The following is a 57,671-nucleotide window of genomic DNA, read 5'->3' on the forward strand; positions in this document are numbered from 1 at the left end:
TTCATAAACATCTTGTGGAATATTTTGCATACCTCCAAGGAAAAGGAGCATTTGATAACCAGCACCTTGCCAAGCTGATACAAAGACAATAGCATACATGGCTTGTTTTGGACTCCTCAAGAATGGCTGAGACGCAATTCCAATTTTATTCAACAAGGCATTCAAAAGACCATTATTTGGATTCAATAGATAAAGCCATAAAATCGAAATAACAACTAGTGACATTACAACTGGAGCAAAGAAAGCTACCTTAAAAAACATATTTCCTTTTCGTTTTTTATTGACAATCAAAGCCATACCTAGCGCTGCACCAAGCTGAACAGGAATAATCCATACAACAAATTGTGCCGTATTAACAACACTCTTTAAGAAAATTGGATCTTTAAACAAACGTATAAAATTTTCTAAACCAATAAATTTTCTGTCGTCTGGTGTCAATAAATAGTAATCTGTAAAAGCATAATAAACAACCATACAGACTGGAATAACCAGGAAAATCAAAAGCAGGATTAAAGCTGGCGATAAAAAACCATATCCTAAAAGATTTTCTTTTAATTTTAAACTCTTTTTCTGGTTCATGTTAAATTCCTCCAAGATATGATAAATTAAGTAAAATCATGATAAATTAATGTAAAAACGGAACATTAAAAAATTGACATACTTATCTGCATATTCGCTAAACAAAAACTGGCTGAGACCAACTTCATATTTGACGTTTCGCCCCACCCAGTTTTATTATCATCTATTTTTTCAAACTATCATCAATAGCCGTTTGCATCTCTTTGGCACGTGAATCAAGCACTTTTTGAACATCTGGATTTTCTTCATAGTAGCTGATGTCTTGCATAGCTTGTTGGAATGAACGTGATACTTGCGGATAGGCTACTACAACGGGACGTGCATGCGCAGTAGCTGCGTTTTGTTCCATCAAGAAACGCATTGGTTCAGAAACTTTGTCTTTGATATTTTCAATAGTTGATTTACGGATTGGCAACACACTATTTCCAAGGCTTAAAATTTCGCTTGATTCAGTATTCGTTGCAAATTTAACAAACTCAGCAGCTGCATCTTTTTTGTTAGACTTAGTCGTAACAGCTAATTGCCAGCTTCCTGAAGGTGATACTAATTTCTTAGTTTTGTTTGAAACAGGATATGGCAAGATACCGAAATCAATATCTTTATAGTTGGTTTGCAAATCGGCAATTGTCCACGAACCACTTAACACCATTGGATACTGTCCAGTTTCAAATCCTTTTTCAACTGGACTAACAGTTGTATATCCTTCTTTTACTAGATCTTGGATAAATTGAACAGCTTGTGTACTTTCTTTGGAGTTAAAGTACCCTTCCGCTTTTGTTCCATCTTCATTTACTACACTACCACCATTTGACCAAATCAATGGCATATATGCATAAGGAAGCATTTCATCATTTGAGTTCAAACGGAAATCAATAGCAGCTTCTTTAAAGTGATCTTTTAGCTTTTTACTAACCGCTTTGAATTCATCCCAAGTCCAAGGTTTTTTCAAAGTTGGTAAACTTGATTCATCAATTCCTGCTTCTTTAAACATTTTTTTATTATAATAAATTCCTACGTTTGATTCTGAGTAACCAAATGCATAGAATTTACCATCGTAAGTCCCTTGTTGTTTGATACTGTCAAGCACATCCTCCATATTATTATCTTTCAAATAATCATCTAATGGAGTAATAACCTTTGATTTAGCATATGCTGCTGTATTCGGACCATCAAGCGTAATCACATCAGGTAAACTATTTGTTGTAATCGCTGCGTTAACTTTATCTTCATATCCACCGCCGCTTCCGCTACGTGGAATATACTCAGTTACAACTTTGTATTTTCCTTTATACTTCTTATTAAAGTTTTGAACTACTTGTTCCCAAGCCTTCCCTTCTGCAGTCTCATCAGAAAATTGGACCCAAACTTTCACGTCATCTTTTGATGCTGCTTCTTTAGAAGTCTTACTAGATGAACCTCCACTACATCCAGCAAGAAGCCCTAGTGATAGAGCAGCAACCATTGACAGAATTACGCCTTTACGCATATTTTCCTCCTTTTTGAAACGTTTCATTTTTATTTGTTTTATATAAAGGTTTATATTAAACCTTTATATTTTTGAAACGTTTCATTTTTATGGTTTCATTATACAACCGCTTTCATTTTTTGTCAAGTGATTTCTGTATTCTTTTTGTAGTACCACCTTCTGCAAAATAAACTGGTAATAAAACCCTTGATAACACAGCTTTTTCTTTAGAAATGAGTTGCAACAATAATTTGACAGAAGCTTGGGCAATCTTATCCAGAGGTTGTGCAATTGTTGACAGTAAATAAGTTTGATCCGCAGCATTTCTCAAACCATCAAAACCAATAATCTGATAATCTTGTGGAGCTTTTTTACCAAATTTCTCCATTACTTTCATAACTTTAATAGCCATAAAGTCATTAATAGCAAAAATACCATCAATTGTTGAATGTTTTAGTAAAAATTTCTCAATCTGTTTTTCAGGTTCAACAAGTGGTTCTGACATATCTAATTTTAAAACAGAATGTCCCATACTCATCAACTTTTCACAAAAACCTAATTCACGTTGTTTAGTTTCATTCTCATGGATATTAGTACTTCCAATATAAGCGAGCTGTTTAGCACCTCGATTAAGCAACTCTTCCGCTGCCATCTGCCCCCCTTTATAATTCTCTGAAGTCACATAGGAGACATTCTCAGAAAAATGTCGATCAAAACTTACAAAAGGCAAACTGCTTGAAACATACTTATCAACATCTGAATAAGTTACAGCAATAATACCATCTACTTTGTTTTTCTCTAACATTTGAATGTACTCAATCTCATTTTTGACATCGCCATCAGCATTACAAATGAATAGTTTATATTGATTTTTAAGTAATTCTTTTTCAACGTAGTAGGCTAATTCTGAAAAAAATGGGTGCCAAATTGTCGGGATTATAAGAGCAATATTATTACTTTTATTGGTCTTTAGCCCCCGCGCATAATTATCTGGAATATAATTCAACTCTTCAATTGCTTCTTGTACCTTTTTTAGTGTGACTTTTTTGATACCTTTCTCGTTGTTAATAACGCGCGAAACTGTTCCGACACTAACACCAGCACGATTAGCTACATCTTTCATCGTGATGGATGTCCGACTTTTTCCTTGCATTTCTTAACCTCCATTTTAAAAAACAAGATTATATCTTGCAATCGTTTTCCTTAATTGATTATAAATAATTTCACTTTTTTTGTAAAGTTTTATCCATCTACTTTCTTTACAAAAACAAATTCTCTTTCTTGTGAAAGATTTTCTTGAAACTTAAATCCAGAAAAAGAACTCTGTTTAATATCAGATAGTTTGGTAACGTGATTCTCAATCAAATAACTCAAAAATTGGCCACGCGCCTTTTTGGAGATAGTCGAATGAATTTTCCGTTTTCCATCTTTTTCTTCCATGAATTTGAAGCGGATCATCTTGTCTCTCACCTCTTTAGGAAAGACATCTTCAAATTCACTAGACAAGAGCGAAAGCAGAATTTCCTGATCTGCAACAGCTTGACCATAGGTCTCTGTCCACAGCTTTTTCAATGATTGCTTTTCGACATTGAGCTTTGTCATAAAGTCCAAACGGTGGGGAGCAATGGGCGCCAAAGCCGGAATCACTCCATACAAGCTAGAGGTAATCAAAATATGATTTCGGATATACCGTTCTTCTTCCTTGCTCAGATCCTTACGCTTAATGTTTCGATACATGAGACCGTCAAAAAGATAGAGAGCAGGATAGGTTGGTGCTGTCTCATTTTGAAGTTCCTGAATACGTTGGTATTCTTCTTCTGCTTTCTCTGGTCGAATCTGATATAGCTGGGCTAAGTCAGTCACTGAATACTGACTCAAAGCCTGAATAATTAATTTCGTCTTTTCTGACAGACTTTCTGGCTCAATCTGAGCGACTTGAGTATTTAGTTCTTTTGCTGTTGGAATTAAAATTTTCATAGATTCATTATAACAAAACTTGTATTTTCTTGACTATCTTTACGATTTATTCTTGACTAATTATATTTTATATCATATAATCTAGTTATCGATACTAGATTATAGAAAGGTTGATATTTTATGATATCCTTTCCCCTCTGGCAAGAATTACCTGATCTTGATTTATATTTAGACCAGGTCCTATTATATGTTAACTCTGTCAATCAAAAGGCTTTTCCAGGACAGGAAAAAGTCTTAACAGCAGCGATGATTAATAATTATGTCAAGCATGCTCACATTCAAAAACCGATCAAGAAAAAATACAATCGTACTCAAATTGCTCGGCTAATTATTCTCACAACGCTAAAACCAGTATTTCCTATTCAGGATATTATTGAGACTGTTGAATATCTAGTGAAAAACCAAGAGAGTTCCGAACTCTTTTACAATCAATTTGTTGGATATATGAATGAAGAGACTGATATAGAAATCCATCCTCTTGTTTCATCTGCTTGTCAGACAGTCAAACTCTACCATCAGACCAGACAATTATCTCTAGAATTGAAAGGAGCACATGCAAATGAATCTAACCATGAAATTAAGTAAACGTTTGAGTTTTGGTGAGGAAGTGGCAAATGCTGTTACCCATGCTGTAGGCTCTGTCCTTACACTTATCCTACTTCCCTTATCAGCTATCTATAGCTATGAAGTCCATGGCTTACTATCAGCTATTGGTGTCTCCATTTTTGTCATCAGCCTCTTTCTTATGTTTCTTTCATCTACAATCTACCACTCCATGTCTTATGGCTCAACTCATAAATATATCCTACGTATCATTGACCACAGTATGATATACATTGCCATTGCGGGCAGCTACACTCCAGTTGTCTTGGCTTTAATGAATAACTGGTTGGGTTATTTGATTATTCTAATCCAGTGGGGGACGACAATCTTTGGTATTCTCTACAAGATATTTGCCAAAAAGGTCAATGAAAAATTTAGTCTCGCTCTTTATCTTATGATGGGCTGGCTGGTTGTCTTTATTATCCCACCAATTATTAGCCAAACGAGCCCGCTTTTCTGGGGATTGATGCTGGCTGGAGGCCTTTGCTATACCATTGGAGCAGGATTTTATGCCAAGAAAAAACCATATTTTCATATGATTTGGCATCTCTTTATTCTTGCCGCCTCTGCCTTTCAATACATCGCTATTGTCTTTACCATGTAACCATTTCACGTCTTAAATGATTACTTTAAACTTGTATACTAATCATAGTAAAAGCTCTCTGAGAAAAATTCTCAGAGAGCTTTTTAGTCAAATATAGTTAAAAATACAATAAGTTCCAAGCTTCTTGACTATCCATATATTACTTCGGTTGAATTATTCTTTATTTTTTTCTTTTTTAAGCTTTTCATTTTTAGGCTTTTCTTTTTTAAAAGCAAAATACAATAATAAGACCGGAAGTAACACATTAGCTGCGAGAGCCCCCATCCTATAAGAAACATCTGAATCAGCAGGTAATGGAGTTACAAAAGCATGATAAACAGCAAAAACTGCTAAAATTAAAAATATAACTCTTTTAAAAGACATATCGACTCCTTCAAAATTTGTATTTTACCTCTTTAAAAGGCTAAAATTCATTATTAACAATAAATAGAATAACATACATTCATTTTTAATGCTTGATTCTTCCCTTTTTTTCTAGCATTTTCTTAACAAAATAGGGCATTTTTACGTTTTCAATTCCCTTTTTTTCAATTAGTTTTTTTACAAATTCAGGCATTTGAGGCTCATCTATTTCTTTTAATATCTTAGAACTTGTCTCAGAAGGAGCCAGTTCATCAAAGGTCGTTTGTTCTGGATAAAGATACTGAAATTCATCTCCTTCATGCTTACGAATGGTCGCCACGATTGCTGCAATCAAACGAGGGTCTGCATTAGGCATTGGTGGACGATGATAAGCCACACCAAGTTCTTGACACAATTCTTGACATTCTACATCATTATCAAAAAGAACTTCTATATGCTCACTGATAAAACTAATCGGAACAAAAATATAGTGTTTAGGATGGACAGTCTGATCACGAAGATATTCTAATACATCTGGTTTGATCCAAGGAAGGCCTATATCACTTTCACTTTGCCAAGTATTAGTATATTCAAAAGAAGATAGTCCCAAGCGCTGTGCAATCATCTGTGCATTGTCAACAATTTGATCAATATAAGGATCTTCAAAATCTAAAGCTAATAATGGTACACTATGTGCTGAGAAAATAACTTTGAAGCTTTCACCCTTAACTTGTTTATCGATAATCTTCCTAATTTCATCTACCCAAAAGTTTAACAAATCTTCTGAACGGTACCAGTCCTTGATAATATTAAAACGGATTTTCTCACTATGGATGAACTTTTCATATCCCATAACCGAGTAAAAAGAATAATGAGGTTCCAAAATCAGACAGATACATTCTTCAATGCCATCTAACTCCATTTGACGAATAAGGTCTGGAATGAAGGGGGATGAGAATTTATTCGCAAAATAAACTGTATATTCGTCTGATAAAACTTGTCCGACCAGCTCAACTTCTTCTCTTGTAATTTCCTGTAAAGGACTGCCACCAATTAACTGATAGTTATCGTAAAGATGTTGAATTTCCTGGTCTGTAGGACGCACACCTCGACGGATATTAGTAAAAAATGCAGCAACGTCTTCAAAAGTATAACCTTCTGGTGAACCAAAAGTCATCATCAAAATAGCTTTTTTAGTCATATTTCCCTCTTTTTCTAAAGCTCTCTGCTATTATAACATGATATCAGTCAAAATAAGTATGACATTTCTATTCTTTTCTACTTTGTCAGAAACATATCAATATGCTAAAATAGATTTAAATCAAAATGAAAGAAGAGATTTTATGAAATATCCTAATCTTTTAGAGCGTTTCCTGACATATGTCGAGGTCAACACGCGCTCAGACGAGACATCTACTACTACACCCAGCACCCAGAGTCAGGTGGACTTTGCCAAAAATGTCCTCATTCCTGAAATGAAGCGAGTGGGATTGGAAAATGTCTACTACTTACCAAATGGCTTTGCTATTGGAACTCTGCCTGCCAACGACCCTAGCTTTACCCGCAATATTGGCTTTATTTCCCACATGGATACGGCGGACTTCAACGCAGAAAACATCCGGCCGCAGGTCATTGAGAATTATGACGGTGGAGTGATTCCGCTGGGGCAATCTGGCTTTAACCTGGATCCCGCTGACTTTGCCAGTCTTCATAAATACAAGGGCCAAACCTTGATTACAACTGACGGAACCACCCTTTTAGGAGCAGACGACAAGTCTGGTATTGCTGAAATCATGACTGCTATCGAATACCTGTCTGCCCATCCAGAGATCAAGCATGGAGAAATCCGAGTGGGATTTGGCCCAGACGAGGAAATTGGCATCGGAGCTGATAAGTTTGACGCTGAAGACTTCAATGTGGACTTTGCCTACACAGTAGATGGCGGACCTCTAGGCGAACTCCAGTACGAGACCTTTAGCGCTGCTGGAGCCGAACTGACCTTCCAAGGTCGCAATGTTCATCCAGGAACTGCCAAAGGTCAAATGATCAATGCTCTCCAGCTGGCTATTGACTTCCACAACCAGCTACCAGAAGCCGACCGACCAGAGAAGACCGAGGGCTACCAAGGCTTCTACCACCTGATGAATCTGACTGGTACTGTCGAAGAAGCTAAAGCAAGCTACATTATCCGCGACTTTGAGACAGATGCTTTTGAAAATCGCAAGGCTGCTATGCAGGCTATTGCTGATAAAATGAACCAAGAGCTGGACAGCGAGCGTATCAACTTGACCCTCAAAGACCAGTATTATAATATGAAGCAGGTCATTGAAAAAGACATGACACCAATCACTATCGCTAAGGCAGTTATGGAAAGTCTTGACATCCGGCCTATTATCGAGCCTATCCGTGGCGGAACTGATGGCTCAAAAATTTCCTTTATGGGCATCCCGACACCTAACCTCTTTGCCGGTGGCGAAAATATGCACGGACGCTTTGAGTATGTCAGCCTAGAAACCATGGAGCACGCTGTCGATACCATCATCGGCATTGTCTCTTACCAAGAAAAATAAACCTCTCATGAACATAAAAAACGAACAAGCTAATTCTTTTCGAAATTAGCTTGTTCATTTTTTTATTCTTCTAATTTGATTAGGCTTTTATGAATGAGATTTCGTCTGATAAATCCTAGGTAATCTTATTAACATCTTACAGAATCTTCTCAGAATAAACCTTTTCTTTATTAGTTGCTTACTTCATTTGTCGTAGATGCCTGTTCAGAAGGCCGAGCTGGCTCTTCTTGAACAGACTCGCTTCCTTGTTCCTTTGGCTCTAAAGCAGGACTAGCTGCTTCTGTTGTAGTGGAACTTTCACTTGATGAACTAGTAGACTCGTTAGGCTCACTAGATGTCTGATTGGATGAACTATCAGTTGCAGTTTCAGTAGGTTTTACAGTTTCAGATTCTTTTTCTTCAGATTTAGCTGTATCAGAAACTGGTTTTTCTACCTTCCCTTGATTTTGAAGCCCTTCAACAAACGATTGAACTTCAGCAAGCAATTCTTCTTTATTGACTTTGCTATCTGCAAGTTTATCAAATAAAGCATCGACCTTAGTAAATAATTCATCTGATGCATTTTGTTCTTCAAGTAGCTTATGAGCTGCCATCAGTAAAGCATAAATTTTCTTATACAGTTCTTGATCTTTTGGATTCGTTTCTTCTTGCTGATCTTTAATAGTATCAACCATTTGAGACAAGAGCAACTTAAGCTCTTCCAAGATAGCTTCCCGATCCTTGCGCCCTTCTTTAAGATCAGCTTGAAGAGTCAATAATTGATTCTTATAGCTTTCCTGGCTAGTAGAATCTTTAACCTTATCCAAAAGTGTTTGTCCTTGCAGGAAGAGTGCTTGGAAGGTTGCATCAGGGATTTCTACTTTTGGCTGTGGCGCAAATTCACCATAAAGTTCTTTTAAGAAACCGTAAATGGCTGTTTTGTAGTTCTGATCATCCGTTTTTTCAGTATCCAGAATAGTTTTATCTTTAGCTTGACTTGCCTCTCCACTAGCAAGAGCCTTATCAACTTCTAGTTTGGTTTGATAGAGATCCAAGAATAAAGCTTTCAGATCCACAGCCTCGATAAAGGCTTGCGACTTGTAGAGCTTCATAGCTAAATCGGCAACTTTTTTACGTAGTTCCGGTTGCAGGCGAGCATCATCTACAGCAAGATAGAAGGCCTTAAGATATTCGACAGAGGTCATACCTGTCCGGTCTTGATAATCTTGAAGACTGGTCAGAAGCTGATCAATTTCTTTCATTTTTTCTTCATTTTTTTCAACCTTCGCCATCTGCAAATCACTTAACAAGGAAGCTTTATTAACATTGTAGCTATCTGTTTCCAAGCGTTTGATCTTATCAACTAATTCCTGATACTTCTTATCTACTTCTGTCAGTTGCTCAGTCTGGGCATTTTTATCCACATGGATATAATGCTTATCAAACTGCTCTAAACTTGCTAAATAACCAGCCGTTGAGTTGCTCGGCAACTGCTTCATGGTTTCTACAAAATTCCCTAAAGCAAGCTCAATTCGACGTTGCATCAAGAGATCATTTTCGTAGATTGTTCGACTAGCAGCTAGCAGTGAGTCTACTTTCTCTAAAACTGCCTTTTCACTATAAGCTCCGGCCTGATATGCTGATTGTAAAGCAGGCAATTTATTCTTCAAGCCTAAGTTAACCCCTTTAGATTGAACTCGGATGTAATGATTGTGATCTCCATGAGGAATGACAAACTGACCGTTTTCGACTTGAATGCTGTATGGTGACAAACCTGAACGAAGAGCCGTTGTGTAGAGTTCGTTTAAGAAGTCTAACTCAGGATTTCCAGTTTCTAAAGGAATACGAACATGTTCTTTTCTAACAGCATATGGATGGATATGGGTTGGATCATAAGCCTGATCCGGATTATTAAAGACGAAGAAACCTTTGGAAATCTTAATGGCTTCACGAGGAACTCCATATGTTTTAGAGATATAGGCCATCTTTTCTTCATCGCTCGCATCACGAGAAAAACGATCATAATCAGATTTCTCTTGACTTGGTTGAGCAGAATGTTGATGCTTGGTCAACTGTGCTTCAGCCGCTGCAATTTGATCTGCTGACAAATCTTTTTTAAAGAAGTAATGAGCATGACCACCATGTTGAACAACGTATCCTTCCTCATCTTTTGAGATGACATTTTCAGCGTGGAAACCGTGGTCATCTTTTTCAACTGGTTTTGTTGGTTCACTTGGTTTAGAAGGCTGAATAGGTGTATTTGTAGCTGACTTAGGATACGTCTTTTGACCTGCTATTGGAATATTTCTTGCAATCTCTTCTTCTAGAGCTGACAAGCTGCTATATGGGATAAAGTGATAATGGTTCCCGTGTGGAATGGCCACTCCCTCAGCCGTCCTATGGGCAATTTTTGCAGGATCAAAAATCAAGCCATCTTTTTCAGCATAACGTTTTTCTTTCGGCATGCTGTAAAGCTTCTGCAATTCATCCTGATAGTTTTTGCTAACCTCAGTTCCTTGACCACTCGGTTTAGTGACTAATCCTACTCCTCCAGTTTGACTTGGCTTGGAAGGCTGACTTGGAACAGGAGCTGGATCATGATTTGCTTGATGATTGGAATTTGCTATATGGCCTGTGTTCTGGTCTTGAGAAGGATTGTTTGCAAGATTCGAATTTTCTTCTCCAGATGGTTTATCAGTTGAAGAAGCCTGATGATTTCTGCCTTGCAAATAGTTCCAATAAGCTTGAGCAGCAGCCAATTCACCAGCTGATAAGTCTCCCTTTGGAATATAGTGAATGTGACCAGCATGAGGAACCAAATAGCCATCACCCGTGTCAGATATAATGTCAGAAGGACTAAATACATAGCCATCATCTGTCGTATAAGCTCCTCCCCTATTCTGTGATGCAGTAGTCACAGGTGAGGTACTTCTTTTTCCAGCAGCAAACGAGGCACTTGGGCGACTAAAGTCTTGCGTCTTTCTGGTCTGATTTTGACTTGCTTTAGCATCCGTTTCAGCTCCTGCTTCATCTTCCTTACCAGGATGAAGCTGACGTTGTCGAGCAATTTCATCGACTGACCGAACATTAGTTGTTTCTTTAGCATTCGTCAAGTATAAATAATACTTCCCAGCTACTTTGATAATATAACCGTCTTTTACCTGATTAACAATATCAGCTTCTTGCAACTGATAATTGGGATCACGCATAATCAATTCTTCACTAAGAATCGCATCAAATGGAACTTTCCCGTTATAGTAATGATAGTGATCACCGTGAGAAGTAACATAGCCCTCCGCTGTGATTTTAACGACAATCTGCTCTGCTGCAATACCTTCTTTGGCACTAACCTGGTCAGGTTTTAAGTTTTCAGCCTTTCTAGCTTTGCTATTTTGTTTACTATTTGCTTTTTTCTCTACATAAGCGACCTTATTTTTTGATTCTGTCTGTTCTGATTGATGTTGCATAATAGCATATCCACATATTGTTAGGGTCGCTAAGGCCGCAACTGAACCAATGATATATTTCTTTTTCATTCTAAACCTCAATTTTTTAATTCTTTAGCTAATATTTTAAAGTTATCTTCCAAATTCTCCAGATAGGACTTATCATTTTCAGGGTCGGCTTCCAAAGGATTTAATACCTTGAGATTAACCCCTGTCGCCTTCTTGAGGGTTTCAGCCAATTTAGAAGAAGCATTGCTTTCTACAAAAATGGTCTTTACTTGATAAGTCTTAATAAAATCTTGAATTTCAGTTAATTGTCTTGGACTGGGCTCTTGGTCAGGAGAAATACCAGAAATCCCAAGCTGCTTCAAACCAAAACGCTTGGCCAGATAAGAAAAAGCTGTATGTTGCGTAACAAAAGTCTTATTCTTAATTCCATTAAAAACTCCTTGATACTTCTTACTCAGTTCTTTAGCCTTTTCAGCAAATTTCGACGCATTTTTCTCATATTTTGTAGCATTTTTACTGTCTAACTTAGATAAGTGTCGAGCAATTAATTGTGCCTCTTCAGCTACCTTGTCAGGATCTAACCAAGTATGAGGATCATAAAGAGTCTTTTCATCAATTCCCTTATCAGCAGAAACATCTTCTAGGCCAGCTACCTTTTCTAACTGCATACCTTCACTAGCTTCAACCACTTGAACCTTAGACTTTTCTAAGCTCGGGTCTAGACTACCCGCCCAAGATTCTAACGTTCTTGAGTGGTAAACAAAAATATCAGCGTCATAAATAGCTGCCACATCACTGGCAGATGGTTCGAATTCATGAATCCCAGAACTTGATTGGATCATTCGGACATCATTCAAGTCACCCGAAACTTCCTTCACCATAGAATAGATAGGATAAAAACTTGTCACAATTTTGAGCCCCTTATGACTCTGAGGTGGACTCGATTCCTTTTTTGTGCAAGCTACAAGTGAGATCCCTACTATCACAAGAGCTATTAAACGAAGTATTCTTTTAATTTTCATAAAACTCCTTAACCAGTTCAATAATTAGTCAAATGAATAGCTATTTCTAAAACACTAAAACATGTCTTAAAAACAGCTTTTTTCTTAACTGGTTTATTAACCAGTTAACATATTACGCTTTTTGGTCTATCCTGTCAAGTATTTTTTTCATAATTTTAAAGATATTTGTCTTTTCTAAGAAACCTTATGACAACAAAAAAGCCACCGATGGTGACTTTTGGGGAGATTATTATGAAAAAGATTAGGATACTATCAAATAAAATTAGGAGTTTTTATTTGATGGGTATAGTATAGAATAGGCATCTTAAACTATTCTTAAAGATTTTCTCTTTCTAAAGATTCTTTTATTTGATCCAAAAATGCTGTTTCTTCTTCTGTGAAATCATAATCTTCCAAGAGATCAGGCCGTCTTAGATAAGTCTTTTTCAGACTTTCATAGAGACGCCACTTGCGGATGTTTTCATGATGGCCGCTCATGAGGACTTCCGGAACGACCATACCCCGATATTCATAGGGCCGAGTGTACTGAGGATACTCCAAGAGCCCAGACGAAAAACTGTCATCTGTATGACTGGCTTCCTTGCCGATAACCTCTGGAATCAGGCGAACAGTAGCATCAATCATGGTCATAGCTGCTAATTCTCCACCAGTAAGGACATAGTCCCCAAGTGAGATTTCATCTGTCACTAGCATCTTAATTCGCTCATCATAACCTTCGTAATGACCACAAATGAAGATGAGTTCCTCTTCCTTAGCCAGCTCCTCCGCATAGGTCTGGTCAAAAGTCCGACCAGCAGGATCTAGCAAAATCACACGCGGCTGCTTCTTTTCAATGGCATCATAGGCATCAAAAATAGGTTGAGCCCGAAGCAACATCCCTTGACCACCGCCATAAGGCTCATCGTCCACATGGCGAGACTTCTCTGCATTTTCTCGGAAGTTATGATAATTGATTTCCAAGAGACCTTTTTCTCGTGCTTTTCCTACGATAGAGTGCTCCAAGGGCGCAAACATCTCCGGAAAAAGAGTCAAAATATCAATTTTCATCGTCCAATCCTTCCGGTATCTCTACGTCAACCCGACCTTGCTCAATGTCGATTCCCAGTACCACTGGCGGAATATATGGCAACAGCAAATCACGCTTTCCTTTACGTTTGACAACCCAGACATCATTGGCTCCTGGTTGCAGAATTTCCTTAATCGTACCAAGAAGAACATCATTTTCATAAACTTCAAGTCCGATGATTTCATGGTAGTAAAATTCTCCATCTTCTAGATCTGACAAATCCTCTTCAGCCACTTTCAGGCTAAAATCACGAAATTTCTCAATATCATTGATATGGTACATGCCCTTAAACTTGATAATATCAAAGTTTTTGACCTTGCGATGACTGGCAATCTCCACATCCATGACAAACTGATCTTTCTTGTCAAACAGGGCTAATCTATTGCCTTTTTTAAAACGCTCTTCTGCAAAATCGGTCACTGACAAAACTCGCATTTCTCCTTGTAGACCTTGGGTATTGACAATTTTTCCAACATTAAAATAATTCATCTCGACTCCAACATATTATACTCTGCCTAGTATTTTATCATGATATAGGGGAATGTACAAGGGAGATAAATGAGAATTCCCTTGCCTATATTTATTTGATTAAAGTTGCTACTTAACGTATAATTATACATATAGAGCTTTAACACTATAAACACCCGAGTGTGTTTACGCAAAACTAGAAAGAAGTTGGTGACGACTATGGGGAGAAAGTTAAGTAAACTCCTGCTCTCTACTGCTATTCTAGCCGCAACAGCCACCAGTCTGACTGCTTTGACACAGGTCAAAAAAGGCCAAGCAATGGAAAATGAAACGAGAGAAACTAGAAAAGTCTCAGCCCTTGATGAAAAAATTGCTCAAATTGACAATCCAACCATCAAGGCTTTTCTAGAATACTATGCTAGTCAGAACATGACCTCCGCATCCTCTCTTCCAATGATAGACGATCTGAGAGCTGATACTCGCATCATCGTTATTGAGATAGACTATGCAGATACAAGCCTACCACCAGCCATTGGAACATCAGTCGATGGATCCGAAGGGCCTGTCGGTGGAACTGTTGATGCTGATGGCAATTACATTGAGTTTGATACTAGTGACCATAGCAAATCCGCAACCGTTCAGGAAATTCGAGATGCGGTCGCACAAATCCTAGGGTGATAAATTCCTAAAACAATGCTTACTCATTGGCCGAGTTTCTATCTCGGTCATTTTCTATTCCTAAAAATGTATCATATTACTGTAAATCTTGTTTTTCCTAAAAATCTATGCTAAGGTAATGGAAAAAATATAAGAAGGAGGGTCTGCTGAGATGAGGAGTGGGCATCTTATTTACAAGGTAAAATACCTAATAGTAAAAACAAAGCAATCTTTTATTGATCCAAATCTCAATTGAGCTCCTGAGAACTTCCTTTTAATAATCGCTGAAACGTCTATGTTTGATTTCAAAGTCGAAATAATTCTCCTCCTGAAGTCGGTGGAAAATGTCTCGGTAGGCTTCTTCGTCAAAAGAATCCCCTCGATAAAGAATTTCAAAACTAAGATCGTCATATTCTAGAAATGCATTCGACGAGCGGAAACCCTTGCTGTGATAGAAATCCCAGCGAGCTTGACGCTGTTCAATATTATCACACGGCTCATCTAAGCGCTCGATTTCTAAAATCATGGTTCGCTGATAGAAATTGACCAGCTTTTCGATGATTTCACCGCCATAGCCATGGCTGCGCAGGTGGGGCATAATCGCAAAGAAACTAACATAAAAGGCTTGCGCGTTGGAGATGGCAAAGGCAAAACCAACAAATTCCTTTTCATGATAAAAGGCGAAAAAATTAGCATCTTCCTGTTCCTCATATCGTAAAAATTCACTGAGCGGTATCCTTTCCTCTTCTGGAAAAGCTTCATTATTCAAGGCTTCTACCTTATCCAAATCTGGAAAATCTGCTGTAATGATCTGGCTGGTTAAGCTCATAAAATCACTCCTTTTCTTGTGGTAGTATAACAAATTTTACAACTGGTTTCAAAAAAGAGCCCTGAAAGAGCTCCTATGTATCGATTTTTTCTTCATATAATAGAAAGGTGCCGAATGCCTAGTTAGAATCGGTTGGACTCCCAGCGAAGAGGACTTATTCTAGCTGCTACTTCACTATTTCACGTAAATTATCCAAATGCTGGTTATCAGTCACAGCCATAATGCTGACACCTTCTTGCCAAACAAAGTCTGGAGTAAATTGGCTTTCCAAAGGCTGATGTTTTTTCAGACGGTAGCCGATAATATTAAGATGATAAAGCCTGCGAGCATCTACTTCACGGACCGTTTTCCCGACCCAGCTAGCAGGCAGTTCAAACTCAGCCACCACTACATCATCATCCAGCTGGAAAACCTCAATCGAATGATTAAAGAGAATGGTCTTGGCCAATGAAATACCAGCCTCCACTTCAGGAAGAATAACCAGATCAGCTCCCACCTTTTCCAACACCTGCTGAGTTACTTCATCCTTGACCTTAGCAATGACATTTTTTACACCCAATGCTTTGCAGTGCATGACCGCTAGGACGCTGGATTCCAGACTTTCTCCCGTCGCTACGACGACCGTATCACACGCCCCAACGTCTGACGCCTCTAAAAGCTCCATATCAGTAATGTCCCCGATCACACCAACGGCAATAATGTCTTCATACTGATTGATTGTCTCTTCGTGATTATCAATCGCAATGATTTCTACATCTTGAGAAATCAAGGCCTCAATGATACTCTGTCCAAAAATCCCCAAGCCGAGGATTCCAACTGTTTGATTTGCCATTTCTTTTCTCCTATCCAATCATAATGTCCGCCTTGCTGTAATGCAAGGTTGCAGCATTCTTCGGTTGATAATGGTTAAGACTGACCATAAGCGTCAGCGGCCCCACCCGTCCAATAAACATTAGCAACATAATCACAATCATACCAGCTGTATTGAGGCTGGTAGTGATATTTGCCGTGACACCAACTGTAGCCAATGCCGACACAGTCTCAAATATCAGGTAAATAAAGCGATGACTACTATCGGTCACTAGCCCCAGTGCTAAAAGTCCGAGCAGAAATGTCAGCTGAAAAATCACTGTCACACCAAAAGCCTTCTGCACTAGCTGAGGAGACAGCGTTCTCCGCCCCATATTGGTATGAGGCAAGCCCAGAATTTCCTTTCGGGCAAAAAGCAAAAGAACTAAGAAGGTCGTAATTTTCAGACCGCCCGCTGTACCACCCGGAGCCCCTCCTAGAAACATCTGAAGCAGATAGATAAACAGTGTTACCGGACGAGCAGCCGTATAATCTATGGAAGCAAACCCAGCTGTCCTCATACTGACTGTCTGGAAAAAGCTAACCAGTAGCTTATTGCCAAAGGAAAGATTGCCAATCGTTCCAGGATTATTGTACTCCGTCCAGAGACTCGTGACCGTCCCAAAAACGAGGAGACCAGCAGTCAGCAGCAAGACTACCTTAGTATGAAAGTGCAGCCCCTTCTGTTTTCCTCCCAATTTAGTCGCCAAGTCAAACCAGACCATAAAGCCCAGTCCTCCAGTAATGATGAGGAGAGCCAAGGTGATATTGACCAAAACATCTGTCTGCAAGCCTAGTAGGCTATCATTACCAAAATTATCAAAGCCCGCATTACAAAATGCAGAAACAGCTAAAAAGATAGAATTAAAAATCCCTTTTCTCAGACCAAACTTGGGAATGAAGCGAATCATGAGAAGGAGCGCACCCAGTCCTTCGATAGTAAAAGTCGTGATAAAAATCGAACGGACAAATTGACCTAAGGTACGATTGTGACCATAACTAAAACTATCCCGCAGAATACGACGATCCTTGAGGCTGAGCTTTTTCCGACTTTCCATGGTGAAAAATCCGATAAAAGTCAGGATGCCCAAACCACCAATCTGAATCAGCAACATACAAAGGAGCTGGCCCCAGACATTGTATGTATCCACGACCGATCGAGTAAAAAGCCCTGTCACACAGACCATCGAGACAACAGTAAAAAGATGATCCAGATAGCCTGCTTGGGAACTAGCCGTCTGCACCCAAGGCAGACTGAGTAGCAAGGAGCCACAGAATATCACCAGAAGAAAAGACAAGATAATCTTTTGCGCTGGTGATAAGCGTGAAAATAAATGCTTCATAAAGTTTCCTTTCCTGATCTAATAAAAGCAGAGGCTAGCTCTATCTGCCCTTCTCTTTCCTTGGCAGCCAGTTGCAAATCATCCGGACTCTGCAAGTTTCTGACTTTGATAGCATAATCCGCTGCGACAATAGCATGGCCCCGCATGTGGCCTGTTGCGACTGCTTGGGCAAAGACACGCGCAGCATATTTACCGATTTGTGATTGGGCTTGCTGCGACAGTTTGTTAGCCAAGAAACCAGCCGTCCTTAGTTCATAGGCAGATGCCCTCCCATCAAGTCGAGCTTTAAAAACCTCACTTACCTGAGTCAAAATCTTCTGCTTTTCAGACTCATCTTCCGCATCAATCAGAGGTATAAAGCTTGACGCCATTTTCATAGCCCATCGAGCCAGTTGCCCCTGAGGAAGCTGTTCCAAGACAAGCTCCAATTCCAATCTCTTCTCACCATCATCTAGGATTTTCAGCTTGTAAGGACTCGGTAAAATCACTTGGCTATTCTCATAACACGTACGCTCATGAGCGTTCCAAGCATAATCTTCTGGCTTCATATGTCCTCCAGTTTCGAATTTTTCTAAACTCGCCCCTGCATTTCGTTCTTCTCTTAAATGGAGTACCCAGTTCTCGGAGAGCTCGAACTGTATCAATGGTCCTAAACTCAACTGCGCCTAATAACTTGTTTCGGCAAGAAAATTAAGGAACGTAGTTCTCGCGAAGCTCAAACTGCATCAATGGCCCTAAATTCAACTACGCCTAACAGCTTGGTTCATTAATGATAATAAGGAGCGTAGTTCTCGCGGAGCTCGAACTGCATCTATTTCTCTAACCTCACTTGCGTGCTAGGCACTCAGTTCGCTAAGAGAAATAGAAAAAACGGGACACATGGTCCCGCTACTTCTTATTTCTCATCAATGACGATGCGAACTTTTTTATCTTCGGTTGGGACAGAGTAGACAATCGTTCTTATGGCAGAGATAGTACGACCTTTACGACCGATAACACGTCCAACGTCAGTTTGATCAAGATCGAGATGATATTCCATAAACTCTGGAGTATCTTCGATTCGGATAGTTAAGGCATCTGGTTGTGAAATCAAAGGTTTCACTATTGCAATAATTAGATTTTCAATCGTGTCCATAGTCAACCTACAATTCTATTATTTAGAGTATTTTGAATCGTGGAATTTCTTCAATACGCCTTCTTTTGAAAGGATGTTGCGAACTGTATCAGATGGTTGCGCACCATTTTCCAACCATGCAAGTACACGGTCTTCTTTCAAAGTCACTTGGTTTTCAGCAACAAGTGGGTTGTAAGTACCAACTGTTTCGATGAAACGACCATCACGTGGTGAACGTGAGTCTGCTACGTTGATACGGTAGTAAGGTTTCTTTTTAGAACCCATACGAGTCAAACGGATTTTAACTGCCATTTTTAAATTTCTCTTTTCTGTTTTATATTTTAGTAAATAACAAAGCTATTTACTGACAGAAATTATCTTACCATAGTTTTATGAAGGTGTCAAGAAAAAAACTTGACAGGATTTATTTTTTTTACCGAGAAATTTCGCCATTCTTTTCGGATGTTTGAATTAATAAGCCTGCTTGATCCATTTCACGAATCAATTGTTTCATTTGAGATTCTTTACCGTGTTTTACAGTGATCGTATCGATGTGCCTTATGGCTGAATTATCCTGAATATCAACCAAGGTCAAAGCCTTCTCATAATATTTAATCCCTTTTTTTAGTCTTTCCTGATTGTTCCATTGTAGAATTGAGTAATTTACAGACTGATCTTTCCCAATTTCTCTATAGTAATCCCAACTTTTTTCTTCTAAAAACTGATATAAACCAGTATTTAATAAATTTTCCCCGACCTCAGCATAAGAAATATCCTCTAGCTGTACAACATATACCTCAATTCGGTTGTTTGTCCGTTTGGGACTTTCTTTTAGAACAGGGTGACTCTGAATCATTTCTTCTGAAAAATGAACAGTAAATGTAAGTCCTCCACCTTCATAATGATAGCTTCCATCAGATTCAACTTTTTCCGGCTTCAAATCTAGAGAAGTGAAAATTTTTTCGATTTTTGTATTACCTTCCCTTATATCGCTAGGGGATGCCTTAAAAAGATTAAAAGTTAAGGGATTAAAAGTTGAAAAAAGTATCAAAAGTGAAATAGTTAGAAAAGCCGCAAAAGCAATCAAAATTGCTTTTAGGAGTACAGTTACTCTATCATTCATTTTTAACTCCTTTGAATCTACGATGAATCTCCAACTCGCTCCTATGCAAGAACTCAGACCATAAAATTGTCAGGACTTGGATTTTCCAGAAGGTCTTCTCAGACTATTAAAGAAATAGCATATATATCGCATTTCCAATCATGAAAATCGTAAAGAGCCAAAACCAGACAGCCATAAAAGCTGAACGAAAGCTTCCTCTCTCAGGTTTATTTGTCTTGATATAGACAGAAATCTCTTTGCGAAGACTGTATAGAAAATAAAGGGCTAGACCGCTCCCACCATAGAGTAAGATAACATGCACAAGTCCAACTAAAACTCCCGGTAAGTAGCTATAAAGCAATGCTAAGCCATCCCCAAGAACAAGATTGTTGAAAATGTGAAGTCCAATTGCCCAAAATACTGAGTATTCCAGAGTGATGTAAGAGAAAATGAAACCAACAAAGGTAGCGAAAATGATCTGAGGCAAATTCCCATGAAAAATTCCAAATAAAAGGGAAGAGAAACTGATAGCAAATACTTTCCCGTATTTTTCAAATGTCCTTAGTCCTGCAACTCGGAAAATCAGCTCTTCCGATATAGGACCGACAATAGCACTGTATAAAAACATCGTCCAGGTTGTCGAATCTGCGGAAGCAGCCTCAACTGAAGACATTATTGAGAGACCAAAAATATTCAAAAAGGATTCAAAGAACTGACTAAACAAGTTAAAAAAAGTCTGGGCTAGTAAAAGCAAGCTAGTCAGAATAAGAAAAGCTTTTGGTGTTATTGCTCTTTTTTTATGTCTAAGATCAGTGCTAAAAAGTTGCTTCTTACGATATAACCAGAAAATCAAGAGGCCAACAGGTACAGCAAAAAGATACATACCCCCATCATTTGCTAGAAATTGTGATGCAGCTTCCTTTGCAGCTTGCAAATCGCCCCCACCATGCTGGTAAATAAAAATTAGCAGGGTCACAATCGAATAAATAGTTACTACTGCAGACATGGCTAAAGTATACAAGAGACACAATCCTGAAAATCGAGAAACATCCTTGCGGATTTCTTGATTCGTTTTACTTGTCATAAATATTTCCTTAATTAAGTTAGTCATTTAATCTTTCTGCTCAGGAAATACAAGGTTGAAAAAATTCCCTCATAAAGCAAAGCAAAAAGAATAAAAGCGTGCATGAAAAATTCTTCAGGTAGAATCCAAATGACTGGATCCTTGGCAGGATCAAACAACCAGGTGCTATCACCAACAAAAAGAACTTGATGAAAGAGCGTAAAAAAATTGTTAAAACCAATCATGAAGATCAGTCCTGTTAGAACAAGTGGCAAAAGACTAATCATTAGAAAAGCCCGTCTGTAGAGACCTAAAAATCCCTTTTTGACTACTTTTTTGATAAAGAAAAACAAAGCAGGCAGAGTTATTAGAAAAATAGCTTGCGCCAAGTGAAAAAGATATTTGACTGCCTGAAAATGATACAGACCAGCTGCCGACGAACGGAAATCCGGCATCGCCAATTTTTGACTAAAAGGATTGGTCAGGTAATTCATCAAAATATTAAAATTATACTGAATGGTCTCTGATTTTAAATATACTTTATCTGGCAGGTTGAAATAAGAAATCTCTATTGGGTATAAGAGCCAAGCCAGATAAATGGTTAACATGATAGCTGTTGCCATCAAGCACAAGACGCTGGCTGAAAATCTTACCTTATCACGCATCGAAGTCCCACTCCGCTAGGCTAGACAAGACATGTGTCGGTTGGATCGGCAGATTTGGTACCTCTTCAGGCAGGGTAAATCCTGTTGTAACTAAGAGGGTCGGAATGCCGTTATCGATTCCCGCTCGAATATCTGTCAGATAGTTATCACCCACCATGACCACTTCTTCACGCGCCAGTCCCAGATGCTCTATGGCTTTTTCCATAATGATAGCATTAGGCTTGCCGATAAAGGTTGGCTCAACCCGAGTGGCAGCTTCCAAGAGAGCATTGATAGCACCCGCTCCCGGCTGCAGACCTCGTTCAGTCGGAATATTGAGATCTGGATTGGTCCCGATAAAGTGAGCACCCTTTTGAATGGCTAAAGTTGCTATTGTTAGCTTCTCATAGTCCACTTCCCAATCCAACCCCACTACTACATAGTCAGGATTTTCTGTATCTTCTATATAGCCAGCTTCTTCAATGGCATGTTTAAGCCCGACATCTCCGATAACATAGACTTTCTTGCCCAGATTTTTCTCCTGCATGTAATCAATAGTAGCTAAAGTTGCTGTGTAAATGGTATCAAGTGGCGTCTCAATGTTAAAATTCTCAGCTAACATGGTTTGAACCATTTCTGGCGTGCGTGTAGTATTATTGGTCACAAAAAGATAGGGAATACCGCGTTTCTGCAACTCATGCACAAAAGCTTCGCCAGCCGGAATTCTGCTCTTGCCCTTATAAATCGTCCCGTCTAAATCAATCAAATATCCTTTATAAGTCATTTCTACTCTTCCTCATTCTCTTGTTTAAACTCCTGCCATGTCACCAAAGCCTGGGCATTGACCTCGCCGTCACTGGAAATCTGGTGATTACTTTGTAGACCCTCTAGGTCATAGCTAGAAGCAATCATACCACCCGGTCGAACTTCCTTGACATACTTGAGATTGATTTTCTTAGGAATATACTTCATAAGGAAGTCCGCTCCCATAACCTCAAAGATCCAGTCCAGATACTTGCTATTATTGACATGCCCATTCATATCCAAGTCGTAAAAGCGCACATGGTAGTCCTTGCTGACAGGATTCTCCAAAGCTGGATACTTGGGACCGCGCAGTAATTTCTTGGAAAAATCAGACTGATAAGGAGCAACAATCTCTGGCTCAACTGCGTGAACCTTGCGGCTATCTCGATCCATAAGGACAAAGGTCGCCATCATCTGGATAATGGCCTCACCTGCTTCACCAAAAATCGTAAAGCGACGGTAGCAAAAGAGCCGGTTGTAGCTCAGGGCTTCAGTCTCGATGGTAATTTCCTCTGCAAATCGTGGCAGACGTGTTACATCGATATCGTAATCCGTGATAATCCAAACTAGGTTATACTGATCCAGCATATCCTTGTCACTGACGCCAAGCTCGATTGACTGCATCCCCGATACCTGCAAGGACAGCAGGATGACATCTGGAAGCTTGATATGGCCATTCATATCTGCCATATCAAAAGGAATTTTCATTTTCATTTGATAAGTTAAGCCCATGATTTACTCCAATATAAATTTCTCAGCAACCGTATCTCCCAAAAAGAGACCTTTCTTGGTCATACGAACGATGTCTCTGTCAGGCACTAGCAAGCCCTGCTCAGTCAGTTCAGCCACAACAGCTCCGTACTGATCTTCAAAGGAGAGACCGAATTTTTCCTCAAAGCGCTTTTTAGATACCCCCGACTTCTTACGCAGTCCGAGAAACATCTCTTCTTCCATCTTTTCATTCAGTGTCAGCACTTCTTCCTGCACACGGGGATTGCCCGCTTCCACCGCCTGCAGATAATGACGAATTGGCCCGTGGTTTTTATAGCGAACACCATCGACATAGCCAGACGCTCCCGCTCCAATACCATAATATTCCGCATTGTCCCAGTACATGAGGTTGTGGCGGCTCTCAAAGCCTGGTTTGGAAAAATTAGAAATCTCATAATGATCAAAACCAGCCTTTTCCAGCTCAGATATAATGTAGTCAAACATCTCCGCTTCCAAGTCTTCCTTGGGCAGAGGCAACTTCCCACGCCGCATCCGATTCATAAAAACCGTATGATTTTCCAGAATCAAGCTGTACAAACTCATGTGGGGAATGTCCAAGGCAATAGCCTTGGCAACATTGATTTTCACATCTTCCATAGTCTGCTTGGGCAGGGCATAAATCAAATCGATCGAGATATTGTCAAAACCAGCTTTTTTGAGATTGACAATATTCTCATAGATGTCCCTTTCCGAGTGACTGCGGCCAATCTGCTTGAGCATGCGGTCATTGAAGGTCTGTACGCCCAACGAAACCCGATTGACAGGCGAGTCTTTAAGTACAGCAATCTTCTCCTGATCCAAGTCCCCAGGATTGGCTTCAATAGTCAGCTCTTCTAGATAAGACAAGTCAAGCTTATCCGTCAGCCTTTCCAGTAAAAAAGCCAATTGAGGAGCAGATAGAGCGGTCGGAGTTCCGCCACCGATATAGAGGGTACGGAGCTTTTTGATGTCGTAAGAATCATACTCCTCAATCAAATGCTCCAGATAACTATCTACTGGCTGATTTTTGATAAAAACCTTGGAAAAATCGCAGTAATAACAAATCTGAGTACAAAAAGGAATGTGTACATAAGCAGAGGTTGGTTTGGTTTGCATAGTACTTATTATACCATATATTATAGACAGTCAAGTGAGAAAGTTATCTTATATTTGGTATTAGAAAAGTAGCAAACAAATAGCTTGCTACTTTTCTTATTACGATGTGAATTTCTTGTTAGCTAAGATATTTCTTTAACTTTACGTATTTATCCGCCAGCTGGCGGCTGTTTTTCTTTCTTGGATAAATTTGCTGTAGATACCTTGTTTGGCCAGTAAGTCTTGGTGTTTGCCTTGCTCGACAATACGGCCTTGATCCAGCACCAAAATCTGATCTGCATGCTCAACCGTCTTGAGTCGGTGGGCAATCATGATAATGGTCTTATCACGAGTCAGAGCCTGAATAGCCTGCATGAGGGCTTCTTCGTTTTCTGGGTCAACATTGGCTGTTGCTTCATCCAGAATGATAATAGGTGCATCCTTGATAATAGCCCGAGCGATGGAAATGCGCTGGCGCTCACCTCCAGAAAGACTAGCACCTCCTTCACCTATCTTGGTATCATAGCCATCAGGCAGTGAGAGGATAAAGTCATGACAGGCCGCTTTCTTGGCAGCCTCTATCACTTCTTCCTGACTGGCCTCCGGCTTGCCAAAACGAATGTTATTGGCAATGGTATCCTCAAAGAGATAGACACTTTGGAAGACAAAGCTGAAATTACGAATCAGGCTGTCATAGCTGTAATCCCTGACATCATGCCCGTCCAGACTGATACTTCCCTGATCCACATCCCAGAAGCGGGCGATGAGGTTGCAGAGCGTTGTTTTGCCTGATCCAGATGGTCCGACCAGAGCAGTTGTTGTTTTTTCAGGAATGGTGAGGGAAACCTGGTCAATGATTTTCTTATTCCCATAAGAGAAGCTAACGTCTCTCAGCTCAATCCGACTGCTCTTAGGCTCAATATCCTGACCACTAATGTCCATCGGCTGGATAGCCAAGACTTGATTGACCATATCAACCGACAAATCAACAATACGCAGGAGAGAAGAGAAAGACCCAACGCCGTCTAGATTTTCATAAATCATAAAACCACTGACAATCATCATAATGGTTACCAGCAGCTCCATACTGCCATTGAGATAAAAGTAGATCGAGAAAAGCCCCATAAAGAGACCGGTCAGCTTGGTCACCATGCCCTGGAGGGCAATGTAAGGTGAGGTCACGAGTGTCATTTTGGTATCTAGCTGACTTTTGCCTTCAATAGCCTTGGACAGCTTCTTGGCAGAACGGTTGACCAGATTGTAGTTCTTAACCTCAGCAATCCCTTGGCTGTACTCCAAAACAACAGCTACCAGGTCCATATCCGCCTGATACTTGTCATCAGAAACCTTGCCAACTTGCCAACGCATGAGAGTATTTGGTAGGAGAAAGAGGACGAGACCCACCAAGAGAATCAGTCCAACCCGCCAGTCATAGAGAAAGACCAAAATAGTGATGAGGCCAGTCGTCAGAAATCCCTGCACAGTCATCATAACCACTCGCGTAGCTACATCAGACAACCCTTCCAGCGTATTAGTCGTAACACTGGTAATCTTGCCCAAGCTATTTTGATTAAAGTAACCCATGGGCAGATAGCGCATGTGCTCGGCAATTTCAATCCGCTTCTGAGCACAGGTATGATAGCCCGCTTCCGTCTGCAGCATGGTGATTTTCAGTGTAATCCAGACGTTTAGCACAGTGGATACCAACATGATACCCAGAGCCAGCCAGAAGGTCTGCATAGAGAGATTCTTCTCAATCAGTCCCATAACAACTAGGCCGATTGCTGGAATACGTAGAGCGATAATAAAGGACTTGATGATACCCAGATAAATAGATTGATAAAATTTCTTACGATCTTCTGCCGTACAGAAATCAAAGAATTTCTTCAGTATATTAAGCATGAGTCAGCCCTCCTTCCATCTCATCACTATCCCTAGTAGCTATATGGGCCTGCCACATGGAAGCATAAAGCGGACTTGCTGTCAGCAATTCTTCATGCCGACCTCTAGCTTCAATCCGACCATCATTGACCAGGACTATCTGGTCTGCACTCATAATCGTAGACAGCCTGTGGGCAATGACAATCAAGGTCCGTCCCTCAATCAAACGAGCTAGACTGGACTGAATCCGTGCTTCATTTTCCGGATCTGTATAAGCAGTCGCTTCATCCAAGATAAGAATCGGCGCATCCTTAAGCATGGCACGGGCGATGGCAATCCGCTGACGCTCCCCGCCAGATAGATGACCGCCGCCAGAGCCTACTTGAGTTTCAAAGCCGTTTTCTAAGTTCATGATAAAGTCATAACAGCCGCAGCGACGGGCAATTTCGATGACCTCTTCGTCAGATGCTGCTGGATTTCCCATTCGGATATTTTCCATAATAGTCTCATCAAAGAGATAGTTATCCTGGGTCACGTAAGCAATCTGCCGACTGTAATAGTCTAGCGGAAGCTGGCGAATATCCAAGCCACCATAGGTAATCTGACCAGAACTGACATCCCAGAAAGAAGCCAGAAGCTTAGCAATTGTAGACTTACCTGAGCCTGATGGCCCAACTAAAGCATTGATGCTGCCAGCCTTAATATCTAGCGAAATGTCGTGCAGTACTTCCTCTTCATCTGTATAGCCAAAGCTGACATCCGTCATGACCAGATCCCTTCCTTTTGGAAGTTCTCGCAGCTCCTGAGGCCTTTTCAAATCAGGCTTTTCCAAAATATCAATGACTTGGCCAAAAATAGTCCCGATTTTCCGTAAATCGTCCATGTAACTAGCCACTAAAATCAGTGGAGTCAGAAGACTGAGCGAAAGAATAATCATTAGAATGAAATTGCCGGCACTCAAACTGCCTTGCAGATAGAAATAACAGCCAGCCGGCAGTAGAAAGAGCAAGCCTGATGGCAGAAAAGCAGTCACAATGCCCATCTCCAGATTGAACTTGCGCATCCACTCAATAAAGCAGTCTGCTCCTTCTCTAGCAGCCGTCACAAACTTATCGTAAGAAAATTTTTCCTTGCCAAAAACCTTGATGACCTCAATCCCATTGATGTATTCCACCGCTGTATCATTGAGCTTTTTGGTCTTGACCAGAGTATTTTGATAGTCCGCTTCGCTATTGGCAGCCATCCGAACATAGGCCAGCGCCACAATGGGAATAGTTAGGAGGGACAGTAAGGTCAGCCGCCAATCGATAACCAGCATGGCAATAAGGACAATAATCGGACCAAAAATCCCAGCAGTAAACTCTGGAATCAGGTGAGCTAAGGTCGTTTCGGTCGCATCCACCCGCTCAACGATAATGTTTTTATAACTGCCTGATGACTGACTAAGCACTGTACCTAAAGGTAGCCCAGCCAGCTTGTCTGTCAGGCGGTGCCGCATTTCCGCTAAAATCTTAAAAGTAGCCGTATGCGACAGCATGGTGGAGATACCGTGAAATCCCCAGTAGCCAATCCAGGCCATACCTGCCCAAGCCGACTGCTGCAGGTAAAAATCCCAGTTTTTATTGCCAGCCAAGAGCTGATTAATCATTCCACCAATAAAGAAATAAGGCAGAAATCCTGAAAGCACAGAGGCAAAGGCAAAGATCAGACTGAGTACAAAATATATCTTATGAAGGGAAACAAAGTCCCAGATCCAAGTAAGGACAGATTTTTTCTTCATAGAATTTCCTTCTTTCTATCAAAAACCTAGCAAACCTCCCCAGTCAAACAAGTCCATGATGGAATGGCAAAATTCCAGCGCCTGCTCTTGGGGCCAGTCTTGAGCCAAAGGCTCAAATACAGCTGTGTAATAAGCTGTCATGCACGATCGCAGAAACTCGTGTTTGACCAAATGGCTGATCTTTCCCTCTTTGTAAGCCAGCTCCAAATAGCGATAAGTCTCGTCTGCAGCCAAATGAGGCAGACGCTTCCTGAAGTCCGCTTGCGAAGATCCCTGAGATTTAAAGAGCAAGAGCTGCATAATATCCTTATGCTCATAGAGAATCCGCATCAGGGACTGGAGATCCTCTAAGCGATGTACCCACATGTCAGATAGGTGTCCCTCTTCTAGGAAAGCATAGTCACGTCGCTTCTGCTCTTGCCCATACTGATCTAAGGCTATCAGAGTAGGCTCAAGCAGGGAAGTAAAGAGACTGTCCTTACCCTCATAGCGCTTATAAAGAGCACCAGTCGTCAAGCCAGCAGCGCGACAAATTCTCCGAAGTGAAGCATCCTGATAGCCATAAGTCAAGAACTCACTCCTTGCGCTTTCCAAGATTTTTTCGTTTAACTCATCTGTTTCTTTTTTCATGATTTTAATTCGATAACACCGTTATCACCTTTCTTCTTTTATTATAAATTCTGACAATTTAACTGTCAAGGAAAAACAAAAGAGACCGAGAAATATTTTTGTCGGTCCAGTACTATTCCTTTTCCTCTTGTAAACATGACAAAAGAGGCTGAGACAAAAGTCCTAGCCTCTAAATTGTCTTTGGATTGTCGAGCAAGACGCAGTGGTTGAGTGGGCTCTACTACGCTGATTCCATCAGCTTTTACAGCCCTACTCAACTGTGCGGAGGTGGGACGACGAAATCGAATTCTAACGAATTACCGATTTCTGTCCCACTCTCTCTAGAATTTCATTTTTTATTAGGTGCATAAATCATGCCAGTACAGTCGAAATCTTCCTGTCGGCGAAAGCCGAGCTCTCTATAAAAAGCTAGATTTTTGTCTGACTGCTCCGTTGCCAGCTGGATTTGGTAAACATCCTTAAATCGTACCAGCGTCTGCTCAAGAAGACTCCGGCCAATCCCCTGACGCTGATAGTGTGGACACACCAGCAAATCCTGAATAAAGACAATGGTTAGTCCATCCCCAACCGCTCGGATCAAACCAACCAACTCTTCATCGTCATCATAGGCTGCCATTACAAACAAGGACTGATGGAAGGCTTGCTCTAACCGCCGAGGATGATTGGTGTAATTGCTCCAACTAACCGAAGCATAGAGATCTAGCACTGCTGCAAAATCTAGCTGTGGATTGCAAACATAACGGATCACACCAAACACCTCCTTCAAACTATAATTTCTCTAATCTTATAATTGTTCCAAGGCTAGCTTGAGATCTTCAATCAAGTCATCCACATTTTCCAAGCCGATAGAGAGACGGATTTGATTTGGTGTAATGCCTGCTGCCAGCTGAGCATCTGGCGACATCTGACCGTGAGTTGTCGTAGCTGGATGGACAACCAAGGACTTAGCATCTGCTACATTGGCCAAGTCAGAGAAAATCTCTAGGCTGTCAATAACCTTACGAGCTTCTTTCTCTCCGCCTTTGACATTAAAGGTGAAGATAGAGCCCACGCCTTTAGGGAAATATTTTTCTGCCAAAGCATGATATGGACTGTCAGCAAGTTTGGGATAATTGACCTGCTCGACCTTAGGATGCCCTGCTAAGAATTCCACAATCTTCTCAGCATTGGACACATGGCGCTCTACACGCAAAGAGAGAGTTTCCAACCCCTGCAGGAAGAGAAAGGCATTGAAGGGAGACATGGCTGCGCCCGTATCGCGCAAGAGCTGGGTCCGCACAGCAGTAACAAAGGCTGCTGCTCCGACATCGCGCGTATAACTGATATCATGATAGCTCGGGTCCGGGTCCACGAACTGCGGAAACTTGCCAGAAGCTTCCCAGTCAAAACGACCGCTGTCCACAATCACACCGCCAATGCTGGTTCCGTGACCACCGATAAACTTGGTCGCAGAATGGACTGCAATGTCCACTCCGTGAGAAAAGACATTGATCAGATATGGTGTAGCAAAGGTATTGTCGGAAATCAGCGGAATCTTGTGGGAATGGACCAACTCTGCCAAAGCATCAAAATCCGGGATATTAATCAGCGGATTGCCCAAGCTTTCAATCAGAACCAACTTGGTATTGTCCTGAATAGCTGCTTCTACTTCAGCTAGATTTTCAATATCGACAAAAGTCGTGGTAATGCCATAGCGAGGCAGGGTTTCCTTGAGCAGATTAAAGGTGCCACCGTAGATGGTGGAGGCTGCCACTACATGGTCGCCAGCATGGGCCAAAGCTAGAATGGTGTAGGTAACAGCCGCCATACCAGAAGCTGTTGCTAGAGCTCCGACTCCACCCTCCAAAGCCGCAATCCGCTCCTCAAAAGCAGACAATGTCGGATTGGTAATCCGAGTGTAGATATTGCCAGGCTTGCGTAGGGCAAAAAGATCTTCACCCTCCTGAGTATCGTCAAACACATAGGAAGTTGTCTGGTAAATAGGCAGAGCGCGCGACTTAGTTGTCGGGTCCACTGTCTGTCCGGCATGAAGCTGCAGGGTTTCAAATTTAAATTCACGTGTCATAAGGTCACCTCACTATAGTTATGTGATAAGTCTACCACTAAACGCCCCGCTTGACTAATAGAATTTCCTTATCAAAAGAAATAAAGAGAAGCTATATCTTATAGCTTCTCGATTATAATATCAAAAGTCGCCTGATTGCTGGGCCAGTACAACTGCGACGAAACTTTTTCTAAAGCTATCCACTGAGCTCCCACATGCTCATCAGAAATCTGGATGTCCTTCTGTTCAGTCAGAACTAGAAAGAGATTTTTATGGATGGACAGATTTTCATCAATCTTTACCGTAAAATCTCCAAGACCCGTCAGGTTTGAACAAGCTAAGAGCAAGCCGATCTCCTCTTTTATTTCCCGAAGGCAGGCTTCTTCTGTACTCTCACCGCTCTCAATCCCACCAGTAATGGGCTGCCAAAAGGAAACTGGCTCATCCTCCACTTTCAAGAGCAAGATTTCCCTATCCTCTGGATGATAGATCCAGGCTTCAATCGACTGTCTCATCATGATTTTTTCTCAATCGGTGCTATGCTGGCCAGCACTTTCTTCAGACCGACTTCTGGGAAATTAATCTTAAGCTCTTGACTGTTGCCGCTGCCAGAGACTGCCAGAACTGTCCCATCGCCCCATTTCTTATGATGGGCAATATCTCCGATAGCCCAAGTAACGCCTGGCTTAGATGGCTGGTTCTGACTGCTCTTTCCAAAAGGCAGACTGCCTGTAGAAATGGAACTTGGTGCCGCTTGACGCTTCCGCTCTTGCAGGGCCTGTGCCAGACTCATGCCCTGACCGAATTTGCTAGTATCGCTATTGGTATAACTGACCTTAAAGGAGCTGTTTGCTGGCCTAGCTAGTCCCTGATAGTCTAGCAGGTCTGAGCTGATTTCTCTCAAGAAGCGACTAGGTTGATTATAGTTGGTTTTACCATAAAGCATACGGGAATTGGCATTGGTCAGATAGAGAATCTTCTCTGCTCGGGTGATGCCAACGTAAGCTAGGCGCCGTTCCTCTTCCAACTCATCCTCATCTTCAGAAGCCCGACTTAGAGGGAAGACATTTTCCTCCATACCAATCAGAAAGACGACTGGAAATTCCAATCCCTTGGCTGCGTGGAAGGTCATCAGAGTCACTTCGGAACTCACCGTATCTCCGTCATCTGTATCTGCAATCAAGGCTAAGTCATTGAGAAAACGGCTAAGCTTATCAAGGCCAGACTCATCACTAGAATTATCTGGACTTTCATCAAAGTTCTTAGTTACAGACAGGAATTCTTCGATATTTTCAATCCGAGCTTGGCTCTCCAAGGTCGCTTGGGCTACCAAGGCTGCTGCATAACCTGTCTTTTCCAATACAGCCTCTACCAGCTCCGTCACTGTATAATCATCCAAGTGCTCCCGTAAATCCAGAAGCATATTGGCAAAATTATAGACCGCCTGAGCAGCCTTACCCTTGACTGGCGACAGCAGGATATTGGCCGATGCATCCAGTAAAGAGATTTCCTGACTGGACGCAAAATCTCGAATTTTCTCCACCGTTCCTGGTCCAACACCACGCTTAGGCTCATTGACCACGCGCTCATAGCTGATATTATCGCTAGGATTTGCGATGAGATTGAGATAAGAAATAACATCGCGGATTTCCTTACGGCTGTAGAACTTGGTTCCACCGACCATGGTATAGGGAATATTGGACTTGAGCAGGGCTTCTTCCACCGTCCGTGACTGGGCATTGGTCCGGTAAAGAACTGCAAAATCCTTATGACTGTAACCTTCTCGGCTCAGCTGATCAATAGTCCGAGCGACAAAGAGAGCTTCGTCCTGCTCGTCATTAGCCCGATAGTAGACAATTTCCTCACCGTCTTCATTTTGAGTCCAGAGATTTTTAGGACGACGGTTGCGGTTGTTTCGGATGACTTCATTAGCCGCCTGAAGAATGGTCTTAGTCGAGCGATAGTTTTCCTCAAGCAGGACTACCTTAGCTTCTGGATAATCCTTTTCAAAGTCCAGGATATTCTGCATATCGGCTCCCCGCCAGCCGTAGATAGACTGGTCAGCGTCTCCGACCACACAGATATTCTTAAAGCGGGAAGCCAAGAGCTTGACCAGCTGGTACTGGGCATGGTTGGTATCCTGATATTCATCCACATGAATGTACTGGTAACGTTGCTGATAGTAGGTCAGGACGTCAGGATTTTGATCAAAAAGCCGCAAGGTCAGCATGATTAAGTCGTCAAAGTCCATGGCCTCAGACTGGCGTAATTCCTTTTGATAGATCGTGTAACACTTAGCCACAATCTCTGTATACATATCACCAGCTAGATTCGCATAGGCTACCTCATCAATCAGGTCATTTTTAGCATTGGAAATAGTCCCCAGAATGGCACGCTCATTCCACTTTTTGGGATCTAGATTGAGATTTTTGAGAATCCGCTTCATCAGAGTCCGCTGTTCGCCCGGATCAACGATGGTGAAGTTGCGGTTGTAGCCAATATGGTCTGCTTCTCGCCGTAGGATGCGTACACACATGGAGTGGAAGGTAGCGATTAAGCAATCTTGGGCCTCCATTTTAAGTTTTTCAGCCCTTTCTCTCATCTCCCGCGCCGCCTTATTGGTAAAGGTAATGGCGAGGATATTCCAAGGATTGACCATCTTTTCATCAATCAAATAGGCGATGCGGTGGGTCAGGACACGGGTCTTACCAGAACCAGCTCCCGCCATTATCAGTAAAGGCCCTTCTGTTGTTTGAACCGCCTCAGCCTGACGGTCATTCATACCGTTTAATAAAGGATGCATTTTTCTTCCTCTTTCAAAGTCAATGTTATTATTATACCAAAAAATACCTTCAAAGGGTGTACCGAGTCAACAGAATCAAAAGATAAAAAGCAAGAAATTTACAACAATCTCCTAGCTCTTTATATACCAATGATTATTTGAAAAAAAGTCAAAAAAACGCTATAATGTACTATCTGAAAGGAGTAAGCATGAACAATCCCTCAAAAAATCTCAAACTGGCAGAGCAGGGTGCCTTGCTAGCTATTGTGACCTATATCCTTCTTTCTACTACCAAGTTGATTGCAGGCTCTATGCTACACTCTTCTAGTTTGACTGCTGATGGTTTCAATAACATTTCCGACATCGTCGCTAATATTGCAGTTCTTATTGGTCTGCGAATGGCTCGAAAACCAGCTGATATGGACCATAAGTTTGGTCACTGGAAGATTGAAGACCTGGCTAGTTTAATCACTTCCCTCATCATGTTTTTTGTTGGACTGGACGTCTTATTCGAAACCGTTCAAAAGATTATTTCCAAACAAGTCACAGCCATCGATCCTCTAGGTGCAATCGTAGGTTTTATCTCAGCCATCATCATGACTGGGGTTTATCTCTTTAATAAAAAACTTGCAAAAAGAGCCAACTCTAAAGCCCTAGAAGCAGCGGCTAAAGACAATTTATCAGATGCTATCACTTCCCTTGGTACTTCAATTGCTATTATAGCGAGCGCCTTGAACTATCCCCTAGTTGACCAGCTGGTAGCCATTATTATTACTTTCTTCATCTTAAAAACTGCTTATGATATTTTTATGGAATCCTCCTTCAGTCTTTCTGATGGATTCGATGAAAGCCTCTTGCAAGATTATAAGCAAGCCATCCTTGAAATTCCTAAAATCACACAAGTTAAGTCCCAGCGAGGCCGCACTTATGGAAGCAATATCTATCTAGATATTATTCTTGAAATGAATCCGGACCTTTCCGTCTATGAGAGTCACGAAATTGCTGATCAAGTTGAAGAGATGTTAATGGAACGCTTTGGGATTTTTGACATTGATATTCACATTGAACCCGCTCCCATACCAGAAGATGAAATACTCGATAATGTCTATAAAAAACTCCTAATGCGTGAACAACTAGTTGACCAAGGAAGTCAGTTAGACAATTTACTTTCTGAAGAATTCTTCTACATTTCCCAAGATGGCCGTCAGCTAAATAAGGCTGAATTTCAGGCTGAAAAATCCTCAGAAAAAAAGTTCAAAAATTTTGAACTGATTTCTATCAGCCACAAAACCAAGCTTATCCGTTATCAAATTGATGACGTTCTTCACACAAGCATCTGGCGACGTCACGAAAACTGGCAAAATATCTTCCACCAAGAAACCAGAAAAGGAGATTAAAGATTTCCTAAGTGACATAATCCTAGGCTTTAACTCAGATTGGTTTGAATAAGATCTAAATACCCAAAAAAGAAGAGACTTAGGCCTCTTCAATCTGTATCCCTTTTTATTTTTCTCAAATTCAGATTTTGGGATAGATTAGGAGATGATGGAACAAAATATTTTTGAAAAGATAAAAAGACAAACGCCAAAAATGACGTTTGTCTTCGATCTGAGAACAGTTTCAGCTGTTCTTTTTTGTTTTTAATTTTCATGAACCAACCACTACTATTATTTCTTTATCAATCCTCAAGCTGATGCCGAGACCTGATTTAAACAAGTTTAAAAAATATCGAAAAGAAGCTTGATATTGAGAATGGTCAAGATGATTGAAACTGCGTAACCTAGGATTGTATTCCACTTGGCATTGGTAAATTCTCCCATCAGTGACTTCTTAGATGTCAAATAAATTAGGGGGAAAATTGAGAATGGAAGAGCGATTGAAAGAAAGACCTGCGAATAGACCAATAACTGATCCAAGGTTTTTTCTTGATGTCCAAACAAGACGGCGACTATAATCACAGGGAGCAAGGCAAAAATACGTGTCCCGATACGGATAATCCACTGAGGTAATTTCAGATGCAAGAAACCTTCCATAACAATCTGACCTGTCAAAGTGCCTGTAATGGTAGAATTCTGTCCACTTGCTAAGAGGGCCAGAGCAAATAAAGTTGACAGAGTTGAGCTAGCTATCGCTCCTGCTATTGTCGAATCCTGTAAAGCATTGTACATTTGAGAAAAGGCCGAAATTTCAGATGCATGACCAAAAAAGAGAGATGCCCCTAAAATAAGAAGCAAGGAATTGACAACAAAGGCTAAGGACAACTGAAGATTTGAATCCCAGGTCATAAAGCGCACTGCTTTCCGAACATCCTTCTTATCTTTGTGATTGATTTTCCTTGTTTGGGATAGGGAGGAATGGAGATAGAGATTATGAGGCATGACTGTCGCACCTACAATCCCTAGAGCCAAGGTCAATTGACTTTCATGACCTGGTAACGGTGTTTCAAATAAAGTTGAAGTTGGTAAATAACCACCAATAATCCCCTGGATACTTGGATTGGATAAGGCCACAAGATAGGCAAAGATGGCTAATATGGTTAAAATAAGGGTCGTAACAATGGCTTCAATTTTTTTGAAACCAAATTTCATCAATAAAAGTAACAAAAATACATCTAAAACGGTTAGAAGAATAGCAATCATAATCGGTATTTTAAACAAAAGATTTAAGGCAATTGCTGAACCTAAAACTTCAGCCAAATCTGTCGCCATTAAAGCTAATTCTAAAATCACCCATAAACTATAGCGAAGCCACTTGGGAGCATGATGAGCTGTTGCCTGCGCTAGGTCCATCCTAGTCACGATACCGAGCTTTCCAGCCATCTGTTGTAACTGCATAGCAATGATGGATGAAATTAAAATAACAAATAAAAGGCTGTACTTGTAGGAGGCGCCACCAACCACGCTGGTGATCCAGTTTCCTGGATCCATATAACCAACCGCTACAAGAGCTCCAGGCCCTAAAAATGCTTTTAGATTTTGCCAAAAATGATTGTTATTCGGAGTTTCAATAGATTGATTGATCTCAGAAAGGGAGACCTTTTTGTAAGAAGACATAGGAATATTCACTTTCTAATCTTGTCTTTACATATTTCTTAATATAATATTTTTTGAAAGAATGATGAAAATAGTTTACCTATTTCCAATTCACCCTTATTATATCACATTTTAGAATGATTCCTAATAAAAGAAATGATAGTTAAATAGGCAATATCAGTATTGTAAAAGAGTCTGGGACAATAGTCCCTTATCTCCAAAAAAGAGTTTGGGACAAAAAGATTCCAATTTTTAAAAACCTTAATTATTAATCCCTTCAAATCTATAATTAAATGCAAGAAGCGAACAAAGCAGAATTCTGAAAGAAGAGGCCTAGGCCTCTTCTTTTTTGTTTTCTACTTATTCTCAATAAAACCAAACTTCTTTAATGGGGAAATTCTGAATGAAATGACTCCCTGAATCTGCTTGCTAGTAATTAAACCAAACTCTCGACTATCTCTTGTATTCTGCCGATTATCATTTAATATCAAGTAGGAATCCTTCGGAATCTTACGAGTTTTTGAATCAGTCAGCGTCTGCAAGCTAAAGTCATGCGTAAAATAACCTGAGTTACCAGGTGTTGCCAGGTATTTTTCCTTTAAACTAGATAAGTAATTCTCAGTTTTAATCTTATTGTTCAGATATAAGACATCATCCATATAGATGAATGCATCATTTCCTTTGGCAATCACTCGTCCTACATATTCCTTACCATCTACTTCGTAAAGAACAAAATCTTCCCTCTGAATCTTTTCTCCTCTAATCGCTAATACAAAATCATTCTCAGCAAGATAGTGATTTGAATCTTGTGATTTTATAGTATAGGGAGTAAAAACTAATAGACGCAAGGCAACAAAAATGAAAATTGCTATCACAAGGATCAGCAAATTACGAATCAAATCTCTCTTAACCATCATCTCTCCTTTTTCACCCTATTATACCATTTTTTACAGAATAAAAAAAGCCAATGATTACAAGAGAATCATTGGTTTTATATATATGTTTAGCGAACTGTGCGGATACGCATTGTGTTTGTACGAACAGCTTCTCCAACTGGTACACCAGCAACGATAACGATATCATCACCAGATTGTACAAGACCTGCTTCAACTGCTTTACGTTCAGCAATTTCAAACATGTCATCAGTTGATGATGGAGTGTCTGTCAACATCGGGATAACACCCCAGTTCAACATCAATCCACGCTCTGTTAATTCGTCAAATGTCAACGCCAAGATATCAGCATTTGGACGGTATTTAGAGATCAAGCGGGCTGTGTGTCCAGTCTTAGTAAGTGTTACAACCAATTTGATATCCATTGAGTTGGTAGCATCTTTAACTGCTGAAGCCATAACTTCTGTTTTAGAGTTACGTTCAAATGAATCTGAGTTCAAACGTCCGTATTCGTTAAGAAGAGTTTGAGCGTTCTTGTCGATTGTAGCCATTGTAGTTACTGACTCAAGTGGGTATTTACCATTTGCAGACTCACCTGAAAGCATTGTTGCATCAGTTCCGTCGATAACAGCGTTAAATACGTCTGAAACTTCTGAACGAGTTGCACGTGGTTTTTCAGTCATTGTTTCAAGCATGTTTGTAGCTGTGATAACAACTTTACCTGCAGCATTCACTTTAGTGATGATCATTTTTTGGTAAACTGGAACCATTTCAAATGGTACTTCAATACCCATGTCACCACGAGCAATCATGATACCGTCAGCCGCTTCAATGATTTCATCCAAGTTGTCGATACCTTGTTGGTTTTCGATTTTAGCGAACAATTGAACGTGACCATTACCAGTTTCTTCACAGATTGCACGAACTTCGTCGACGTCTTTTGCAGTACGTACGAATGAAATCGCGATGAAGTTGATTCCTTGCTCAAGACCGAAGCGGATATCAGCATTGTCGCGCTCAGCAAGTGCTGGGAAAGGAATTTTAGTGTTTGGGATGTTTACACCTTTCTGCTTAGCAATGATACCGTCATTTTCAACGACTACTTCAAATTCACGAGTTGCATCGTCTTTTGCGAAAACACGAAGACCAAGTTTACCATCGTCAACCAAAACTTGGTGACCAACTTCAACATCATCGTAGATGTCAAGGGCACCAGCAACGTTCAAAGCAATCACTTCGCGAGTTGATTTGATTCCTTGTTTAGTTGCAACACGGATTTTTTCACCAGTTTTGTATGAATATTCTTTTGCGTCACCTTCAAACAATTCTGTACGGATTTCAGGTCCTTTTGTGTCAAGAAGGAAACCAACTTTTTGTCCAGCAATTTCTTCAGCAAGTTTAACAGTCGCCATACGCTCACCTTGTTCTTGGTGGTCACCGTGTGAGAAGTTGAAACGGAAAGTGTTTGCTCCTGCTTCAATCAATTTAGCAATATTTTGAGCTGAAGCTTCAACGTCAAGTTTTTCACCCCAGTATCCGTCTTCACCGAATTTTTTACCACCACGGATTTCAACCGCAGGACCTAATGTTGCAACAATTTTTACGCGTTTGTTCATGATCTTATGAAACTCCTTTTATATATTTGGCCATTCTGACCTTTATAACAAATTAAATAGAAATACTACGATTTAGACTAGACAAAGCAAGATCTGCCTTGTGCGGATTGTTGACGATAATCTTACCATCTTGCGCCAAGCTAAAGAGTGCACCCTCTTCTGCTGTTCCAAGAATTGGATTTTCAACCATTTTCTCATTGCGGATACCGACGGCTACACCACCGATTCCTTTTTTAAGCAATTCAACAGCATGTGCTCCCATGCGAGAAGCAAGAACACGGTCACGAGCAGTTGGAGAACCACCACGTTGAATGTGACCAAGCTCAGTTACACGAAGGTCACTTGTATCACCAGCAGCTTTCAATTTTTCACCAAATTCATCCGCTGACATAACACCTTCTGCAAGAACAATGATATTGTGCTTCTTACCTTCCTCATATCCACGTTTGATGCTAGCCACAATCTCTTCAAATTTGAAACCTTCTTCAGGAACAATAATCTCATCTGCACCAGTAGCAATACCTGCCCATAGCGCGATATCTCCAGCATTACGTCCCATTACTTCAACAACAAAAGTACGACGGTGACTAGATGAAGTATCACGAATCTTGTCAATCGCATCCATTGCTGTTGTTACTGCTGTATCAAAACCAATTGTAAAATCAGTACCAACGATGTCATTATCGATTGTACCTGGTACACCAACAGCCGGGAAGCCATGCTCTGTCAAACGCATAGCACCGTGGTAAGAACCGTCACCACCAATAACCACGACACCTTCAATTCCATGCTTTTTCAATTGCTCAATTCCCTTAAGTTGCCCTTCTTTTTGCGCAAACTCAGGATAACGAGCAGAGTGAAGGAAAGTACCGCCTCGAGAAATGATATCCCCTACCGATGCAGCTGTTAATGGTTGAATCGAACCAGCAACCATACCAGCATATCCATCATAGATACCAAATACTTCCATTCCTTCAGAAATTGCTTTACGAACTACTGCACGGATGGCAGCATTCATTCCAGGGGCATCTCCACCACTGGTCAAAACAGCAATACGTTTCATTCGTTTATGCTCCTTTTTCTTTTAACATTCTAACTGATTATACCACAATCTTAGGGAAAATTCTTCCTTTTTTAGCGATAAATCGTTTTCATTGTAAATTTTTGTAAATCCTCTTGCAAATCCTTTGATTTTTCCACTTGGAAATGCGGTGCAGCGATTGTTTTACCATCAATTTCGTAGTGTAAAACAACTGGAATCGATCCCGGAAATCGTTGGAGGATTTCTGCAATCTGAAGATCATGTTCATGGTTTTCTAGCTGAATCCAAAACCGTTCTGAACTAGCTTCTACCGCCTCAGATAAAATCATTTGCAAACGACCATCCCTTTCCTGAATACGCCCCGTTAAAAAATAAATACCTTTTTCTTTTATACGATTCGCTAGTAACTTATAAGTTTCTGGGAACAGGGTCACATCCAGTTTCTTTTTGGTGTCAGTGACCTGCAAAAAGGCCATATTCTCACCATTTTTCGTCCGAATAACTTTGATAGACTGGACTTGAGCAAGAATTTTTGCCCTGCTGTTTTCAGCTAGATCTCCTATCCAAGAAAAGGATTCTGTTGTCGCTTTGGCAATGGTCATTAAAGGATGATCTGATAAGCCAACGCCAAGAATAGATTGTTCCAACTCAAACTTTTCAGACTGACTATAATCCTCAGCCTCTGTCCATGAATAACTGCTATCAGCAAAGAGACTTCCCAGCTCTTCCACAAAAATGAAGAGGTTTGTTAGATTGGAGATAATCTTTTGACGGTTAGACTCAAAACTATCAAAAAGGCCAATCTGAATCAGAGGAATCAAAGAAGACTCTTTCCTATACTGGGATGGTAAGCGTAGCAGAAAATCCTCAATTCCAGTAAAAGGTCGCTCTTCAATAATCCAGTAAGCTAGACCACGAGGAAGTCCCTTAATATTTTTCAGACCTAGAAAGATTTGATTTTCCTCAAATTTATCGCGATAAGGGACTGTATTGATGGTCAAGGGAGCAAGCTTAAATCCAAAGCTAAGTGCGTCCGTAACATAGTCACTGCTAGAATAATTTAAGAGAACATCAAAGAAAACTTCTGGATAATGAGCCTTGAAATAGGCCAACTGAAAGGCTAAGGCTGAGTAAGCGTAAGCATGACTTCGGTTAAAGCCATAGCCAGCAAATTTCTCCATGATGGCAAAGACTTCTTTAGCTTTCTTTTCTGAGTGTCCAAGCTTCATTGCGCCTAAGACAAACTCTTCCTCCATCTTATGCATTTCTACAGCATTTTTCTTACCCATGGCTCGGCGTAAGATATCGGCTTTTCCTAGACTGAAGCCCCCAAAGCGCTGGGCAACTTGCATGACCTGCTCCTGATAGAGCATGATACCATAGGTTGGAGACAGGATATCATCTAGGCTTTCATCAATTGAGACAACAGCTTCACGACCATGCTTTCTCTTGACAAAATTGTCAATATAATCACTAGCACCAGGTCGATTCAAAGAGGTTGTAGCGACTACTTCTTCAAAACAAACAGGCTGAACTCGCTTGAGTAAACTGATGGCTCCTGGCTGTTCAAATTGAAAGATTCCTTTGGTATCACCAGTAGCGAAAAGTTGTAAAGTTTTTTTATCCTCCAGATCAATGGACTCAATTTGGATGTCTATCTCATATTTCTTTATGACAGCTTCTTTCATTCGTTGGACAAAGGTTAAATTGCGCAAACCTAGAAAGTCCATCTTGAGAAGTCCATTGCTCTCGACTCCGTGGGCGTCATACTGAGTAATATACATATCCTCGCCATATTTGAGTGGTATCTGGTCTGTCAAATCATTGTCACTCATTACAACACCCGCCGCATGAACAGAGGTCTGGCGGGGGTTCCCTTCGATTTTTTTAGCAATGTCAAAGGCCTTTTGATACTCTAACTTGCTATTGATAATCTGTCGGAATGCAATATTCTTTTCATAGGCTGTACTCAGACTATCTCCAAAGCGAATCTTCTTAGTGATGTTGGTCAGCTCATACTCTGCGACACCAAAGCGTTTGAAAACATCACGAATGGCCTGCTTAGCTCCAAAGGTCGAATAAGTCACGATTTGGGCAGCATGAAGTGTACCATAACGATCACGGACATAACGAATAAATTCCGGCCGGTATACATCTGGAATATCGATATCAATATCAGGCATAGTGTAGCGTTCCAGATTTAGAAAGCGTTCAAAGAGTAGATTATTTTTGACAGGATCAATTCCTGTGATTTCTAAAGCATAAGCCACCAGACTTCCTACTGCAGAGCCTCGCCCCATTCCCATGTAATAACCCTGACTACGTCCAAAACGCAACAAATCCCATACGATGAGAAAATAATCATCAAAGCCCATCTGATGAATAACAGCAAGTTCCTGATTGAGGCGTTCCTGATAGAGAGAGCTTGTTAAGCCTCGTTTTTTCAGCCCAGCTTCTGAGCGCTCACGTAGTTCTTCCACTGCTGGACGCTCCGGATTAAAACGTGGCAATTTTAACTCTGTATCGATATCATAATGGACATCCTGAACTAGTCTTTCAAGATTTTCCAAACTCTCTGGAAAGGTCTTCTCAAAAGCGTCCCTAAGTTGCTCGGGTCGCAAAAAATGCTGACCGCTTGGCAAATCCCCTACCTCTCTCAGACTAACATTCTCTCGAATAGCCCTCAGCATCTGCAAGGTTTCCAAGTCTCCTGTATCAAAATAGCGGACAGTATAAAGAGGTAGCGTAGGCCTTGAAAAATCTTGAAGAGGAGTCGTTGGAGAAACCCCAATGTAATAATCTTTTCCCAGATCTAAATCATCAATTCCAGGATAAGCAGGAACAATCAGAGCCAAACCTTGCATCAAATGCTGAATATCTGACCACTCTTTTTTATCAAGCATGATGAGAGTTGAAACCTTCATCAAATTCCGATAACCTTGGCTGTTTATCGCCAACAATCGTAAGGACAAAGGCTGTCCATCTTTGACTAAGTTCAAATCCAGACCTAAAAGCCCCTGAATTCCAGCTACTTTTGTTTCTTCTAAAAAATGATAGGCTCCGTAGAGATTATCCATATCCATAATCCCTAAGTGACTATAACCAAATTCTTTCGCCTTTTCCACATATTTTTTAATTGAGACGAGGCTGTCCATAAAACTGTATACTGTTTTAGTATCTAACTGTGCAATCACTGGCCTCTCCTTCGCTTGTAATCTTTAGTTCCTATTATACTAGAATTTAAAAAAAGAAGAAACCAATGACAAAAAAAGCCTTAGAGAATCTATGGAATCTCCGAACAAATTTGATTTTTTTTTTAACAAACTATATAATATCTTAAAAGCATATTGATTTTTAGCCCAAATAATACTAATTGTACTGGCAACTAAGAATCAAATCTAATATCAATACCGCATGATGCTGTCTTGTTAGCTTTGTATCTTTTAGGAGGTTTATATGTCAACTTCATCTTTGCTTCGTTTGGAGCATGTTCAAAAGAATTATGGAAAGACTGAAGCTCTTTCTGGTGTTAACTTGGATATCCAACCTGGACGTATTGTTGGTTTGCTAGGACCAAATGGTAGTGGAAAAACAACTATCATCAAACTTATCAATGGTCTTCTGCAACCGACTTCTGGACAGGTTCTTATCAACGGAGAAAAACCTTCTCCAAAAACGAAAAAGGCTGTCTCTTATCTACCAGATACAACTTATCTTGGTGATAATATGAAAATTAAAGAAGTATTTGCTATGTTCAAAGACTTCTATTCTGACTTTGATGAAGAAAAGGCCAACCACCTTTTAGAAGATCTCAATTTAGACGAAAAAAGTCGTTTGAAGAATCTTTCAAAAGGTAATAAAGAAAAGGTTCAATTGATCCTAGTTATGAGTCGAAAGGCTGATCTCTACGTTCTTGATGAACCAATTGGTGGTGTGGATCCGGCAGCCAGAGACTATATTTTGAAGACAATTATTCAAAACCGTTCAGAGAATTCTTCTGTGTTGATCTCTACCCACTTGATTTCCGATATCGAAGATATTCTTGATGATGTCATCTTTATCAAAGATGGGGAAATCTTGTTGCAGGAAGATGCTAATGAGCTTCGCAGAAAACATGACAACACTATTGACCATATCTTCCGTGATCAGTTTAGAATTTAAAGGAGAGATTTATGTTTGGGAAATTATTAAAATATGAATTTAAAGCAGCCGGAAAATTATATGGCGTCTTGTTCTTAATTCTGGCTATTGTCTCATCAATATTTGGTCTGATGCTGTCTAACAGTATATCTACTGGAATTACGTCAGATGATGCTGTCTCAGCAGTCTATTCATTCTTTACTATTGTATTCTTTTCAACCTGTACAGCACTTGTTATTTCTAACCTAGTCATTACCATTAGACGTTTCTATCAAAATATTTTTGGTCGTGAAGCATACTTGACTTGGACACTGCCCGCAAATGCCCACCAAATCATCCTTTCAAAAATGACAATGGCAACTATTTGGTATATTGCGAGCGTCTTGGGAATTTTCCTAAGCATCATCTGGATGGCTTTTCTTGTAGCTCTTGGTTCAGGGGTTGATGTCCTCAATAAAATTGGTCTTCTTCTTTCCTACATTCCATTGATTCCTACTCTTCAAATAGCCTTCTATTTGCTTCTAGGTTCGATTTCTTTTGTATTATTCCTATACTTGTCTATTTCCATTGGACAGCTTTTCCAAAATCATCGCATTTTAATGTCCTTTGTAGCAGCCTTTGTTCTATGGATTATAATAGGAGTACTGAATCGTCAGCTTTATTTCACAAATCCTTTCATCTATGCGATTACCTATGCACAATATGTTGGTTCTTATTCCGAACCGCCTATTCAGTTCTCATTCCTGTCTGCTTATACTTATGAGATTATAAAACTTCTTCTTTTCTATTTTGGGGTTTACTATATTACTCGAACTAAGCTAAACCTTGAATAAAAATCTTAAATCATCAAAAGAACAATCAGAAATTTCTGATTGTTCTTTTACTCTAGTTTTCAAGGGCGCTTATTCGTGTTACAATAAGACTGTATATTTTATTTAAAGGAGTTGCTTTCATGCAAAAAGAAATCAAAGCTTCTGTTACGTCTTCACTAATCTGGGTCATTTTGGGGAGTCTTGGCCTGATATTTCTTCTTTTTAATCTCCCATCTGCTCTCCAAAAGAATGACACTGTTGGACTTGTTTTCTCTGGAATCTTTGGAATTATTCTTTTAGGAATCGTTATTGCTTTTGGCCACTTAGCATTAAAAGCACCGCAAAAAATCCGAGAAAAATATCAAAGCATTTACGAACGCTATCCTGAGCTTGCAGACCAGCACCAGCTCATCCAAGAAAAGGCACTCGTTAAAGATGATTTTAACTCTCTTTATCTCTACCGAGACGCTCTCTTTCTCGTTAAAAAGAGACTCCTTATGCCTGTTTACTTAGATGAAATTGAGTCCATCACTTTAAAGATAGAGTGGGTTCATGCTGGCAATGTAAAAACTAAAAATTTCTTCCTTTATGCAAAAAATGGGACGGAGCAACAACAGATTGGTTTGGGAATTATTGATCCTAACAAATACCAATACTTGATGGCTTTTTTTGAAAAGGTACTAGAATTGAAACCTAACCTAGTTTTCCAAAACGAGGTTGAAAATAAATAATATAAAACAAGTGACCGCATCTTTTATTGATGCCGTCACTTGTTTTTTGTATGCAAGTATTAAGTAAGACTTTTTTCAGACCACCTTGAAATTCGCTTACTTAATCTTATGTTTATTCATCTTTTCTTCAAAAATGCTTGTCATAATGGCGCGCAATTCTTCTCTTTCTTTGTCGGGAAGTTCGCCTTGTTGCTTAGCGACAGCGTATAGTTCAGGATATTGCTTAGCAACTCGTTCAACGGTCTTGGTCGTCGCATGCCCTCTCACGAAGAAAGGAATCCTCTTAATCCATTCCTCAGGCACGAGTGCCAGAATCTTTTTAGCAACTTCCTTATCGGAAATTTCTGCAGTGCTGAGCCCTTGATTGATCTGCTCCTGCTCTTTTTCTGTAAAATCTTTTAATTCCATACGCTAAATCTCCATCTTCTATTTTCTTAATGCTAACAGAGCACACTATTTACCCTCTACCCACTTATCATTGTCCATGATAAAGGGCTTGGCCAAACCTTCCCCTGTGTAGTCTTTATATTTGGTCTGCAAGTATTTGTAGACATCTTCCTTGGTCGCAAATTTGATTGCCTGATAAGGCTCTTCAAAGGTCAGCTTTTCGATAAATAAATATCCTTCTTTATCTGGGACCAATACACCGACGTGACCTACAAAAAGAGAATCGCCATCAAGATTATCATGAACAATGACTGATAGCATTCGAGCCTTTTCATTAAACTTGAACTGTTTGAAGTATTCTTCCATCTTCTTAGCATGGACTTTGACATCTTGAGTCGCTTCTGTCTTGACCCTTGAGAATAGAATATTGAACTTTTCCTTATCCTTAGCATCAAAGAGCTTCCCCTTGTCAATCGAATCATTATCGATAAACAAAAGTTCGTCGTCTTTTTTCACTTGAGGAATTTCGATGCTATTTTTCAGCAAAGTATAAGTATTAATCCGACAATTTGTCCCGATAAAATCACCCTTCTTTGCCTGCCATAGGGGATTGATTTTTTCTACATCATATTCAGTTTTGGTAAACTTAGTGAAATCGCCCCTTAATCCGGTCGATCCGACAAGGCCATTGTAATCATTGACTAGATTGACAAAGTTATCCACACTGTCTTTATCCAAATGAGCTGATAACAAACTCTTCACTTCTTCGACACTCTTTTTATTGTTTAGATTTGAATAAGTCGATGTAGTTTGACTTGTTTGATTATTTTTCTGCGAACTAGCACATGCTGCCAGCCCAAAAGCTAAAGCTAGGCAGGCGCAGGACAAGATTATTTTGCTGTATTTTTTCATATTTTATTTCTCTCTAATTCTTGTCTTCTACAGACTATTTTACCTTACAATTTTTCTGATGAGCCTTCAATTTTTTCAGAGCCCAGTCATAATGGCTGGAAGTAGCACTTACAAAATAGGAACCTAGTACAGTCCCTCCGACCCATTTATAGACATTTTTTGAAAATAATTCTTCGTTTGTAAATGTGTCTGCTAAGTCCAAAACATCTTGATGCGATTTCTGAAACATCTGAGTTGCCTCTTTTAGAGAAGTCTTTTGATGCTTCTGCCAAAATTCCAGATTCAACTCTCCATAAGTCTTCCAGTTATAGGGCGCAGGAAGAAAGGGCTGCTCTTGACCCTTTTGATTGGAATGCACCCAATTCAACAAGAGCTGATGCCATTCATAGAGATGAATCAAAACATCTCTTAGATTTTTATCTCGTCTCCAATGGGCCTCTTTCTTCTTTTCATCCCCAGAAAAATCAAAGGGCCGTATTAACTCTTGATCAGACAATTTGGAAATAAGAGTTTGTAGCTTCTCAAAGTTTTCCTTAGCAGCTAGCATCAAATCTTCTTTAGTTTTCGGTCTTGGCATAAGATTGCGCTCCTTTGTAACTTTCAGCTCTTGGAAATCATCAGCATTATAAGATTTTCTCAATTTCCTTTGCTATTTTACTCTTTTTCAATTTCCTATGTCTAAGGTATCTCCATAAAACAGCAGGATTCAAGCTGTAGGACAATTGCAGTAGATAGTAATTTACCCACTCTATAAGAGCAAACATCCAAATCGAAAAAGAAATAATGAACGTGGAAACTTCTCCGTGATTCAATAATATCACAAAAATTCCAGTAGCTAGTAAAATAAAATCCAATTTCTTCAATATCTTGTAAATCTTTCCAGTATACTTTTCAGCAAATCTCGGATTGGAAATCCTCTTGATTAAAATCCACCAAAAAACGGATCCTTGTATCAAGATAAAAGTTAGGAGAAACAAGGAGAAAGAAATAGAAATGAAGGCTTTAGTAGTGAGAATCCATTTTTTAAGCAAGAAAAAATTCATCCAAAATACTACAACAGCTGCCAATTCCCCGCTAGCTAGATTAGTCAACTTTTGCTTCAGAAGCTCTTTTGATTTCATCTTACACCACCATGAAAAAATTCTAACATTTTAAAAAAGAAGGTTTAAAGATCCTGTTTGTCCGAGTTCCTTTGTTTCTACTCCATTACTTTTTAGACTCATCACAATAAACTACAAATCCCTTTGGTAAGATGACAAGTTGCTGGCCATCAGTTTGGCATCGACTCACCAAATCAGCTGAATCTTTGTCTAAGAGATAATTCTCTTTGGACTGATTAAAAATGGCTCGGATTACTTGATGATCATGTTGCCATTCTAAAGCCAGCACATCAGGAGCGATTTCTTCTAAGGTAAATTTCCCATGCTGAATAATGTCCGCAATTTCCTTGCGAAGCTGAATCAAGTCCTTCATAAAATTGAGCATGTCATTGCTATTAGAAACACGGTCCCAAGGCATGACCCTTCTACAATCCGGGTCCATACCTCCGCCCAATTCTAGCTCAGTCCCATAATAAATACAAGGCGCCCCTCTTTGTAAAAAGAGAAAGACAAGCGCGGATTTGACCAGCTGGATATCCCCTTGAGCTGTCGTCAAAATGCGCTCTGTATCATGCGAATCCAAGAGATTAAACATAACTTCAGAAATCTGTTGCTTGTAGTACATGGACTGGCAATTCATCTCAGCTATGAATTGACTGGTCTTCTTGCTCCTGCTCAAAAAGTAGTCCTTGATACTATCGGATAGGGGATAATTCATGACAGCGTGAAACTCATCGCCTTTTAGCCAAGGCTGAGACGTATGCCAAACCTCTCCAAGAATGTAAAGGTCAGGCTTTTTGGCCAAAACAGCCTTGCGGAAATCTCGCCAGAATTGATGATCAACCTCATTAGCCACATCAAGCCGCCAAGCATCAATATCAAACTGTTCAATCCAATAGGTCGCAACGCTTAAGAGATAGTCTTTCACCTCAGGATTTGCCGTATTCAACTTAGGCATATAGCTGGCAAAGGCAAAGGTATGATAAGGCAGTTCTTTGGGATTCACAAGCTTGTCATTCGTCACTGGGAACTCTTGAATGTGGAACCAGTCTTTGTAAGCTGACTTTTCACCATGCTTGAGAACATCCTGCCATTGAGCGGATTGATCGCCCATATGATTGAAAACCGCGTCCAGCATGACCTTCATCCCACGCAGATGAGCTTGGTCCACCAGTTGACGGAAAGTCTCCTTATCCCCAAAGTGTCGATCAATTTCAAAGTAATCCGTCGTATTGTACTTATGATTACTTGGCGATTCAAAGATGGGACAGAGGTAAAGCCCTGTAATACCTAGGTCTTGCAAATAATCCAGATGGTCAATAATTCCTTGTAAATCTCCACCAAAGAAATCACTACTTTTAGGTGTGATTGACGAATCCCAATCTAGAGCTCCTTCTGGCGTAAGTTCAGCATTTCCATTTGCAAAACGTTCTGGGAAAATCTGATACCAGACCGTTTTTGAAACCCAGTCAGGAACCTGGCAGCCATCAATCTCATGAATATAAGGGAGTTTAAAGCCATTGCCTTCGTAATGAAGGTTTTCTGGACTATTGTCAGTGAAACCTTTATCTCCATACAAGACGCTTTGACCTTTTTTATCCTTAAGCTCAAAAATATACTGGAGCCTAGCAAAGTGCACAGAGACAGCTACTTGCCAATAATCAAATAAGGCATCAGAGGTCACCTTGACCATATCTTTCGCGTCTTCATAAGAATCTTCAATAAAGATAAAGGGATCCCCATAGTGCAAAACGATTTTCTCTATATCCTCTTTCTTAGTCCTAATTCTGATATGCACTTGACCTTCTTTATAAAGATAGGCATACTCTGACTCCGGTCTGTGATAAATGGCTGTTAATTCCATATTTTGTCTCCTAAACTTTCTCTTTCAATTTTTAAAGCAAACGTTTTCATAGCTTGAGTCTAGTATACTATTTTAAAAAAATGATTGCAAGCTATTGTTCAAGTTTGGGAAAGGGAATATTAAAAAGCCTTGGAGACAAGGCTTTTAGTTATTCAAGTTTTTAGAAAGATTCCTTACTTTTCTAAATCAAGTCATCTAGCCCACTTTTACTGATAGTGGCCATTACCGTTCTAAAATGAAAATTCTTTATTAGCTAGATGACATTAAAATCTTTCTAGATATACATCATTAGCAAAAGAATTCCTGTTGCATTGCCGAGAATATGAGAAAGTGCAGAAATCAAACAATTCCCAGACTTTTTATAAATCATTGCATAGATGATACTATCAACAGAAATCATGAAAATATCATAGCTTACAAGTCCAACACTACCACTAGAAATATGGGCTATCGCAAACAATAAAGAAGACAGAATGGCACAAAGCCAAAATGGTAGAATTCTCATTGACTTACCAAGAAAGAAACCTCTCCATGCAATTTCTTCCCCCAAGGCTGCGATTACTATTTGAACCATAAGGAGTGGTATTTTATCAAAGGATAACATACCATTCGTTCTTCCCAAAACATGACTAGTAAAAGCGCCCTTAAATACCATATCGCCGATAAGCAATGTTGCCACAGCGGATCCTACAGGAAACAAGACCAAAAGAATTACTCCTTGTTTTTTAAGATCATCGAAAAATGATTTAAAGCGCAAGCCCGATTCTATATGTGATTTTTTATCAAAATGTTCAAGAACAAAGAAAAAGAGAATACCAATCAGTACGGTGAGACCTGATAAAGAAAGTTCAGGTATTATCTTTGTCAAAGACAATACTGCCATTAGAAACAAACCAATGATAGTAGTATAAAAATACTTTTTATCTATTTTAGCAGAATCAGTCAAAACAATATTCCTCCTTGATTTAGTAAGACATCATCAATATTTTTTATCGAACAATATAAATTCCAATCTCCTAATCGGAATCAATATTATTGTATATTATAAATGGAAAAAAAGCTAATCATCTTATTTTCCAACCTATAAAAAGGAATGGCCTCTGCCACTCCTTTCTGAAATCTATACCTCCACCTATCTATCCAGTTTTATCACCTTATCATAACGCTCCAAGTCCTCATCGCTATAGTGATGAATCACTTCTACGATTGCTTGTGGGAGAGAGAAGAGAAGTTGATTGATTTTCTCTTGGTTTTTAAGGTCCAGATTGGCTTTAACTTCATCAGCTAGGATAAATTGGCGATTGTGATAGAGAGCACGGGCAATTTCTAACCGCTGCTTCTCACCGCCTGAAAGGGTTTGATTGCTTGGTGTTTTGCATTGGAGAGCTTTCAAACCAGTTTGCTGCAGGATTTCCTCCATCCTTCTGGAATCCAATTCTTGGCCCAAAGCGATATTTTCCTCTAGGCTCAAGCCATCAAAGACATGACTGGACTGGAGAATGTAGGCTCCTGCCTGATAGATTTCATCCGAGTTTAGCTCTTGTCCATGGTAACGAATCCGACCTTGGCTAGGCATGATTTCACCATAGATGAGGTTCAGTAAGGTTGTTTTCCCAGACCCGCTTTCTCCGATAATGGCAATCTTTTCCCCTTCCTCAATGGTAAGGTCACAAGGGGCTAGTATTTCTTGACCATGACGCTCTACGCTGACTCGCTCTAGCTGGATAGGAAAGACGGAACCTTCAAGAACAGAAGGCATTTTCCACTCCTCTCCCAGCAAGTTTTGATACTTATCACAGAGAGACTTGGCTGATTTTCTAGTATTGATAAAGTAAGATAGCTCCTGAAATTGGTAGCCGATATTGTGCGATACTAGGTAAATCCCAACAAAGCTGGCTGCAGATAGGTAGTTATAATAAGTCATGAAACCACCAATGACAATAGGCGCGACCGAGCAAAAGGCATCAATCCCATTGATAAAGAGGCTGTTTAGCGTCCGCTGCTTTTCATAGGCGATTTCTTGCTCTAAAGTCTTGTGCAAATCTTTGGAAAAAAGATTGTAAAACAAGCTTTGTCCCCGATAATGCCGTATGGGACGAGCACCCGCAATCATATTGGTCACCTGAGAGACGTAGCCTTGGTTAGCCATGGACTTCTGCTTAGTAATCGCATCCAAGCGTTTAGAACCTATACTGCTACAAAGAACTGGTATCGAATAAAAAATGATAAAGAGCAAGCCGAGATGAAAATTAGTCCAGAGAGCATAGCAGATGGAGACGGTTGTAAATCCCAAAGAAGAAATGATAATGACAGTCGGCTCAATATAGTTATCTTCTAGCTGTTTCACATCATTTTCCAGGTCGGACAAAACCTCTTCATCCGCTATCCGACGGCTATATAAGAAAGTCTGAAAGATAGCCCGCTTAATGCCCGACTTGAAGTCCGTCAGCACTCGTGCATAGTAATAGCGTTTCCCCGCCAAACCCAGCAAGAGAATCAAATTTCCCACAATCCCCCAAATCAAGACCTGCCACAGCAAATGCAACTGGTGATTGGTAAAACTAGAGACAATATACTGAATCAAAGCTGGAGTAATGACAGCCTCCAGCCAAGTAATCATAATCGCCACAAAATAGAAGAATAAATACTTTTTAGTTACATAAGATCTAAGCATAGCGTATAAACCTCCTGAAGTTATTTACCAACTTAGATGGTCGTTTTTTATCTAGATGGGGATATAAGGGCTTAATATTTTGTATAAAATGTGTATGTAACACCAAAAGCCTCTATTATCCTCCTAGAATGAACTTTTTCCATCGGCTAATTACATCCTTTAACGGCTCATCTAGATAGGAATAGGCCTTTTCCTTGATCCAATCAGGAATACCATATGCCGCCTCAGCTATACTCCCCGTTATTGCAGCAAGTGTATCACTATCGCCACCAAGGGAGATGGCATTTCTAATAGCATCTTCGAAGTCTCTACTTTCCAGAAATGCAATAATGGCCTGGGGTACGGTATCCTGACAAGTTTCATTGAAACGGTAAGTAGGGCGGATTTCATCTAGTGATTGAGAAAGGTTATACCCATACTCCTCCTCTATATGCTCCTTGATGAGTCTCTTACATTCTGAAGTGTTATCATTGATTGGTTGCTCATAATCCCCACAATAACCTCCAAAGTAATAACGACACAGAAAGATCGCATCAGTTGTCGCCATGGCGCCTTCGATACCTTCAGGATGATTATGGGTGACTTCTGCAGAAAGTCGTGCAAGCTCTCTAGTTGATGGTGTCATACCAGTTCTCGCACAAAAACCACAGTCCATAACCCAAGCACAGGGAGAAACACGCATAGCAGATCCATTTCCAAAGCTATTGTAATGATCACGATTGTCACTATTGATCCAACTACTAAACCGAGCACCGTAGCCCGCATCAGGATACATTTTGCCATATTTCTTCATGGCGTCAATAAAGTCATCTTTCTGACCACCATTCATAATAGCCTCAGCAACAGCGCAGGTCATAACCGTATCATCTGTGAAAAAACAATCCTCACGAAATAAGGGAAAATCCTTCGTTTTAATATTGTTCCATTCGTAAACTGAACCTACAATGTCTCCAATAATTGCTCCTAGCATGGTATCCTCCTTACGAACTATTGGTTTAGACAGAAATTTCTACTTTCCATACTCTTTTACTTTATCAGCATATTCAGTTAAAAGATTCTTTGAGTAAATTTTTTCATTTTTTGAATTTCTAACTTCTTTCCAAAGAATAGAGGCTACTTTTAGTTTATTCGAGTAATTACGATTATTTTCGTCTGCACAGAAATCCTTTAGAAATTGATTCCATTGACAAACCGAATGATCATACTTGGCATAGTCTGAATTTCCATAATAAACTTTTAGCATATCTTGAATTGTAAAACTCAAATCATGTTCTTTTTTTACTTTTCTCCAAGCAGTAGCCATATCCGCAGTAAATTTAAAGGGTGAAACATCTGTTAAAGTTGAGAAATATTCTCTAAAGTGTGCATTAAAGGAGAATCCACATTCAAGTAAGGGCGTATCTAAGGTAACGACTTCTACTCGTTTCTTATTTCTTTTTACTGATGATTTTTTAATCAAGTTTCCCTTGAAGTACTGCTCAATAATATCATTGAGTTCTTGTTTTGTACCTCTATATTCAAGCCCTAATGACTTGCATATCTGTGAAAGTTCATCACGATACCAATAGTATTTATTAAATTCATCAAAGGATGTGATTTTATCAAACTCAGGTCTACTCTCTATCAATATAACACCTCCTTAAAAACAGTTTAGGTTGTCATCTCAAAATAATGGAGTTTTAGTTTCTTTATTTTGAGGATTAGCTACGTTTCACTAACAAGCTTACACACTCAGCTGTTCGGACTTACCGTGTCATCTGTAAAAAAGCAGTCCTTCAGAAATAAAGGAAGTCCTTAGTTTTGATATTGTTCCATTCGTAAACAGAACCTACAATGTCTCCAACAATTACTCCGAGCATCCGTTTCCTCCTTATGGCATATCAGATTCGTTACACATTTCTAATGAATCACTCTTTAAAAATGGCACCACCAAATCAATCCACTCATAAGGCAAGTAAGCTGATAAATAGCCGTGGTTATAGCCCTTTGCTTCATACAAAATTGTCTTTGAATGTAGCTGTTGAAATAATTTCGCTGATTCTTTCACACAGTTCAATTCTTTTTCACCATAGATATACAGAACCTGAGCCTTGCTAGCAGAAATCATATCTTTCAGCTTGTAACATCCCATATAGTTTTTGTAAATGGTCACCAATGTTTTGATAGGCGTCCTTGGCAAATCCTCCAAATAATAAGCTTTTATTTCCTCTGGATAAGCCAGTTTAGGATAGAGTTTGTTCATCATGCTGAACTGAAGTTTGCAAGAGAATTTATTGAACATCAGTTTACCAAATAGAGACACTAGAAAGATGCTGATTTTAGCAAACCTTGGTTGAGGAATACAGATACTTCCGTCTATGATAGCTTTCTCAGCTATGCCGCTCTCTAAGGACAAAAGTTCAATGGCAATTTGACCGCCAAGTGAAACGCCACCAATCGCAAACAATTTTCCACCACAATTCTCTTTGATATAGTCCAAGATTTCCAAGGCAGAATCTTCAGTAGAAACATAATCAAGTTGATATTCTTCGCCGTGACCATTCAAAGTAGGTAAAATAACACGGTATTTTTCTGACAAGATACGTGCTTGACGAAGATAATTCCACCAAGAACTGCCGCCACCGTGTATCAGTAAAATAGGAGGCAAATTCTTATTACCAAATTCATGGAATTTCATGTTTAAACTCCTTACTGTAGGACTTTCACTAGCTACACCCTTGTTTAATCAGCTCGTACAAGCAGTGACACCGCCTCAACATGATGCGTTTGTGGGACTCAAAAGGTTTGGGTGAATCTTTTGAGGATTAACTTCGTTTCACTAACAAGCTTACACACTCGACGTGGTGCGTTTGAGGAAACAGATCCACCGGCTGGACTTTCTTCAACTCATATCCTAACTCATGATATAGTTTGATATCACGCGCCATAGTTGCAACATTACAAGAGATATAGGCGATGCGATCTGCTCCTGTTTGAGCGCTTGCTTTGATAAAGCTTTCTGTGAGGCCTTTTCTTGGTGGATCCACTAGGATAAGACTTGGTTGAATCCCATCTTTAAGCCAGTTCTTCATGGCATTTTCAGCTGTGTCACAGACATAGTGGGCGTTGGTAATCCCGTTGATTGCCGCATTCTTTCGGCTATTTTCAACCGCTTCTGGAATCACTTCCACACCATAGACTTCCTTGACATGCTTAGCGACAGAGAGACCAATCGTTCCAATTCCTGAGTAGGCATCGATAACCACGTCATCTTCTTTTAATCCTGCAAAGTCAATGGCTGTCTGATAGAGTTTCTCCGCCATTTGAGTATTGACCTGGTAGAAGGCTGGTCCTGAAATTTGGAAATCATTTCCCAACATTTGGTCGGTAATATAGTCTTGACCATAAAGAGTCTTCCACTCCTTGCCAAAAATCGCATTGGTATTTTGGTCGTTGATATTTTGCATGACAGATACAATCTCTGGGAATTGCTTGATGACTTGCTCAATCAATTGCTCCACTCGGAAAACTTTAGGACGAGTTGTCACTAAAATGACCATGATTTGTCCTGAGTAGTGCCCGCGTCGCACAACGAGGTTCCGAATCAAGCCAGACTGCTCCTTTTCATCATAAGGCTTCAAATCAAAACGACGGAGCAGATCTCGAAGAGCCACCACGACTTGGTCAATGACAGGATCTTGAATAAAGAAATCTTCAAGGGGCATAAGGTCATGCGAATTCTTACGGAAAAAGCCAGTTTCCAAGACACCATTCACTCGACGAACAGGCACCTGCGCCTTATTTCGATACTTGACTGGATTCACCATACCAAGCGTTTCAGCAACTTCTACATCCGAAATTCCTGCAATCTTGTAGAGACTATCCTTGACTTGCTTGCTTTTAAACTTGAGCTGCTCTGGATAGGCTAGATGCCCCAAATCAGCGATACCTGAGCGTAGATAAGCTAGGTCAAGGTCTTGGTTACGATGTGGAGAATGTGTAAGGTATTCTTCAACTTTCCCGTAGCCAATCTTTTTATTGACTTTAAGGACTCGCATGAGGATTTTCTCAGTTGGTAAAGCATTTTCTACAAAGAAAACCAAACCATCAACCTTGGTAACTCCTGCTCCCTCATGTGTCAAATCCACAATTTCAACTTCTACAATATCATTTTTCTTTAACATATTTTTCTCTTTCTGCTTTATCGCTCTGCCATTTTCCCAAAAGAAAAGGTAGAAACTTGTCCTACCTTCCATTATATCATAGATATCTATCTCAAGCCCATTTGCTGTAATTTGGCCTTATAGGCTTCAAAGTCGATCAAGAGACCTTGGCCACCGTACATGTCATAGGCATCTTGCCAGTCGCCTAAGTCAGGAATAGTGACACGTTCAACTCCACCAGCTGCCCCACTCAAGAGAGACCAGCTATTGGTCAAAGGGAAAGTGTAAGGTAGATTTGTAGAGGTCATTGCATAGACCTTACCCAAAGCTTCTGAGCCTGAAAAGAGTTTCATTGGATTTTTGGATTGCTGGATCACGGCTGTCAATACTTCCTGCTGGCGACGAGTCCGACCAAAGTCACCTTCGTCGTCCTTACGAAAACGCGCATAGTTAAGTAAGGTTCTGCCATCCATCCGCTGCGGACCGACTTTAATGGTTTGATTGGGAACCACGCCATCCTTCATATTGAGGTCATCTGGGATTTCTACTTCCGTTACAGGCTGGCCATCAATCGTTGAAAATTGAGCATTCATAGCAACGCCTTCTGGAAAGAGAGTGTCAATAGCTGTCGCAAAGGTTGAAAAGTCTACCAAGGCATAGTATTTGATATTGATATCAAAATTATCCTTGAGCATTTCACGCACCAATTCTGCCCCTTGGTGATTATTTTGCTCACCAATGGTATAGGCTGAGTTGAGCTTCTGATCATACTCACCAGGCTGGCTAACACCTTCAATATTAACGAGAGTATCCCGCATAAAGCTGACTA

General features: G+C 40.1%; 54 protein-coding genes and 1 pseudogene (1 of these 55 cut by a window edge). 8 read left to right on the forward strand and 47 right to left on the reverse strand.

Translation table 11 applies throughout. The features are described 5' to 3' along the window. The 4 genes from HMPREF2780_RS09440 to yaaA form a co-directional block, all read right to left on the reverse strand. On the reverse strand, positions 1 to 579 hold a 579-nt coding region (locus HMPREF2780_RS09440), incomplete at its 3' end, for a carbohydrate ABC transporter permease (protein WP_105026550.1). A gap of 163 nt (positions 580 to 742) precedes the next feature. Beyond that, complete coding sequence (locus tag HMPREF2780_RS09445) at positions 743 to 2,065, reverse strand: ABC transporter substrate-binding protein (protein WP_105026551.1); 1,323 nt, start codon at positions 2,063 to 2,065, stop codon at positions 743 to 745. Between the two features lie 112 nt (positions 2,066 to 2,177). Beyond that, on the reverse strand, positions 2,178 to 3,197 hold the full coding sequence (locus HMPREF2780_RS09450) for a LacI family DNA-binding transcriptional regulator (RefSeq protein ID WP_105026552.1): 1,020 nt from the start codon (positions 3,195 to 3,197) through the stop codon (positions 2,178 to 2,180). Positions 3,198 to 3,286: 89 nt separating this feature from the next. Continuing rightward, the gene (gene yaaA, locus HMPREF2780_RS09455) at positions 3,287 to 4,021 is read right to left on the reverse strand and encodes a peroxide stress protein YaaA (protein WP_105026553.1); all 735 of its coding nucleotides are present in this window, start codon (positions 4,019 to 4,021) and stop codon (positions 3,287 to 3,289) included. A gap of 120 nt (positions 4,022 to 4,141) precedes the next feature. Between yaaA and HMPREF2780_RS09460 the strand changes: the two genes are divergently transcribed. Both HMPREF2780_RS09460 and trhA read left to right on the forward strand, forming a co-directional pair. Further along, the gene (locus HMPREF2780_RS09460) at positions 4,142 to 4,606 is read left to right on the forward strand and encodes a DUF1836 domain-containing protein (RefSeq protein ID WP_053794563.1); all 465 of its coding nucleotides are present in this window, start codon (positions 4,142 to 4,144) and stop codon (positions 4,604 to 4,606) included. Further along, positions 4,581 to 5,228, forward strand: coding sequence for a PAQR family membrane homeostasis protein TrhA (trhA, locus tag HMPREF2780_RS09465; protein ID WP_012000697.1), 648 nt, complete (start codon positions 4,581 to 4,583; stop codon positions 5,226 to 5,228). Before HMPREF2780_RS09460 ends, trhA begins: the two co-directional genes overlap by 26 nt. A gap of 153 nt (positions 5,229 to 5,381) precedes the next feature. Here trhA and HMPREF2780_RS09470 read toward each other — a convergent pair whose 3' ends face one another. Together HMPREF2780_RS09470 and hemH are read right to left on the reverse strand one after the other, a co-directional pair. After that, positions 5,382 to 5,591, reverse strand: a complete 210-nt coding sequence (locus tag HMPREF2780_RS09470; protein WP_061595925.1) for a hypothetical protein — start codon at positions 5,589 to 5,591, stop codon at positions 5,382 to 5,384. A gap of 85 nt (positions 5,592 to 5,676) precedes the next feature. Beyond that, positions 5,677 to 6,771 carry a ferrochelatase gene (hemH, locus tag HMPREF2780_RS09475; RefSeq protein WP_061598816.1) on the reverse strand — a complete coding sequence of 365 codons (1,095 nt, stop codon included), beginning with the start codon at positions 6,769 to 6,771 and terminating at the stop codon, positions 5,677 to 5,679. 142 nt (positions 6,772 to 6,913) lie between these two features. On the opposite strand from hemH, the gene pepT reads away from it, so the two are divergent. After that, complete coding sequence (gene pepT / locus HMPREF2780_RS09480) at positions 6,914 to 8,140, forward strand: peptidase T (RefSeq protein WP_061595927.1); 1,227 nt, start codon at positions 6,914 to 6,916, stop codon at positions 8,138 to 8,140. A gap of 170 nt (positions 8,141 to 8,310) precedes the next feature. Here the strand turns inward: pepT and HMPREF2780_RS09485 are convergent, their stop codons facing one another. From HMPREF2780_RS09485 to rimM, 4 genes are all read right to left on the reverse strand, one after another. Further along, positions 8,311 to 11,655 carry a pneumococcal-type histidine triad protein gene (locus tag HMPREF2780_RS09485; RefSeq protein ID WP_061595928.1) on the reverse strand — a complete coding sequence of 1,115 codons (3,345 nt, stop codon included), beginning with the start codon at positions 11,653 to 11,655 and terminating at the stop codon, positions 8,311 to 8,313. An 8-nt stretch (positions 11,656 to 11,663) separates the two neighbouring features. Then, positions 11,664 to 12,596, reverse strand: coding sequence for a metal ABC transporter solute-binding protein, Zn/Mn family (locus HMPREF2780_RS09490; protein WP_053794557.1), 933 nt, complete (start codon positions 12,594 to 12,596; stop codon positions 11,664 to 11,666). Positions 12,597 to 12,911: 315 nt separating this feature from the next. Beyond that, positions 12,912 to 13,643: a tRNA (guanosine(37)-N1)-methyltransferase TrmD gene (gene trmD / locus HMPREF2780_RS09495; RefSeq protein WP_061595929.1), complete on the reverse strand. Its 732-nt coding sequence runs from the start codon at positions 13,641 to 13,643 to the stop codon at positions 12,912 to 12,914. Beyond that, the gene (rimM, locus tag HMPREF2780_RS09500) at positions 13,633 to 14,151 is read right to left on the reverse strand and encodes a ribosome maturation factor RimM (RefSeq protein ID WP_061595930.1); all 519 of its coding nucleotides are present in this window, start codon (positions 14,149 to 14,151) and stop codon (positions 13,633 to 13,635) included. Before rimM ends, trmD begins: the two co-directional genes overlap by 11 nt. 198 nt (positions 14,152 to 14,349) lie before the next feature. On the opposite strand from rimM, the gene HMPREF2780_RS09505 reads away from it, so the two are divergent. Continuing rightward, positions 14,350 to 14,808, forward strand: a complete 459-nt coding sequence (locus tag HMPREF2780_RS09505) for a hypothetical protein (protein ID WP_105026554.1) — start codon at positions 14,350 to 14,352, stop codon at positions 14,806 to 14,808. A 253-nt stretch (positions 14,809 to 15,061) separates the two neighbouring features. On the opposite strand, the gene HMPREF2780_RS09510 is transcribed toward HMPREF2780_RS09505, so the two are convergent. From HMPREF2780_RS09510 to pcrA, 19 genes are all read right to left on the reverse strand, one after another. After that, entirely contained in the window at positions 15,062 to 15,616 is a 555-nt protein-coding gene (locus HMPREF2780_RS09510) for a GNAT family N-acetyltransferase (RefSeq protein WP_008809255.1), read from the reverse strand. A gap of 166 nt (positions 15,617 to 15,782) precedes the next feature. Beyond that, the gene (locus HMPREF2780_RS09515) at positions 15,783 to 16,448 is read right to left on the reverse strand and encodes a potassium channel family protein (protein ID WP_061595932.1); all 666 of its coding nucleotides are present in this window, start codon (positions 16,446 to 16,448) and stop codon (positions 15,783 to 15,785) included. A 10-nt stretch (positions 16,449 to 16,458) separates the two neighbouring features. Further along, the gene (locus HMPREF2780_RS09520; RefSeq protein WP_061595933.1) at positions 16,459 to 17,808 is read right to left on the reverse strand and encodes a TrkH family potassium uptake protein; all 1,350 of its coding nucleotides are present in this window, start codon (positions 17,806 to 17,808) and stop codon (positions 16,459 to 16,461) included. Continuing rightward, complete coding sequence (locus HMPREF2780_RS09525) at positions 17,805 to 18,356, reverse strand: putative immunity protein (RefSeq protein WP_012000708.1); 552 nt, start codon at positions 18,354 to 18,356, stop codon at positions 17,805 to 17,807. The genes HMPREF2780_RS09520 and HMPREF2780_RS09525 overlap by 4 nt, the downstream gene beginning before the upstream one ends. A 347-nt stretch (positions 18,357 to 18,703) precedes the next feature. After that, positions 18,704 to 18,943, reverse strand: coding sequence for a KH domain-containing protein (locus tag HMPREF2780_RS09530; protein WP_008809259.1), 240 nt, complete (start codon positions 18,941 to 18,943; stop codon positions 18,704 to 18,706). Between the two features lie 18 nt (positions 18,944 to 18,961). Beyond that, a complete protein-coding gene (gene rpsP / locus HMPREF2780_RS09535; protein ID WP_008809260.1) occupies positions 18,962 to 19,234 on the reverse strand; it encodes a 30S ribosomal protein S16 in 273 nt (90 codons plus the stop codon). 121 nt (positions 19,235 to 19,355) lie between these two features. Then, entirely contained in the window at positions 19,356 to 20,045 is a 690-nt protein-coding gene (locus tag HMPREF2780_RS09540) for a hypothetical protein (protein ID WP_053794552.1), read from the reverse strand. Between the two features lie 106 nt (positions 20,046 to 20,151). Continuing rightward, positions 20,152 to 21,108 (reverse strand): CPBP family intramembrane glutamic endopeptidase, encoded by a 957-nt coding sequence (locus tag HMPREF2780_RS09545; protein ID WP_053794551.1) that lies wholly within the window; start codon positions 21,106 to 21,108, stop codon positions 20,152 to 20,154. Positions 21,109 to 21,131: 23 nt separating this feature from the next. Continuing rightward, positions 21,132 to 21,752 carry a TIGR01906 family membrane protein gene (locus tag HMPREF2780_RS09550; protein ID WP_061595934.1) on the reverse strand — a complete coding sequence of 207 codons (621 nt, stop codon included), beginning with the start codon at positions 21,750 to 21,752 and terminating at the stop codon, positions 21,132 to 21,134. Beyond that, positions 21,745 to 22,515, reverse strand: a complete 771-nt coding sequence (locus HMPREF2780_RS09555; protein WP_012000712.1) for a TIGR01457 family HAD-type hydrolase — start codon at positions 22,513 to 22,515, stop codon at positions 21,745 to 21,747. The genes HMPREF2780_RS09550 and HMPREF2780_RS09555 overlap by 8 nt, the downstream gene beginning before the upstream one ends. A gap of 2 nt (positions 22,516 to 22,517) precedes the next feature. Next, positions 22,518 to 23,267: an acyl-[acyl-carrier-protein] thioesterase gene (locus tag HMPREF2780_RS09560; RefSeq protein WP_020992609.1), complete on the reverse strand. Its 750-nt coding sequence runs from the start codon at positions 23,265 to 23,267 to the stop codon at positions 22,518 to 22,520. A gap of 3 nt (positions 23,268 to 23,270) precedes the next feature. Beyond that, on the reverse strand, positions 23,271 to 24,401 hold the full coding sequence (gene hemW, locus HMPREF2780_RS09565) for a radical SAM family heme chaperone HemW (RefSeq protein WP_048775733.1): 1,131 nt from the start codon (positions 24,399 to 24,401) through the stop codon (positions 23,271 to 23,273). Between the two features lie 141 nt (positions 24,402 to 24,542). Further along, complete coding sequence (locus HMPREF2780_RS09570; RefSeq protein ID WP_061595935.1) at positions 24,543 to 26,282, reverse strand: ABC transporter ATP-binding protein; 1,740 nt, start codon at positions 26,280 to 26,282, stop codon at positions 24,543 to 24,545. Next, a complete protein-coding gene (locus tag HMPREF2780_RS09575; protein WP_061595936.1) occupies positions 26,275 to 28,041 on the reverse strand; it encodes an ABC transporter ATP-binding protein in 1,767 nt (588 codons plus the stop codon). Before HMPREF2780_RS09575 ends, HMPREF2780_RS09570 begins: the two co-directional genes overlap by 8 nt. A gap of 18 nt (positions 28,042 to 28,059) precedes the next feature. After that, positions 28,060 to 28,671 carry a TetR/AcrR family transcriptional regulator gene (locus tag HMPREF2780_RS09580; protein WP_061595937.1) on the reverse strand — a complete coding sequence of 204 codons (612 nt, stop codon included), beginning with the start codon at positions 28,669 to 28,671 and terminating at the stop codon, positions 28,060 to 28,062. Between the two features lie 328 nt (positions 28,672 to 28,999). After that, complete coding sequence (locus tag HMPREF2780_RS09585) at positions 29,000 to 29,419, reverse strand: GNAT family N-acetyltransferase (RefSeq protein WP_045635236.1); 420 nt, start codon at positions 29,417 to 29,419, stop codon at positions 29,000 to 29,002. A 36-nt stretch (positions 29,420 to 29,455) separates the two neighbouring features. Next, on the reverse strand, positions 29,456 to 30,736 hold the full coding sequence (locus HMPREF2780_RS09590; RefSeq protein WP_061595938.1) for an O-acetylhomoserine aminocarboxypropyltransferase/cysteine synthase family protein: 1,281 nt from the start codon (positions 30,734 to 30,736) through the stop codon (positions 29,456 to 29,458). 98 nt (positions 30,737 to 30,834) lie between these two features. Continuing rightward, positions 30,835 to 31,233, reverse strand: a complete 399-nt coding sequence (locus tag HMPREF2780_RS09595; RefSeq protein ID WP_061595939.1) for an NUDIX domain-containing protein — start codon at positions 31,231 to 31,233, stop codon at positions 30,835 to 30,837. Further along, entirely contained in the window at positions 31,230 to 33,518 is a 2,289-nt protein-coding gene (gene pcrA / locus HMPREF2780_RS09600; protein ID WP_061595940.1) for a DNA helicase PcrA, read from the reverse strand. Before pcrA ends, HMPREF2780_RS09595 begins: the two co-directional genes overlap by 4 nt. 188 nt (positions 33,519 to 33,706) lie before the next feature. Here pcrA and HMPREF2780_RS09605 point away from each other — a divergent pair, with 188 nt between their 5' ends. Continuing rightward, positions 33,707 to 34,894, forward strand: coding sequence for a cation diffusion facilitator family transporter (locus tag HMPREF2780_RS09605; RefSeq protein WP_045635232.1), 1,188 nt, complete (start codon positions 33,707 to 33,709; stop codon positions 34,892 to 34,894). Between the two features lie 321 nt (positions 34,895 to 35,215). Here the strand turns inward: HMPREF2780_RS09605 and HMPREF2780_RS09610 are convergent, their stop codons facing one another. The 5 genes from HMPREF2780_RS09610 to HMPREF2780_RS09630 all read right to left on the reverse strand — a co-directional run bounded on the left by HMPREF2780_RS09610 (position 35,216) and on the right by HMPREF2780_RS09630 (position 43,274). Beyond that, positions 35,216 to 36,550, reverse strand: coding sequence for an Nramp family divalent metal transporter (locus tag HMPREF2780_RS09610; RefSeq protein WP_045635231.1), 1,335 nt, complete (start codon positions 36,548 to 36,550; stop codon positions 35,216 to 35,218). Positions 36,551 to 36,885: 335 nt separating this feature from the next. Then, on the reverse strand, positions 36,886 to 37,443 hold the full coding sequence (gene lepB, locus HMPREF2780_RS09615; RefSeq protein ID WP_045635230.1) for a signal peptidase I: 558 nt from the start codon (positions 37,441 to 37,443) through the stop codon (positions 36,886 to 36,888). Positions 37,444 to 37,532: 89 nt separating this feature from the next. Next, positions 37,533 to 39,038, reverse strand: coding sequence for a pyruvate kinase (gene pyk / locus HMPREF2780_RS09620; RefSeq protein WP_045635229.1), 1,506 nt, complete (start codon positions 39,036 to 39,038; stop codon positions 37,533 to 37,535). Positions 39,039 to 39,090: 52 nt separating this feature from the next. Further along, positions 39,091 to 40,101: a 6-phosphofructokinase gene (gene pfkA, locus HMPREF2780_RS09625; RefSeq protein WP_045635228.1), complete on the reverse strand. Its 1,011-nt coding sequence runs from the start codon at positions 40,099 to 40,101 to the stop codon at positions 39,091 to 39,093. Positions 40,102 to 40,172: 71 nt separating this feature from the next. Further along, positions 40,173 to 43,274 carry a DNA polymerase III subunit alpha gene (locus HMPREF2780_RS09630; protein ID WP_061595941.1) on the reverse strand — a complete coding sequence of 1,034 codons (3,102 nt, stop codon included), beginning with the start codon at positions 43,272 to 43,274 and terminating at the stop codon, positions 40,173 to 40,175. A gap of 262 nt (positions 43,275 to 43,536) precedes the next feature. Between HMPREF2780_RS09630 and HMPREF2780_RS09635 the strand changes: the two genes are divergently transcribed. From HMPREF2780_RS09635 to HMPREF2780_RS09645, 3 genes are all read left to right on the forward strand, one after another. Continuing rightward, on the forward strand, positions 43,537 to 44,241 hold the full coding sequence (locus tag HMPREF2780_RS09635) for an ABC transporter ATP-binding protein (protein ID WP_008809279.1): 705 nt from the start codon (positions 43,537 to 43,539) through the stop codon (positions 44,239 to 44,241). 11 nt (positions 44,242 to 44,252) lie between these two features. Next, the gene (locus tag HMPREF2780_RS09640) at positions 44,253 to 45,053 is read left to right on the forward strand and encodes a hypothetical protein (protein WP_048775159.1); all 801 of its coding nucleotides are present in this window, start codon (positions 44,253 to 44,255) and stop codon (positions 45,051 to 45,053) included. 119 nt (positions 45,054 to 45,172) lie between these two features. Then, a complete protein-coding gene (locus HMPREF2780_RS09645) occupies positions 45,173 to 45,763 on the forward strand; it encodes a hypothetical protein (RefSeq protein WP_048775160.1) in 591 nt (196 codons plus the stop codon). A 96-nt stretch (positions 45,764 to 45,859) separates the two neighbouring features. Here the strand turns inward: HMPREF2780_RS09645 and HMPREF2780_RS09650 are convergent, their stop codons facing one another. The 13 genes and pseudogenes from HMPREF2780_RS09650 to HMPREF2780_RS09710 all read right to left on the reverse strand — a co-directional run. Then, a complete protein-coding gene (locus HMPREF2780_RS09650) occupies positions 45,860 to 46,171 on the reverse strand; it encodes a hypothetical protein (protein WP_048775162.1) in 312 nt (103 codons plus the stop codon). A 45-nt stretch (positions 46,172 to 46,216) separates the two neighbouring features. Then, positions 46,217 to 47,062, reverse strand: a complete 846-nt coding sequence (locus HMPREF2780_RS09655; RefSeq protein WP_061594533.1) for a DUF4300 family protein — start codon at positions 47,060 to 47,062, stop codon at positions 46,217 to 46,219. Positions 47,063 to 47,096: 34 nt separating this feature from the next. Next, positions 47,097 to 47,639 carry a ClbS/DfsB family four-helix bundle protein gene (locus HMPREF2780_RS09660; protein WP_048775200.1) on the reverse strand — a complete coding sequence of 181 codons (543 nt, stop codon included), beginning with the start codon at positions 47,637 to 47,639 and terminating at the stop codon, positions 47,097 to 47,099. A gap of 46 nt (positions 47,640 to 47,685) precedes the next feature. Next, the gene (locus tag HMPREF2780_RS09665) at positions 47,686 to 48,183 is read right to left on the reverse strand and encodes a hypothetical protein (RefSeq protein WP_008809285.1); all 498 of its coding nucleotides are present in this window, start codon (positions 48,181 to 48,183) and stop codon (positions 47,686 to 47,688) included. Between the two features lie 85 nt (positions 48,184 to 48,268). Continuing rightward, the gene (locus HMPREF2780_RS09670) at positions 48,269 to 50,026 is read right to left on the reverse strand and encodes a glycoside hydrolase family 13 protein (RefSeq protein ID WP_061586197.1); all 1,758 of its coding nucleotides are present in this window, start codon (positions 50,024 to 50,026) and stop codon (positions 48,269 to 48,271) included. Between the two features lie 274 nt (positions 50,027 to 50,300). Further along, on the reverse strand, positions 50,301 to 50,972 hold the full coding sequence (locus HMPREF2780_RS09675; protein WP_061586196.1) for a CPBP family intramembrane glutamic endopeptidase: 672 nt from the start codon (positions 50,970 to 50,972) through the stop codon (positions 50,301 to 50,303). A gap of 186 nt (positions 50,973 to 51,158) precedes the next feature. Then, positions 51,159 to 52,700, reverse strand: a complete 1,542-nt coding sequence (gggC, locus tag HMPREF2780_RS09680) for a streptosactin export ABC transporter GggC (RefSeq protein WP_061595942.1) — start codon at positions 52,698 to 52,700, stop codon at positions 51,159 to 51,161. A gap of 115 nt (positions 52,701 to 52,815) precedes the next feature. After that, positions 52,816 to 53,670 carry an ADP-ribosylglycohydrolase family protein gene (locus HMPREF2780_RS09685; RefSeq protein ID WP_061595943.1) on the reverse strand — a complete coding sequence of 285 codons (855 nt, stop codon included), beginning with the start codon at positions 53,668 to 53,670 and terminating at the stop codon, positions 52,816 to 52,818. Between the two features lie 39 nt (positions 53,671 to 53,709). After that, positions 53,710 to 54,327, reverse strand: a complete 618-nt coding sequence (locus HMPREF2780_RS09690; protein ID WP_105026555.1) for an SAP domain-containing protein — start codon at positions 54,325 to 54,327, stop codon at positions 53,710 to 53,712. A gap of 119 nt (positions 54,328 to 54,446) precedes the next feature. Then, positions 54,447 to 54,559, reverse strand: a pseudogene (locus HMPREF2780_RS09695) (ADP-ribosylglycohydrolase); the annotation flags it as partial. An 11-nt stretch (positions 54,560 to 54,570) separates the two neighbouring features. Then, entirely contained in the window at positions 54,571 to 55,377 is an 807-nt protein-coding gene (locus tag HMPREF2780_RS09700; RefSeq protein ID WP_061595945.1) for an alpha/beta hydrolase, read from the reverse strand. 127 nt (positions 55,378 to 55,504) lie between these two features. After that, on the reverse strand, positions 55,505 to 56,863 hold the full coding sequence (gene rlmD / locus HMPREF2780_RS09705; RefSeq protein ID WP_061595946.1) for a 23S rRNA (uracil(1939)-C(5))-methyltransferase RlmD: 1,359 nt from the start codon (positions 56,861 to 56,863) through the stop codon (positions 55,505 to 55,507). Positions 56,864 to 56,949: 86 nt separating this feature from the next. Then, positions 56,950 to 57,671: the 3' portion of an LCP family protein gene (locus HMPREF2780_RS09710; RefSeq protein ID WP_061595947.1), read on the reverse strand. The gene runs 610 nt beyond the window's last position; 722 of the gene's 1,332 nt are visible here — the last part of the coding sequence; its start codon lies off the right edge, out of view — the gene reads right to left on this strand; its stop codon occupies positions 56,950 to 56,952.

Source organism: Streptococcus sp. HMSC062B01 (assembly GCF_001811085.1).
GTDB classification, from domain to species: domain Bacteria; phylum Bacillota; class Bacilli; order Lactobacillales; family Streptococcaceae; genus Streptococcus; species Streptococcus gordonii.

What these genes read in the sequence shown, in the direction of transcription:
- HMPREF2780_RS09445 (WP_105026551.1), bottom strand. Translation starts at nt 2,065, where the DNA reads ATGCGTAAAGGCGTAATTCTGTCAATGGTTGCTGCTCTATCACTAGGG.
- HMPREF2780_RS09450 (WP_105026552.1), bottom strand. Translation starts at nt 3,197, where the DNA reads ATGCAAGGAAAAAGTCGGACATCCATCACGATGAAAGATGTAGCTAAT.
- yaaA (WP_105026553.1), bottom strand. Translation starts at nt 4,021, where the DNA reads ATGAAAATTTTAATTCCAACAGCAAAAGAACTAAATACTCAAGTCGCT.
- HMPREF2780_RS09460 (WP_053794563.1), top strand. Translation starts at nt 4,142, where the DNA reads ATGATATCCTTTCCCCTCTGGCAAGAATTACCTGATCTTGATTTATAT.
- trhA (WP_012000697.1), top strand. Translation starts at nt 4,581, where the DNA reads ATGAATCTAACCATGAAATTAAGTAAACGTTTGAGTTTTGGTGAGGAA.
- HMPREF2780_RS09470 (WP_061595925.1), bottom strand. Translation starts at nt 5,591, where the DNA reads ATGTCTTTTAAAAGAGTTATATTTTTAATTTTAGCAGTTTTTGCTGTT.
- hemH (WP_061598816.1), bottom strand. Translation starts at nt 6,771, where the DNA reads ATGACTAAAAAAGCTATTTTGATGATGACTTTTGGTTCACCAGAAGGT.
- pepT (WP_061595927.1), top strand. Translation starts at nt 6,914, where the DNA reads ATGAAATATCCTAATCTTTTAGAGCGTTTCCTGACATATGTCGAGGTC.
- HMPREF2780_RS09485 (WP_061595928.1), bottom strand. Translation starts at nt 11,655, where the DNA reads ATGAAAAAGAAATATATCATTGGTTCAGTTGCGGCCTTAGCGACCCTA.
- HMPREF2780_RS09490 (WP_053794557.1), bottom strand. Translation starts at nt 12,596, where the DNA reads ATGAAAATTAAAAGAATACTTCGTTTAATAGCTCTTGTGATAGTAGGG.
- trmD (WP_061595929.1), bottom strand. Translation starts at nt 13,643, where the DNA reads ATGAAAATTGATATTTTGACTCTTTTTCCGGAGATGTTTGCGCCCTTG.
- rimM (WP_061595930.1), bottom strand. Translation starts at nt 14,151, where the DNA reads ATGAATTATTTTAATGTTGGAAAAATTGTCAATACCCAAGGTCTACAA.
- HMPREF2780_RS09505 (WP_105026554.1), top strand. Translation starts at nt 14,350, where the DNA reads ATGGGGAGAAAGTTAAGTAAACTCCTGCTCTCTACTGCTATTCTAGCC.
- HMPREF2780_RS09510 (WP_008809255.1), bottom strand. Translation starts at nt 15,616, where the DNA reads ATGAGCTTAACCAGCCAGATCATTACAGCAGATTTTCCAGATTTGGAT.
- HMPREF2780_RS09515 (WP_061595932.1), bottom strand. Translation starts at nt 16,448, where the DNA reads ATGGCAAATCAAACAGTTGGAATCCTCGGCTTGGGGATTTTTGGACAG.
- HMPREF2780_RS09520 (WP_061595933.1), bottom strand. Translation starts at nt 17,808, where the DNA reads ATGAAGCATTTATTTTCACGCTTATCACCAGCGCAAAAGATTATCTTG.
- HMPREF2780_RS09525 (WP_012000708.1), bottom strand. Translation starts at nt 18,356, where the DNA reads ATGAAGCCAGAAGATTATGCTTGGAACGCTCATGAGCGTACGTGTTAT.
- HMPREF2780_RS09530 (WP_008809259.1), bottom strand. Translation starts at nt 18,943, where the DNA reads ATGGACACGATTGAAAATCTAATTATTGCAATAGTGAAACCTTTGATT.
- rpsP (WP_008809260.1), bottom strand. Translation starts at nt 19,234, where the DNA reads ATGGCAGTTAAAATCCGTTTGACTCGTATGGGTTCTAAAAAGAAACCT.
- HMPREF2780_RS09540 (WP_053794552.1), bottom strand. Translation starts at nt 20,045, where the DNA reads ATGAATGATAGAGTAACTGTACTCCTAAAAGCAATTTTGATTGCTTTT.
- HMPREF2780_RS09545 (WP_053794551.1), bottom strand. Translation starts at nt 21,108, where the DNA reads ATGACAAGTAAAACGAATCAAGAAATCCGCAAGGATGTTTCTCGATTT.
- HMPREF2780_RS09550 (WP_061595934.1), bottom strand. Translation starts at nt 21,752, where the DNA reads ATGCGTGATAAGGTAAGATTTTCAGCCAGCGTCTTGTGCTTGATGGCA.
- HMPREF2780_RS09555 (WP_012000712.1), bottom strand. Translation starts at nt 22,515, where the DNA reads ATGACTTATAAAGGATATTTGATTGATTTAGACGGGACGATTTATAAG.
- HMPREF2780_RS09560 (WP_020992609.1), bottom strand. Translation starts at nt 23,267, where the DNA reads ATGGGCTTAACTTATCAAATGAAAATGAAAATTCCTTTTGATATGGCA.
- hemW (WP_048775733.1), bottom strand. Translation starts at nt 24,401, where the DNA reads ATGCAAACCAAACCAACCTCTGCTTATGTACACATTCCTTTTTGTACT.
- HMPREF2780_RS09570 (WP_061595935.1), bottom strand. Translation starts at nt 26,282, where the DNA reads ATGCTTAATATACTGAAGAAATTCTTTGATTTCTGTACGGCAGAAGAT.
- HMPREF2780_RS09575 (WP_061595936.1), bottom strand. Translation starts at nt 28,041, where the DNA reads ATGAAGAAAAAATCTGTCCTTACTTGGATCTGGGACTTTGTTTCCCTT.
- HMPREF2780_RS09580 (WP_061595937.1), bottom strand. Translation starts at nt 28,671, where the DNA reads ATGAAAAAAGAAACAGATGAGTTAAACGAAAAAATCTTGGAAAGCGCA.
- HMPREF2780_RS09590 (WP_061595938.1), bottom strand. Translation starts at nt 30,736, where the DNA reads ATGACACGTGAATTTAAATTTGAAACCCTGCAGCTTCATGCCGGACAG.
- HMPREF2780_RS09595 (WP_061595939.1), bottom strand. Translation starts at nt 31,233, where the DNA reads ATGATGAGACAGTCGATTGAAGCCTGGATCTATCATCCAGAGGATAGG.
- pcrA (WP_061595940.1), bottom strand. Translation starts at nt 33,518, where the DNA reads ATGCATCCTTTATTAAACGGTATGAATGACCGTCAGGCTGAGGCGGTT.
- HMPREF2780_RS09605 (WP_045635232.1), top strand. Translation starts at nt 33,707, where the DNA reads ATGAACAATCCCTCAAAAAATCTCAAACTGGCAGAGCAGGGTGCCTTG.
- HMPREF2780_RS09610 (WP_045635231.1), bottom strand. Translation starts at nt 36,550, where the DNA reads ATGTCTTCTTACAAAAAGGTCTCCCTTTCTGAGATCAATCAATCTATT.
- lepB (WP_045635230.1), bottom strand. Translation starts at nt 37,443, where the DNA reads ATGGTTAAGAGAGATTTGATTCGTAATTTGCTGATCCTTGTGATAGCA.
- pyk (WP_045635229.1), bottom strand. Translation starts at nt 39,038, where the DNA reads ATGAACAAACGCGTAAAAATTGTTGCAACATTAGGTCCTGCGGTTGAA.
- pfkA (WP_045635228.1), bottom strand. Translation starts at nt 40,101, where the DNA reads ATGAAACGTATTGCTGTTTTGACCAGTGGTGGAGATGCCCCTGGAATG.
- HMPREF2780_RS09635 (WP_008809279.1), top strand. Translation starts at nt 43,537, where the DNA reads ATGTCAACTTCATCTTTGCTTCGTTTGGAGCATGTTCAAAAGAATTAT.
- HMPREF2780_RS09640 (WP_048775159.1), top strand. Translation starts at nt 44,253, where the DNA reads ATGTTTGGGAAATTATTAAAATATGAATTTAAAGCAGCCGGAAAATTA.
- HMPREF2780_RS09645 (WP_048775160.1), top strand. Translation starts at nt 45,173, where the DNA reads ATGCAAAAAGAAATCAAAGCTTCTGTTACGTCTTCACTAATCTGGGTC.
- HMPREF2780_RS09650 (WP_048775162.1), bottom strand. Translation starts at nt 46,171, where the DNA reads ATGGAATTAAAAGATTTTACAGAAAAAGAGCAGGAGCAGATCAATCAA.
- HMPREF2780_RS09655 (WP_061594533.1), bottom strand. Translation starts at nt 47,062, where the DNA reads ATGAAAAAATACAGCAAAATAATCTTGTCCTGCGCCTGCCTAGCTTTA.
- HMPREF2780_RS09660 (WP_048775200.1), bottom strand. Translation starts at nt 47,639, where the DNA reads ATGCCAAGACCGAAAACTAAAGAAGATTTGATGCTAGCTGCTAAGGAA.
- HMPREF2780_RS09665 (WP_008809285.1), bottom strand. Translation starts at nt 48,183, where the DNA reads ATGAAATCAAAAGAGCTTCTGAAGCAAAAGTTGACTAATCTAGCTAGC.
- HMPREF2780_RS09670 (WP_061586197.1), bottom strand. Translation starts at nt 50,026, where the DNA reads ATGGAATTAACAGCCATTTATCACAGACCGGAGTCAGAGTATGCCTAT.
- gggC (WP_061595942.1), bottom strand. Translation starts at nt 52,700, where the DNA reads ATGCTTAGATCTTATGTAACTAAAAAGTATTTATTCTTCTATTTTGTG.
- HMPREF2780_RS09685 (WP_061595943.1), bottom strand. Translation starts at nt 53,670, where the DNA reads ATGCTAGGAGCAATTATTGGAGACATTGTAGGTTCAGTTTACGAATGG.
- HMPREF2780_RS09700 (WP_061595945.1), bottom strand. Translation starts at nt 55,377, where the DNA reads ATGAAATTCCATGAATTTGGTAATAAGAATTTGCCTCCTATTTTACTG.
- rlmD (WP_061595946.1), bottom strand. Translation starts at nt 56,863, where the DNA reads ATGTTAAAGAAAAATGATATTGTAGAAGTTGAAATTGTGGATTTGACA.